53 protein-coding genes and 2 tRNA genes (1 of these 55 running past the window's edge) are annotated in these 57671 nt (G+C 44.4%); 21 read left to right on the top strand and 34 right to left on the bottom strand.

The window, feature by feature from the left end:
• On the bottom strand, positions 1 to 715 hold the start of the coding sequence (helD, locus tag B5D54_RS14615) for a DNA helicase IV (protein WP_078927313.1). Its footprint begins 1352 nt before the window's first position; 715 of the gene's 2067 nt are visible here — the first part of the coding sequence; its start codon is at positions 713 to 715; its stop codon lies off the left edge, out of view.
• A gap of 171 nt (positions 716 to 886) precedes the next feature.
• Between helD and yccS the strand changes: the two genes are divergently transcribed.
• Positions 887 to 3040 carry a YccS family putative transporter gene (gene yccS, locus B5D54_RS14610; RefSeq protein WP_078927312.1) on the top strand — a complete coding sequence of 718 codons (2154 nt, stop codon included), beginning with the start codon at positions 887 to 889 and terminating at the stop codon, positions 3038 to 3040.
• Between the two features lie 157 nt (positions 3041 to 3197).
• Complete coding sequence (locus B5D54_RS14605) at positions 3198 to 3491, top strand: hypothetical protein (protein WP_078927302.1); 294 nt, start codon at positions 3198 to 3200, stop codon at positions 3489 to 3491.
• A 64-nt stretch (positions 3492 to 3555) separates the two neighbouring features.
• Here the strand turns inward: B5D54_RS14605 and B5D54_RS14600 are convergent, their stop codons facing one another.
• The 4 genes from B5D54_RS14600 to modA are packed head-to-tail and all read right to left on the bottom strand — an operon-like array spanning position 3556 to position 7524.
• Positions 3556 to 4923 carry a MipA/OmpV family protein gene (locus tag B5D54_RS14600; RefSeq protein ID WP_078927301.1) on the bottom strand — a complete coding sequence of 456 codons (1368 nt, stop codon included), beginning with the start codon at positions 4921 to 4923 and terminating at the stop codon, positions 3556 to 3558.
• 36 nt (positions 4924 to 4959) lie between these two features.
• A complete protein-coding gene (gene modC / locus B5D54_RS14595; protein WP_078927300.1) occupies positions 4960 to 6069 on the bottom strand; it encodes a molybdenum ABC transporter ATP-binding protein ModC in 1110 nt (369 codons plus the stop codon).
• Positions 6069 to 6770, bottom strand: a complete 702-nt coding sequence (gene modB, locus B5D54_RS14590; protein ID WP_078927299.1) for a molybdate ABC transporter permease subunit — start codon at positions 6768 to 6770, stop codon at positions 6069 to 6071. The genes modC and modB overlap by 1 nt, the downstream gene beginning before the upstream one ends.
• Positions 6751 to 7524: a molybdate ABC transporter substrate-binding protein gene (modA, locus tag B5D54_RS14585; RefSeq protein WP_078927298.1), complete on the bottom strand. Its 774-nt coding sequence runs from the start codon at positions 7522 to 7524 to the stop codon at positions 6751 to 6753. The genes modB and modA overlap by 20 nt, the downstream gene beginning before the upstream one ends.
• Before the next feature lie 206 nt (positions 7525 to 7730).
• Here modA and B5D54_RS14580 point away from each other — a divergent pair, with 206 nt between their 5' ends.
• Positions 7731 to 8255, top strand: a complete 525-nt coding sequence (locus B5D54_RS14580; protein ID WP_078927297.1) for a hypothetical protein — start codon at positions 7731 to 7733, stop codon at positions 8253 to 8255.
• A gap of 227 nt (positions 8256 to 8482) precedes the next feature.
• Entirely contained in the window at positions 8483 to 9160 is a 678-nt protein-coding gene (locus B5D54_RS14575) for a PilZ domain-containing protein (protein WP_078927296.1), read from the top strand.
• Positions 9161 to 9203: 43 nt separating this feature from the next.
• On the opposite strand, the gene B5D54_RS14570 is transcribed toward B5D54_RS14575, so the two are convergent.
• From B5D54_RS14570 to B5D54_RS14560, 3 genes are all read right to left on the bottom strand, one after another.
• Positions 9204 to 9563: a GIY-YIG nuclease family protein gene (locus tag B5D54_RS14570; protein WP_078927295.1), complete on the bottom strand. Its 360-nt coding sequence runs from the start codon at positions 9561 to 9563 to the stop codon at positions 9204 to 9206.
• A 5-nt stretch (positions 9564 to 9568) separates the two neighbouring features.
• Positions 9569 to 10204: a YceH family protein gene (locus tag B5D54_RS14565; RefSeq protein WP_078927294.1), complete on the bottom strand. Its 636-nt coding sequence runs from the start codon at positions 10202 to 10204 to the stop codon at positions 9569 to 9571.
• A 79-nt stretch (positions 10205 to 10283) separates the two neighbouring features.
• The gene (locus tag B5D54_RS14560; protein WP_078927293.1) at positions 10284 to 10487 is read right to left on the bottom strand and encodes a hypothetical protein; all 204 of its coding nucleotides are present in this window, start codon (positions 10485 to 10487) and stop codon (positions 10284 to 10286) included.
• 211 nt (positions 10488 to 10698) lie between these two features.
• On the opposite strand from B5D54_RS14560, the gene B5D54_RS14555 reads away from it, so the two are divergent.
• Positions 10699 to 11019, top strand: coding sequence for a DUF496 family protein (locus B5D54_RS14555; protein ID WP_078927292.1), 321 nt, complete (start codon positions 10699 to 10701; stop codon positions 11017 to 11019).
• Between the two features lie 311 nt (positions 11020 to 11330).
• The gene (locus B5D54_RS14550) at positions 11331 to 11582 is read left to right on the top strand and encodes a YgjV family protein (RefSeq protein ID WP_078927291.1); all 252 of its coding nucleotides are present in this window, start codon (positions 11331 to 11333) and stop codon (positions 11580 to 11582) included.
• A gap of 80 nt (positions 11583 to 11662) precedes the next feature.
• On the opposite strand, the gene glpK is transcribed toward B5D54_RS14550, so the two are convergent.
• Together glpK and B5D54_RS14540 are read right to left on the bottom strand one after the other, a co-directional pair.
• Entirely contained in the window at positions 11663 to 13183 is a 1521-nt protein-coding gene (gene glpK, locus B5D54_RS14545; protein WP_078927290.1) for a glycerol kinase GlpK, read from the bottom strand.
• Positions 13184 to 13243: 60 nt separating this feature from the next.
• The gene (locus B5D54_RS14540; RefSeq protein ID WP_078927289.1) at positions 13244 to 14098 is read right to left on the bottom strand and encodes an MIP/aquaporin family protein; all 855 of its coding nucleotides are present in this window, start codon (positions 14096 to 14098) and stop codon (positions 13244 to 13246) included.
• A gap of 540 nt (positions 14099 to 14638) precedes the next feature.
• Between B5D54_RS14540 and glpA the strand changes: the two genes are divergently transcribed.
• From glpA to glpC, 3 genes are read left to right on the top strand one after another with little or no spacing between them, the layout of a single operon-like run.
• A complete protein-coding gene (glpA, locus tag B5D54_RS14535; protein ID WP_078927288.1) occupies positions 14639 to 16282 on the top strand; it encodes an anaerobic glycerol-3-phosphate dehydrogenase subunit A in 1644 nt (547 codons plus the stop codon).
• A complete protein-coding gene (glpB, locus tag B5D54_RS14530) occupies positions 16279 to 17592 on the top strand; it encodes a glycerol-3-phosphate dehydrogenase subunit GlpB (protein ID WP_078927287.1) in 1314 nt (437 codons plus the stop codon). The genes glpA and glpB overlap by 4 nt, the downstream gene beginning before the upstream one ends.
• The gene (glpC, locus tag B5D54_RS14525) at positions 17589 to 18815 is read left to right on the top strand and encodes an anaerobic glycerol-3-phosphate dehydrogenase subunit GlpC (RefSeq protein ID WP_078927286.1); all 1227 of its coding nucleotides are present in this window, start codon (positions 17589 to 17591) and stop codon (positions 18813 to 18815) included. The genes glpB and glpC overlap by 4 nt, the downstream gene beginning before the upstream one ends.
• Positions 18816 to 18901: 86 nt before the next feature.
• Here glpC and B5D54_RS14520 read toward each other — a convergent pair whose 3' ends face one another.
• From B5D54_RS14520 to B5D54_RS14450, 15 genes are all read right to left on the bottom strand, one after another.
• Entirely contained in the window at positions 18902 to 20386 is a 1485-nt protein-coding gene (locus B5D54_RS14520; RefSeq protein ID WP_078927285.1) for a DUF4832 domain-containing protein, read from the bottom strand.
• A complete protein-coding gene (locus B5D54_RS14515) occupies positions 20383 to 20790 on the bottom strand; it encodes a hypothetical protein (RefSeq protein WP_078927284.1) in 408 nt (135 codons plus the stop codon). The genes B5D54_RS14520 and B5D54_RS14515 overlap by 4 nt, the downstream gene beginning before the upstream one ends.
• Complete coding sequence (locus tag B5D54_RS14510) at positions 20791 to 21891, bottom strand: glycosyltransferase family 4 protein (RefSeq protein WP_078927283.1); 1101 nt, start codon at positions 21889 to 21891, stop codon at positions 20791 to 20793.
• Complete coding sequence (locus tag B5D54_RS14505; RefSeq protein WP_078927282.1) at positions 21888 to 23105, bottom strand: glycosyltransferase family 4 protein; 1218 nt, start codon at positions 23103 to 23105, stop codon at positions 21888 to 21890. Before B5D54_RS14505 ends, B5D54_RS14510 begins: the two co-directional genes overlap by 4 nt.
• A complete protein-coding gene (locus B5D54_RS14500) occupies positions 23105 to 24100 on the bottom strand; it encodes a glycosyltransferase family 2 protein (RefSeq protein ID WP_078927281.1) in 996 nt (331 codons plus the stop codon). Before B5D54_RS14500 ends, B5D54_RS14505 begins: the two co-directional genes overlap by 1 nt.
• Positions 24093 to 25472 (bottom strand): capsular biosynthesis protein, encoded by a 1380-nt coding sequence (locus B5D54_RS14495; RefSeq protein ID WP_078927280.1) that lies wholly within the window; start codon positions 25470 to 25472, stop codon positions 24093 to 24095. Before B5D54_RS14495 ends, B5D54_RS14500 begins: the two co-directional genes overlap by 8 nt.
• Positions 25462 to 26697 (bottom strand): lipopolysaccharide biosynthesis protein, encoded by a 1236-nt coding sequence (locus tag B5D54_RS14490; RefSeq protein ID WP_078927279.1) that lies wholly within the window; start codon positions 26695 to 26697, stop codon positions 25462 to 25464. The genes B5D54_RS14495 and B5D54_RS14490 overlap by 11 nt, the downstream gene beginning before the upstream one ends.
• 3 nt (positions 26698 to 26700) lie before the next feature.
• The gene (locus tag B5D54_RS14485) at positions 26701 to 28845 is read right to left on the bottom strand and encodes a GumC family protein (RefSeq protein WP_078927278.1); all 2145 of its coding nucleotides are present in this window, start codon (positions 28843 to 28845) and stop codon (positions 26701 to 26703) included.
• 1 nt (position 28846) lies between these two features.
• Positions 28847 to 29419 (bottom strand): polysaccharide biosynthesis/export family protein, encoded by a 573-nt coding sequence (locus B5D54_RS14480; protein ID WP_078927277.1) that lies wholly within the window; start codon positions 29417 to 29419, stop codon positions 28847 to 28849.
• Complete coding sequence (locus B5D54_RS14475) at positions 29420 to 30739, bottom strand: outer membrane beta-barrel protein (protein ID WP_242004528.1); 1320 nt, start codon at positions 30737 to 30739, stop codon at positions 29420 to 29422.
• Positions 30723 to 32138, bottom strand: coding sequence for an undecaprenyl-phosphate glucose phosphotransferase (locus B5D54_RS14470; protein WP_078927275.1), 1416 nt, complete (start codon positions 32136 to 32138; stop codon positions 30723 to 30725). Before B5D54_RS14470 ends, B5D54_RS14475 begins: the two co-directional genes overlap by 17 nt.
• 227 nt (positions 32139 to 32365) lie before the next feature.
• On the bottom strand, positions 32366 to 35527 hold the full coding sequence (locus B5D54_RS14465; protein WP_078927274.1) for an efflux RND transporter permease subunit: 3162 nt from the start codon (positions 35525 to 35527) through the stop codon (positions 32366 to 32368).
• Positions 35528 to 35533: 6 nt separating this feature from the next.
• Entirely contained in the window at positions 35534 to 36661 is a 1128-nt protein-coding gene (locus tag B5D54_RS14460; protein ID WP_078927273.1) for an efflux RND transporter periplasmic adaptor subunit, read from the bottom strand.
• Positions 36662 to 36847: 186 nt separating this feature from the next.
• Positions 36848 to 37942 (bottom strand): ketoacyl-ACP synthase III, encoded by a 1095-nt coding sequence (locus B5D54_RS14455; protein WP_078927272.1) that lies wholly within the window; start codon positions 37940 to 37942, stop codon positions 36848 to 36850.
• Between the two features lie 153 nt (positions 37943 to 38095).
• Entirely contained in the window at positions 38096 to 39052 is a 957-nt protein-coding gene (locus B5D54_RS14450; protein ID WP_078927271.1) for a LysR family transcriptional regulator, read from the bottom strand.
• 124 nt (positions 39053 to 39176) lie between these two features.
• Between B5D54_RS14450 and maiA the strand changes: the two genes are divergently transcribed.
• The 8 genes from maiA (at position 39177) to B5D54_RS14410 (ending at position 47239) form a co-directional block, all read left to right on the top strand.
• Entirely contained in the window at positions 39177 to 39818 is a 642-nt protein-coding gene (maiA, locus tag B5D54_RS14445) for a maleylacetoacetate isomerase (protein WP_078927270.1), read from the top strand.
• A gap of 46 nt (positions 39819 to 39864) precedes the next feature.
• The gene (locus B5D54_RS14440; protein ID WP_078927269.1) at positions 39865 to 41061 is read left to right on the top strand and encodes a 3-hydroxybenzoate 6-monooxygenase; all 1197 of its coding nucleotides are present in this window, start codon (positions 39865 to 39867) and stop codon (positions 41059 to 41061) included.
• 20 nt (positions 41062 to 41081) lie between these two features.
• A complete protein-coding gene (locus tag B5D54_RS14435) occupies positions 41082 to 42113 on the top strand; it encodes a cupin domain-containing protein (RefSeq protein WP_078927268.1) in 1032 nt (343 codons plus the stop codon).
• Positions 42114 to 42120: 7 nt separating this feature from the next.
• A complete protein-coding gene (locus B5D54_RS14430) occupies positions 42121 to 42822 on the top strand; it encodes a fumarylacetoacetate hydrolase family protein (RefSeq protein ID WP_199251532.1) in 702 nt (233 codons plus the stop codon).
• Between the two features lie 60 nt (positions 42823 to 42882).
• Positions 42883 to 43848 carry a TRAP transporter substrate-binding protein gene (locus tag B5D54_RS14425; protein WP_078927266.1) on the top strand — a complete coding sequence of 322 codons (966 nt, stop codon included), beginning with the start codon at positions 42883 to 42885 and terminating at the stop codon, positions 43846 to 43848.
• 35 nt (positions 43849 to 43883) lie between these two features.
• Positions 43884 to 44399 (top strand): TRAP transporter small permease, encoded by a 516-nt coding sequence (locus B5D54_RS14420; RefSeq protein WP_078927265.1) that lies wholly within the window; start codon positions 43884 to 43886, stop codon positions 44397 to 44399.
• The gene (locus tag B5D54_RS14415; RefSeq protein WP_078927264.1) at positions 44393 to 45661 is read left to right on the top strand and encodes a TRAP transporter large permease; all 1269 of its coding nucleotides are present in this window, start codon (positions 44393 to 44395) and stop codon (positions 45659 to 45661) included. Before B5D54_RS14420 ends, B5D54_RS14415 begins: the two co-directional genes overlap by 7 nt.
• Positions 45662 to 46084: 423 nt before the next feature.
• A complete protein-coding gene (locus B5D54_RS14410; RefSeq protein ID WP_078927263.1) occupies positions 46085 to 47239 on the top strand; it encodes an MFS transporter in 1155 nt (384 codons plus the stop codon).
• A gap of 22 nt (positions 47240 to 47261) precedes the next feature.
• On the opposite strand, the gene B5D54_RS14405 is transcribed toward B5D54_RS14410, so the two are convergent.
• Positions 47262 to 47651, bottom strand: coding sequence for a nitrous oxide-stimulated promoter family protein (locus B5D54_RS14405; protein ID WP_078927262.1), 390 nt, complete (start codon positions 47649 to 47651; stop codon positions 47262 to 47264).
• An 81-nt stretch (positions 47652 to 47732) separates the two neighbouring features.
• Here B5D54_RS14405 and B5D54_RS14400 point away from each other — a divergent pair, with 81 nt between their 5' ends.
• Positions 47733 to 47915, top strand: a complete 183-nt coding sequence (locus B5D54_RS14400) for a DUF2986 domain-containing protein (RefSeq protein WP_078927261.1) — start codon at positions 47733 to 47735, stop codon at positions 47913 to 47915.
• A 105-nt stretch (positions 47916 to 48020) separates the two neighbouring features.
• Here B5D54_RS14400 and B5D54_RS14395 read toward each other — a convergent pair whose 3' ends face one another.
• The 5 genes from B5D54_RS14395 to nirB all read right to left on the bottom strand — a co-directional run bounded on the left by B5D54_RS14395 (position 48021) and on the right by nirB (position 53212).
• The gene (locus B5D54_RS14395) at positions 48021 to 48494 is read right to left on the bottom strand and encodes a LabA-like NYN domain-containing protein (RefSeq protein ID WP_078927260.1); all 474 of its coding nucleotides are present in this window, start codon (positions 48492 to 48494) and stop codon (positions 48021 to 48023) included.
• Between the two features lie 100 nt (positions 48495 to 48594).
• Entirely contained in the window at positions 48595 to 49359 is a 765-nt protein-coding gene (cobA, locus tag B5D54_RS14390) for a uroporphyrinogen-III C-methyltransferase (protein ID WP_078927259.1), read from the bottom strand.
• A gap of 29 nt (positions 49360 to 49388) precedes the next feature.
• The gene (locus B5D54_RS14385; RefSeq protein ID WP_078927258.1) at positions 49389 to 50201 is read right to left on the bottom strand and encodes a formate/nitrite transporter family protein; all 813 of its coding nucleotides are present in this window, start codon (positions 50199 to 50201) and stop codon (positions 49389 to 49391) included.
• 111 nt (positions 50202 to 50312) lie between these two features.
• Positions 50313 to 50639 (bottom strand): nitrite reductase small subunit NirD, encoded by a 327-nt coding sequence (nirD, locus tag B5D54_RS14380; protein ID WP_078927257.1) that lies wholly within the window; start codon positions 50637 to 50639, stop codon positions 50313 to 50315.
• Complete coding sequence (gene nirB / locus B5D54_RS14375) at positions 50636 to 53212, bottom strand: nitrite reductase large subunit NirB (RefSeq protein ID WP_078927256.1); 2577 nt, start codon at positions 53210 to 53212, stop codon at positions 50636 to 50638. The genes nirD and nirB overlap by 4 nt, the downstream gene beginning before the upstream one ends.
• A 453-nt stretch (positions 53213 to 53665) precedes the next feature.
• Between nirB and B5D54_RS14370 the strand changes: the two genes are divergently transcribed.
• Positions 53666 to 55246, top strand: coding sequence for a BCCT family transporter (locus B5D54_RS14370; protein ID WP_078927255.1), 1581 nt, complete (start codon positions 53666 to 53668; stop codon positions 55244 to 55246).
• A 193-nt stretch (positions 55247 to 55439) separates the two neighbouring features.
• Here B5D54_RS14370 and B5D54_RS14365 read toward each other — a convergent pair.
• From B5D54_RS14365 to B5D54_RS14355, 3 genes are all read right to left on the bottom strand, one after another.
• Positions 55440 to 55513, bottom strand: a tRNA-Cys gene (locus B5D54_RS14365).
• A 17-nt stretch (positions 55514 to 55530) separates the two neighbouring features.
• A tRNA-Leu gene (locus tag B5D54_RS14360) sits at positions 55531 to 55617 on the bottom strand.
• Between the two features lie 271 nt (positions 55618 to 55888).
• Positions 55889 to 56626, bottom strand: a complete 738-nt coding sequence (locus B5D54_RS14355) for an EAL domain-containing protein (protein ID WP_115173926.1) — start codon at positions 56624 to 56626, stop codon at positions 55889 to 55891.
• Between the two features lie 429 nt (positions 56627 to 57055).
• On the opposite strand from B5D54_RS14355, the gene B5D54_RS14350 reads away from it, so the two are divergent.
• Together B5D54_RS14350 and B5D54_RS14345 are read left to right on the top strand one after the other, a co-directional pair.
• A complete protein-coding gene (locus B5D54_RS14350; protein WP_078927253.1) occupies positions 57056 to 57349 on the top strand; it encodes a winged helix-turn-helix domain-containing protein in 294 nt (97 codons plus the stop codon).
• 49 nt (positions 57350 to 57398) lie between these two features.
• On the top strand, positions 57399 to 57671 hold a 273-nt coding region (locus B5D54_RS14345), incomplete at its 3' end, for a helix-turn-helix domain-containing protein (RefSeq protein ID WP_139364784.1).

Below are 57671 nucleotides of genomic sequence, written 5' to 3'. Positions count from 1 at the left end.
TCTGTAATAAATAAGCCACTCGAGCAGTCAGTACACTGGTTTTACCTGAACCTGCGCCAGCCAAGACTAAATTATGATCATCGTTAAGCAATACGGCTTGCTGTTGAGATAAGTTCAACGGCGAAGACTCCAACTGAGAAAAAAGCACCGTCCAGTTGTTTCGTTCAACCTCTAACCAATGCTGATTACGAGTCAATAAAGTTTGATTGGTCTCTAATAGCCAAGGTGTGAGTGAGCCCATGGCTTGGGGTAAATGGTTAATGGCCTCTTCTAAACTCATTCCCATTTTAGTAAGGTCACTAAACACTTGGCTAACCCACTGTTCAACGCGAGAATGCGGTAAAAAGGCCGGCAAATGGACGAGTTCATGTAATGCCTGTTGCCAAGCTGGCAGATGTGTCGATAACTCAACACATTGGCGATTGAACCATGTCTGATATGCAGACACGAGTTTATGCGCAAATTGGCGAGCTTGAGGCCAAGGTAGCCCTTGCACCAACCATGAGCGTTGGGTCATCTGTTCTGGATGAGCAAAAAATTGCAGTTCTGCCCATAACAACCCTCGGTGAACTTTCACCTGTCCATTCCACACCGTAAAAGGAATACGCTCTTCACTATGCAATGAGGTCAACACCAGACGTTCGTCTTCTAAACCAACGTGATGGTATTCATTAGCGATAAAAAATTGTGCAGTTTTGCTTGCACTTAGCTGCATATTGGAGACCCCATGGTTTTCACTGTCGAGCATCATAACCTAAACCACAATTGCAATGAAAAATTAATGTCAATATTTCATCTGTAACTGATGACTTTCTTATTTTCGATCAGGCTCTTAGATCAAAGATCTGTTACACTCAGCGTTTTCTTTCTGGCATTGACGGCAACCGTGAAAAGACTCAATCAAATCCGGCTCTATTGGGCGAATAAAACCATCAATTATAGCCTGCTGATCCTGATCACTTTATTAGGCGTGGTCATTCCCGCATGGCACTACAACTTAAATACGTGGATCACGCCGCTGATTTTAGGAGTCATTGCCGCAGCGCTTGCTGAACGTGATGACCGCTTCACGGGGCGCCTAAAGTCTATAATGCTCACCCTTGTTTGCTTTGCCATTGCTGCTTTTTCTATCGAAATCCTCTTCAAAATGCCCTTACTCTTTGCCATTGGGCTATTTAGTTCAACCTTTATTTTTATTATGTTGGGTGCAATAGGAGCTCGTTATGCCAGCATCGCCTTCGCATCTCTGCTCATTGCCATCTATACCATGCTGGGAGCCCATCAAAGCACCAATATCTGGTTTCAACCCCTTTTACTGCTGAGTGGCAGTGCTTGGTATTATTTCTTATCTATGCTGTGGTACGCATTTTGGCCAATGCAACCCGTGCAACAAAGTTTAGCAACCGTATTTCTCCAACTAGGCCAGTATCTTGATGCTAAGTCACAACTCTTTTATCCCGTCTCAAATTTAGTGCCTCAGCCCTATCGAATTGCTGAAGCTAATTTAAATGCAGCGACTGTCAATGCCCTAAACCAATGTAAAGCCACCTTACTGACTCGGGCCAAGCGCGGGCATGTTGACAGCGCGAGTGACCGTTTCTTAAGCTTATATTTCTTAGCTCAAGACATTCATGAACGCGCCAGTTCAAGCCACTATCGATATCAAGAACTTGCTGAACATTTTGGCCGCACCGATGTCCTCTTTCGATTTAAGCACTTGCTGCACGCTCAAGCTCAAGCTTGTCGTGATATTGCACTATCCATTCGCTTGGGGCTTCCTTATCAGCACCGCGGTGACTCTATTCTTGCGTTAGATGAATTATTACTATCATTAACTTATTTACAAGAACAACAACGCCCAGAATGGAAACGTTTATTAGCTCAGTTAGGGTATTTATTCAATAATTTAGCTACTGTTGAAAAACAGTTAAACAACGTAAGTAACCCTGATGTTCATAAATCGGAAGATGATGTTCTGCATGACACTGAAGCGCATTCACTAAAATCCATGTGGCAGCGATTAAAAGCGAACCTCACACCAGACTCATTGCTCTTTCGTCATGCGGTCCGTATGTCCATTGCGCTGACAACAGGATATGCCATTTTACAAGGTTTAGGGTTAGAACGAGGTTACTGGATACTGCTGACCACCCTATTCGTCTGTCAGCCAAACTACGCAGCCACGCGGCAAAAACTTGTCTCACGAGTTATCGGGACTCTCGCCGGGCTCTTGATTGGCGTTCCCTTATTAACCTTATTTCCGTCACAAGAGAGCCAACTGGTCTTTATTGTTATCTCTGGAGTCATGTTTTTTGCTTTTCGTCTTAACAACTATAGCTATGCGACGGGCTTTATCACTTTATTGGTTCTTTTCTGCTTTAACCAATTGGGAGAAGGCTATGCCGTGGTATTACCTCGCCTCGCCGATACCTTAATTGGCTGTATTTTAGCTGTGGCTGCCGTCATTTTGATTTTACCTGACTGGCAATCTAAACGGCTCCATAAAGTCATGGCCGAAGCCATTGAAGCCAACAAGCACTATTTAGCACAAATCATTGGCCAATATCGAGTCGGCAAAAAAGACAACCTAAGCTACCGAATTGCAAGACGTGATGCCCATAACCAAGATGCCGCCCTTTCCGCGGCCGTAAGTAACATGTTAGCGGAGCCCGGCAAATACCGAACAGCTACCGATGAGAGCTTTCGGTTTTTAACGCTTAACCATGCGTTATTAAGCTATATTTCCGCATTAGGTGCGCATCGGACGAGAATTGATGATGAACATGTTCATCAACTGGTGCTTGATTCACATCGAGTGATTCACCAGCATTTAGAGGTACTTTATCAGCAATTATTTACCCACTGTGATGAATGTGATACCAGCAGCATTGATGATGCAGGGCTAGAAAAACGATTAGCAGAATGGAGAGAAGAAGATGACGGTTCTGCACGCATGGTACTGCAACAGCTACACCTTATTTTTCGCATGCTACCGGAATTACACTCTCTCGCCAGCAAATTTGCTGTACGTGTAAACTAAATTAACCGCTCACCGTTCAGAAAAGCGAATAAGTGCTATTGACCAAGGAGGAAGAAAGAAAGAAAGAAAGGAAGGAAGAGCGCCTTGCTATTTTCCTCAACACTTGCGCTTTCATCGACCTAAGCATAAGCTTATTTAAGCATTAAGGGGGAAAGTCATGTCTATTTCAGCCGTTTCTTCTGGTTATCCCATTCTTCAGCAATCATCAAAGATGGCAGAAGAAGCTGCGCTTGATCTTCAACAAAAAACGCCTCAAAAGAATCAACCATCCAGTGCGTTCGACTTTAATCAGGTTGAAAATAAACCCGATTCAGAAAAATCATCCCCCAAAACAAACACCCATCACGCTTTACTCAAACTGAACCAAGCCCAGCAATACCATAAGGTAGGAGCAACTGTCATTCAACGTGAGCAGGCCATGCTCGGTAGCCTACTCGACATGCATGTATAAGTTCTCCCCAACATCGTATACTAACGGCCGCCAGGGAGGCTTCATTGCATTGATGATAAAGCAGTTAAAAATCAAACTGAAGATAGACGGTATTATAGTTGCTTCCGCCTTTAATACGTCCGTACTGCGAAGATTTTTCAAAAATTGCCGAACGATGATGTAAAGAGTAGCCGACCCAAACATGTTTAAAGTCTCGACGGTTCATCAAATCCCCAACGTTCACATCGACGGAGAAATCAAGATAGTTAAGCAGATGGCTTGGCGTATAACCTTTCTCATCCATTTCAGTCTGCTCAATATAAGTAATATTATCAACGTAAGACATCCCCTCAGCAAAACCAAAACGCCATGTGGTTGGCCAATTGAAGGTATAATAAGCTTTAATCGCGGCAATCCATTCTGTACTGGCAGATTGAACACTGGATGACCAATGGTGAGCAATCCCTGAGGTAAAATAAAGATCGACAGGAAAACCAAACACTTCATCCGTTAAAGGGTGGCCGTAAAATACTGAGCTGAGCTGATTATTATATGGGTCTTTCTCTCCTTCAAAATTAATAATTTCACCAATATTCGCTGGCGTTGCCCAGCCATGAGCAAAACGAAGGTAACGTTTATTCGTCAATGCTTGCTTCAACGGTTTCGTTTTGTCATTGAAAAAACCAAAACCAACCGAGATTTCGCCTTGGTAGCGATCATTCACCGCCGAGCTGTAATAAGCATTGTTATCTAAACGCGTCATACTTGTCGAACCCAACAAATAGAAATTGGAGATAACATGGTAACGAGCATCAATCCCCACTTTCAGATCAACACCCGCCCCAATGGACTCGCCACCAAGCTGCTCAAACGAATAATAAGTACTATTAAAATCCGCCTCTTTATATCTGATATTCACACTGGACGATAACGCTAAATCACCGATCTCATACTCGGCGGTAGCACGAATATTTCCATGAAAATGAAATTGATCGTCACTCATAATTTCAGCGTCAAAATGCCAAACATCATCATACTGATAGCGGACTTGAACCCCAAAATCCGCAGAATCCCCTTCGATAGAATTTTGTATCGACTTAGGAATATCAACAAAACGTAAACGAGTAAGAGCACTGATTTTAAATGCTGAATCTGTGGGATTGTAAAGATATACCCCACCCTCTAACCCATCAATAAAGAGGGTTTCATTCTGAAAATACATCATGGGAACAAAGGTGGCGACGTGGGAGTCTCCCACCGCCGTATTAAAAGGGATAGATGCGATACGAGACATCGCCGCAATGCCCCACTCTTGCTCTGCATGGGTTTGAGCCTGAACCGCTCCAAGAGAAAAAAAGCCAGTCGCTATAAAAGAGCATGGCTTGATAACAAATTGACGAAAAGGATGCGGCTTTGTACTGCTGGTATCAACCGCTGTTTTATTTAATGACATCTGGATTACAATTCTTAAAGTTTTTATAAATAATGGCTAATGATGACTCAGAGCGATATCGCGTTGAGCAATACTCACCCCTTTGATTTGGGCATAAACAGGAGTACCCACCGACAATTTCAGTTCTTCCAACGCCCACTCAGTAATGGTTGACCACAAGAAGCAGCCTTCGTCCAGTGCCAACTGCAAAGCAATACTCTTTCGATTTTCTCCCTGCTGTAAATGTTCAATTTTAATCACCTTCGCGGGTAAAATATTACGGATAGAGGTTTTTTGCGGTTTTTCCAATGTCACCGACACATCGGTCGCTCGTATCTTCAAACGGATGGGAAGATGAAGATCACCGTCTATCTGTTGTACCCATACGCCCACCAGCTCAGTTAACCGAATGTAGCTAAGCCCATAATGGGTTTGATGTTGAGCAATATAACCAGACAATAGCGTGCTTTGCTCACTAAAAGATTGCCAAGGTCTCATCACCGAAGATGACCAGACTTGCTCTATCGGCCCAGAGATTAATGTTTTTCCGTTCTCCAACACCACCAGATGATCAGCCAATCGTAAGACCTCGTTCATACTGTGGGTCACGTATAATACAGGAATATTCACGGTTTGAGCTAACTGCTCAAGAAAAGGCATTACCTCCCTTTTCCTCGGTAGGTCAAGGGATGCGAGTGGCTCATCCATCAAGAGTAAATCTGGCTTCGTCAGTAACGCTCGCCCAATAGAGACTCGCTGTTTTTCCCCCCCCGATAGCGTATGTGGATAACGCGCTAGCAAGGGCTCTAACGCCAGTAGTTGAACAATTTGATTGAAATAGTCCGTATCTTTTTCGGTAATGCCATAGGTGAGATTGCCATGCACTCGATAATGTGGAAATAATCGTGCTTCTTGAAAAACATACCCAATTTTCCGTTTTTCAACGGGTACACTGACCTTGTCTTGATCATGGAATAACACTCGGTGAGGAAGCCGAACTTGCCCGCTATCAGGGGTTATCAACCCACTGATAAGATTAATCAATGACGTTTTACCTGAGCCTGAACGACCAAAAATAGCCGTAATGCCGGTAGCAGGCAAATGCAGGTTAACACTCAGCGCCATATCACCGAGCTGCTTATTGACTCGAACAGATAAGGAAGCCATCAACCATTCACTCCTAAACGGCGTTGCATACGTCGATTAACCCATTCTGAAATAAACAGGGACAGCAAAGCAATCACGATAGAAATGATACATAAGCGAGCAGCTTCCATCTCAGCCCCTGGTGTTTCTAAGAAATTATACATGGCTAAAGGTAAGGTTTGCGTCTCTCCAGGGATATTAGAAACAAAACTAATGGTGGCTCCAAACTCACCTAAACTACGTGCAAAAGAAAGCATGGTTCCGGTAATGATCCCCGGAAAGATTAAGGGTAAGGTGATGGTAAAAAACACTTTTAATGGAGAAGCCCCCAAGGTTCTCGCCGCTTGTTCCAACTTAGGATCAACATTTTCGATACTCAAACGAATCGCTCTGACCATTAATGGCAGAGCAATCACAAAACAGGCCAATACCGCGCCGCGCCAACTAAAACTAAATGAAAAACCAAACCAAGACGCTAACCATTGACCAATCACGCCTTGACTGCCCATTGAAATCAATAAGAGGTAACCCACCACGATGGGTGGTAACACTAATGGAAGATGAACCAGACTGTCTAACAGCGTTTTACCCACAAACGTTTTACGAGCGAGCAACCAAGCTAAAAACAGGGCGATGGGCAATAACCATAATACCGTATAACCGGCGACCTTTAGGCTCAGTTGTAAAGCCATCCACTCATAATCACTGAGCCAGTGTTTCATTCTCTATATCCGTGTTAAAACCATAAGTGGCTAGAATTGACTTCGTTTGTGAAGAAGTAAGAAAGTTGATCAAGGAAACCGTGCTCGACTTATCATTCAACTGCGCGAGTGGATAATGAATAGGCGAATGTAACGAGGAGTCAAACTCCGTCACAATCGAGACTTTGCGACTGGTTAAAGCATCCGTGTTATAGACCATTCCTAATGGCGCTTCTCCCCGCTCAACCAAAGCTAATGCTAAACGCACATTATTCGTTTGTGCTAACCGTGACCGTACTGTATCCCACACACCCAATGACGTCAGTACCTCTTTAGAATAGATACCAATCGGAACCGCTTCAGTATTACCAACCGCCAGACGTCCCCCGTTTAACCGTTGAAGCCACGCTTGGCCATTCGTAATATCAAACGAAGGTTGTGCGGCGTGGGCAGGCTGAATAAGAACAAGATGGCTCGTCGCCAGTAACATCACGTGCTCTTCTTTAAGCTTTTTCTTATTTACAAGGTACATGACCCACTCATCATTAGCCGAAAGAAAGACATCTGCTGGGGCACCATGTTCAATTTGTCGGGCTAAAGAGGACGAGCCCCCAAATACCGCAATGACTTTAACCTCATGCTGAGATTGATAAAGATGAATCAGTTCATTGACGGCGTTAGTCATTGAGGAGGCCGCATAAATATGGAGCGTTTCTTGCGCCCAAAGTATCGGGCTAATGAAAAGCATGCCCAATAGATAAAATCTTTTTTTCATGAGTAACGGCCAACCCCTTTACTTCTCATTAGTATGACAAAAAATGTGATCGCACAGCACAGCGACCAAATATTATTCAATTTCTTCTATCGTACTTATTTTAACAACAAAAGTTTGTCAGAAGATGAAATAATTTGCACAAATGGCCTGAAATTCGCATAGCATTGTTGTATCTTTACGCTTTCCTCTTTTTAGGATGAATGACTATGCTCAAAAAAACGTCTTTATTCGGCACTTTACTCTTGGCGACACTGCTACCTACCACCGCTTCAGCAAACAATTTTAACTATAACTTTTTTGAAGTTCGGACCGCCTTAAGCCCTGAATCTATGGGGGCAGAGTTCAATACTTACTTCACCGAAAACTCACACCTTATCGCTCGCATTGATTCTCGTTTCGAAGGTGATTGGGATGCCGCTGGGGGCATTGGATTTAATGGGCCAGTTAACCCATTTGCTGATATCTATGGTCAGATGCTCATCCACAGCGTCCGTGGAAGTGATGATGAAGGTAATAAAAATGATGTCATGATGGAACTCAACATCGGTACTCGTGTTTGGTTAACAAACCAAATTGAAGGGCACCTTCGTGTCGGACGAAATGAAGATCACTCGATTTTTATCGGAGGGCTGCGCTTTCACTCCACGCAACAGATGACCATTTCTGCTGAAGCTCGAAATGCTGGATTATGGGGCCCGCAGATAAGTATGGGTGTAAGATTTCAATTTTAGCCATTTTCTTACACAGTAAATCATCATGTGGTAGCCCGTAAATCATGAACTCGTACTATAATATTATCCTTACAAACTTAAGCACTCGCGTATTCCCCTCGGTCATGTCGCCTTAACGGCTAAGGCTGTCGAGAAACATTCTCTTTCAGTGATTCCTCACTGGGTAAAGCGTATTGGCCTGCATCAAGGTGTGCGATATTCTGTTTTTCTATTTGTTAGGATAAAGTATGACAACCTCGGGATCTATCCCATGTGAGAAATTGGGTAATTACCTACAACCGGGTATGAAAATCTCTGCCAGTATTCAATTTGGTCCACAAGATAGTCTCACTTTTTCGACGACCCTCGTTGGTTTTAAAGCGACACAATTTTTACTATTAGATATGCCGATTAAAACCTATGAAAGCTTAGTCATGCGAAAACTCTCTAATGTACCCATTGTGATCAGAGGCATGAGCGATACTGAACTTGGGCATATTATTGCTTTTCGAAGTTCTATCTATCAGGTTATATCCACCCCTTTTAACCTGCTTTTTATCCGCTACCCTAAACACTTTGCCAGCAAAGCCATCCGAGAGCATGAGAGATACAAAATTTCACTTCCTGTGACATTAACGGAACACAATAATCACTTTGAGAAAAACTTCACGGGTACTTTGGTCGATTTTTCTGTCTCTGGTTGTGGGGTGTTTATCGAAGGGGAAAATGAGTTGCAGCTAAACCATTCCGTTTCCCTCTCTTCTGCACTCGATAGTTGGCTGCCACAAGATTTAGCCAGCCATGTCGTTAGCCTACGTCGCAAAGATAAAGGCTACCTTGTGGGCATAAAATACGCTTCCATGATAGAAATGACGGATGACTTACGAGCTCAAATCCTGAGTTTGTCTCAGCACCGAATATCGTAAAGTTCCTCTCCAGTCATAGCCGTTAGTCGATAAAAATAAAGGGTTAACAGGAATCGCTGTCGTGAGGAAGTCTCGTCTCACTCGGTAAGTGGGATGAGACTATCGCTCCCCAAGGAAATTCAGACAGAGCGCTCGTTCCCGCAACAAGGCTCTCTTTTTTCTCTTTGCTCAGGCGCTTAATACGATACTCCAATTTTAACGCTTGGCTTTTATCCGAGCCAACTGCATATTGCCATACCAACGTTAGCGGCCCCTTACCTCTTAATGCCTTAGCCCCCTGCCCACGTTGGTGTTGCTGGAAACGCCGCTGAGTATTGGTTGTAATACCGCAATACAGCGCATTTCCTGAAGTACGAATGAGATATACCCACCAGTGCGAACGAGAAGAAAAAGAGCCAGTCATATCACTTATCGAGATTGCTCAAGCAGAGTTCGCAGTTCAGCGACCTCTTCACGTAAGGCTGCAACTTCTAACTCTAATGCTTCGATTTGAGTAGTGGCGGATTCAGAAGAGGGGCTGGTGGCAAAGTGGGTAAGATCAACCGCGCCACAAAATAGGTGGTGATATCGGGACTCTCGCTTGCCAGGCTCTCGTGGTAATTTCACCACTAATTCTCGTTCTACTAAGGCTTCAAGGACAGCTTCGGCTTGTTTGACATCACTAAAACTACACAAACGATTCGTGCGTGTTCTTAATTCCCCCGGGGTTTGAGGGCCACGTAACAATAAACAGCACACTAAAGCCAACTCTTGTTCATTCAATTTTAAATCGCCAAACTCGGTATTGCAGAAACGATGCTGATATTTACGCGTTCGACTGTTAAAGCTGCTTTCATCACTGACTAAACGGCGGGCAATTAAGGCTTCAACCGTGTCTTGCACTTCCGCTTCAGATAATGAAAGAACAGGCTCACGGTTACTTTTTTGATTACAGGCCGTCGTTAAACTGTTGAGAGTAAGTGGATAATGATCAGGCGTTGTTACTGCTTTTTCAATTAAGCAGCCAATCACTCTCGCTTCTAAATGGGACAATTCATTATGCATCTGCATTTCCTTATTGTTATCTGAGATAGCGTCTATTTCACCAAGCGCCGAGTTACCTCGGTGATCCGCCTATATCACCCTAGTGCTCTAATACGAAAACCAAACGAAGGAATCGACCATGCTCATCCATCACCACCACCTTAGAACGGTTTAATTCGATTTCAAGCAGGGCAAGATTTTGCCGTTCATACAAATAGGCTTGGCGAAGTTTCTGTTGTTGCACAGTAAAGGAAGACTTCTCTTTTGATGTCGATGTCGGAACAACAATTTCTGAGTGTGACATAATTAAATGGTTGTTTCATTCGTCGTTGAATACATGATATAGCGCCTTTTTATTGATGTACACTAGCGGTATGTATCTAAGGCCATCAAAAACCACACATTCTGGTGATTTATTCAGCAAGATGCAATGAGGTTTGATCTTAGGTCTGTTATGCGCCTTAACGATGTGCTTTAATCTCTGGTAGTGGCATTCATGATAGGAAAAGGGACCTATGAACAGCGTATTTGAAATTGTGAGCCTAGCTCGTCGTAAAAACAAACTAAAACGTGAACTGCTTGATAACGAAAAGAAAGTTCGTGATAACCGTAAACGTGTTGATCTACTAGAAAACTTAGTGGACTACATCAAACCAGATATGACTCAAGCGGAGATCATTGAAATTGTCAAAAACATGAAGTCAGATTATGAAGATCGTGTGGATGACCATATTATTAAAAGTGCTGAAATTTCTAAAGAGCGCCGTGAAATTAGCCGTCGCATCCGTGAACTTACAGAGCAAGATAAGCTGATGACTCAAGGCGGGAAAAAGTAATTCCGACCATGGAGTAACTCATCTATTCATGCAAAGTCCGCGATAAGCGGACTTTCTTTTTTGAATACTGAGGTACCCAAGCCGTTCAACAGATAACGTAATAACAAATTTATTATTAGCGTTAATCGTTTGCGTAATCGCTAACCTTCTCCGAAGCTCTTTTTGAGGGTTTCATCACAGATTAACCGTTGTTATAGTTTTCATTAGAAAAGTTAATCCAGCCATTTTCGGTAAGGCTTTGTCCATTTTCATGATGAAAAACAGCGTGCCGCTACTGACCCGGCTTGGGCCAACAGCAAGAGGATACAATAATGGATATGAATATGATTGAAATCATGGGCTACGCTGCCTCAATTATGGTCGCAATTTCACTCACCATGAAAGACATTGTAAAACTAAGAATACTGAATTTTATTGGCTGTAGCTTATTTGTTGCTTATGGTTTGATGATTGATGCGTTACCCGTTGTGGCAACCAATGCTTTTATCGCTTGTGTTAACGTCTACTTTTTAGTGAAGATGCAACAGGCAAAAAAGACTGAAGGCGTACAAAGCGCCGCCTAACCTTCCCCAAGCGTTTTTCTTTCTAACATAAAATGCCCGACACTCTGCCGGGCATTGGACTCAATAAAGACCGTTCTCTACTAATCTTCTTCAGTATGCAATGCTGCCCATGACTGAGCACATTTCACTGCACGCTTCCAACCTCGATAACGACGTTGACGTTTCTCTTCGTCTTGATGAGGCATAAATGAACGATCAATTTCTGCTTTATTTTTCAGTTCTTCTAATCCATCCCAGAACCCGACCGCAATACCGGCTAAATACGCCGCTCCCAGTGCTGTAACTTCTGTCACTTTAGGGCGATGGACTTCTGTATCCAACACATCAGACTGGAACTGCATTAAGAAATTATTCGCCACAGCACCACCATCGACTCGTAGTGCGGCCAGTTTAATGCCTGAATCGGCCTGCATCGCATCCAATACATCACGGGTTTGATAAGCAATACTTTCCAGCGTTGCACGGATGATGTGGTTAGCATTCACCCCTCGTGTTAGACCCACAATGGTTCCACGGGCATACGCATCCCAGTAAGGAGCACCAAGCCCAGTAAAGGCAGGGACAACATACACACCATTTGAGGTATCTACTTTGGTGGCAAAGTATTCTGAATCATGAGCATCTGAGATTAATTTCAACTCATCTCGTAACCACTGAATCGACGCCCCGCCCATAAATACCGCCCCTTCTAACGCATAGGCAGGCTCCCCTTTCGGGCCACAAGCCAGTGTTGTGAGCAAGCCATTTTTGGACGTCACTTTTTCTTGGCCAGTATTCATGAGTAAGAAACAGCCTGTACCATAGGTATTTTTTGCTTGACCCGCTTGGACACACATTTGACCGTATAAAGCCGCTTGTTGATCGCCCGCAATCCCTGCAATCGGAATCCGAGTTCCGCCTTTCCCCCCGATGTTCGTTTGCCCATAAACCTCAGAGGACGATCTCACTTCTGGCATCATACTCAGTGGTATATCAAATGCTTTTAAAATCTGCTCATCCCAATGTAATTCATTGATATTAAAAAGCATAGTACGAGAAGCATTGGTATAATCCGTCACATGAACGCGGCCTTGAGTCATTTTCCAAACCAGCCAAGTATCCACCGTTCCAAACAATAACTTACCCGCTTCGGCATCTTCACGAGCCCCAGGAACATTATCAAGAATCCATTTTATTTTGGTGCCTGAGAAATAAGGGTCAAGTAACAGCCCGGTATTTTCTCGAATGTAAGTTTCTAGCCCTTCTCGTGCTTTGAGTTCTTCACAAATTTCAGCAGTACGACGGCATTGCCACACAATTGCATTGTAAACCGGTTTACCGGTTTCTTTATTCCAAACAATCGTTGTTTCACGTTGGTTAGTAATCCCAATCGCAGCAACTTCATCACTTCGGATACCGGATTTACCAAGCACTTCCACTAAGGTGGAAGTTTGGGTTGCATAAATTTCCATCGGATCATGTTCAACCCAACCCGCTTGAGGATAAATTTGAGTAAATTCACGCTGAGAAACGCTGACAATGTTCGCATCATGATCCAGTACTACTGCTCGGGAACTGGTGGTTCCTTGATCTAATGCAACGACGTATTTTTGCTCAGTCATGGTGTATTCCTTATTATTTCACGTTCGAAAAATCGATTAACTATGATTATGAAGTAGGGTTTATACGTGTGCTTGTTCACTTTCTTCAACATTGTCACACTGATTAGGAATCGTACATCCCGTGCCCACTTTCGGGAGGTAAACGGCAATAAATTTCGGATAGGCCCAAGCCCCAAAACAAGCGCCAGCAATGGGAGCCACGATAGGTACAATAAAGTAGGGGATCTCTTTAGCACCGCTTAAGGCATAATCCCACCCAGCAAGGTAAGCAAAGAGCTTAGGTCCAAAGTCCCGTGCAGGGTTCATCGCAAAGCCCGTCAATGGGCCGAGCGAACCCCCAATAATTGCAATCAATACACCAATTAATAGTGGATTTAATGCATTACGATGTGCCCCATTATTTTCATCACCCAAAGCTAAAATGCCAAACATCAATACCGCAGTAATCACAAATTCAACCGCCATCGCCCCAGAAAAGGAGATCGAGGCATGAGAATAGGTGGAAAATATCCCCGCAGTGGCGAGTGCTTCTTGGCTATTTCGAGTGAAACTGTGAGCGATTTCGTAATCAACAAAAAGGTTACTGTATAGACTGTAGACTAACGCCGCCGCACAAAAAGCACCGAATAGTTGTGCAACGATGTAAGGGATTACTTTCGCTTTATTGAAGCCGTGGAATGCGGCAAGGGCAATCGTCACGGCGGGGTTAATATGGGCACCAGAAACACCAGCGGTACAATAAATAGCAATCGCTACGCCAAGCCCCCAAATGATACTAATTTCCCATTGACCAAATTGTGCATTGGTTAAAACCAAGGCAGCAACACAGCCGACACCAAAGAAAATGAGCAAACCCGTACCGATAAACTCGGCGATACACTCTCCTAAAAGAGTCTGTTGTTTTGTTCGAGCCATAGTATGAATCCTTGTGTTTATTTACACGTTATTGGTTTACACGTTGTTTGTGTGCAGCACAATCTGCCATAGAACTCCTTCATCGAAAACAAACAAAGATTATTAATGCGCGTTCGAGCACAAAAATGTTAACCTTAAACTCGCTTTTTGTTAATTGACGCAGTATTTTGATCAAATAGACTAATCAAAAGAACATTTCACCATTAAAGGCTAATTAAGGCTTACCTAAAGAAGAAAAAAACAATCAATGAGCGGAAATCTTCTTTATCTTTGCTTTATATAGTGAAGTAATCGTTTAAAAACAGGGAAAACTCTTCCATTCTTAGGTCTGCTTATCAGAACAATGTGTAACTAAAATGTTATTAAACACACCTTCACACTCTAAATTTGTTGGTATATTTCATCAAAAAATGGAAAAGAATGAGCTTTACTCGGTAAAAAAGTTTTCGTTCGAGCTTTTGTGAGCAATGTAGCGAACGTAAACGTTGAAAAATGACACACTATTGATCCAGTGAAGAGTCAATAAATAAGGTAGCGGTCATGACAGCAAAACAACGTATGGAAACTGACGTGGTCATCATCGGTGGTGGAGCAACGGGAACCGGTATTATGCGCGACTGTGCATTACGTGGGATCCCCTGTATTCTTCTCGAGAAAGACGATATCGCATCGGGTACGACAGGCCGAAATCACGGCTTGCTCCATTCGGGTGCTCGTTATGCCGTCACTGATCCCGAATCAGCAAAAGAGTGCATCCAAGAAAATCTGATTCTCAAAAAAATAGCCAAGCACTGTGTAGAAGCGACCAATGGCCTATTTATTACCTTGCCGGAAGATGATTTAACCTTCCAAGAGCGTTTCATTACGGCCTGTACTCAAGCTGGTATTGAAACGTCACGTTTAACCGCTAAGCAAGCGTTAGCATTAGAACCCAATGTTAACCCTGCATTGGTGGGAGCCGTTAAAGTGCCGGATGGCACGATAGATCCTTTTCGTCTCTGTGCATCGAATGTATTGGATGCCAAAGAACACGGGGCGAAAATACTTAACCGTACAATCGTCACAGGGCTGATCCGTCAGGGCGACACTATCTTAGGTGTACATTGCTTGCAACTGGGCACCCATCAGTCGTTTGAAATTTATGCGAAACAAGTGATTAATGCGGCAGGAATTTGGGGGCAGAATATCTGTGAATACGCCGATTTGAATATCAAAATGTTTCCAGCAAAAGGCTCTCTGCTCATTCTTGATTATCGAATTAATAACCTTGTCATCAATCGCTGCCGCAAACCTTCTGATGCCGATATTTTAGTGCCCGGTGATACCATCTCTCTTATCGGCACCACCTCTGAACATATCGACTACGATCAAATTGATCACTTACATGTCACTGATAAAGAAGTGGATGTGTTGCTCAAAGAGGGGGAAAAACTGGCACCTATCATGGCCAACACTCGCGTACTGCGCGCTTATGCTGGAGTGCGTCCTTTAGTTTCCGTTGACGATGACGGCAGCGGACGTAATATCAGCCGAGGCATTGTTTTATTAGACCACCAAGAGCGTGATGGCCTAAATGGCTTAACCACGATTACGGGTGGCAAACTGATGACCTACCGATTAATGGCGGAATGGGCAACGGATCTGGTGGCAAAAAAACTGGGTAATCAACAACCTTGCACAACTCATCTTCGCCCGCTTCCTGGCTCAAATGAAACCCCGAAAGAGGTGAAAAAGACCGCCAGTATTGCCAAACCCGTTTATGAATCGGCTATCTATCGCCACGGTGAAAGAGCCAAACAGTTTTTATCAGAGGATATGAAAAACCAAGCCATCATTTGTGAATGTGAAATGGTGACCGCCGGGGAAATTGAATATGCCATCAAACATCTCGATGTAAATAATTTAGTAGATTTACGCCGTCGAACTCGCCTCGGCATGGGGCCATGTCAAGGTGAACTGTGCAGCTACCGAGCGGCGACCTTATTTTCTGAATATGGTCATTTTACAGGACAGCAATCCAGCCTGTTACTTACTGAGTTCCTTGAAGAACGCTGGAAAGGCATCAAACCGATTTTTTGGGGCGATGCTCTGCGGGAAGCCGAATTTAGCTACTGGATTTATGATGGGCTATTGGGTGCAGGCGATCTTCCACAGCCAAATAATCATGAGGAGAATAACGGATGATGCACTATGACATTGTCGTGATCGGTGGCGGCATTGCGGGATACACCGCCGCCGTTCGTGGCTTACAGGCGGGAAAGAAAACTTTGCTGATCAACCAAGGGCAAAGCGCTCTGCATTTCTCTTCCGGCTCGATTGATGTATTAGCCAAATTACCCGATGGCAGCGCCGTTACCCATCCTTTTGACGCACTGGATAAACTGAAACAACAAAATGACCAACACCCCTATAACATTGTGGGGCAAGCATCGTTAATGGAAGGACTTCATTGGTTCCAACACATCATGACCGATGCTGGGCTTCCTATGTATCATCAACCCGAGGGAGCCAATCATCAACGCATCACCCCGCTAGGAACGTTAAAGGCGACTTGGCTTTCTCAGCCATTTGTTTATCAGCATAATGCTCCTCTACCCTTTAAGCGCATTGTGGTAATTACCATTGAGGGTTACCGAGATTTTCACCCACAAATGTTGCAGGATAATCTTCGCCAGCACGTTGATTTTGCCAATACACACATTGAACATAAAACCATTACCTTACCCGGTTTTAATGCGTATCGGCGTAATCCTAATGAACTCCGCTCGATTGATATTGCCCGCTTTCTCAAACAGGAAAAGGCATGGGATCATCTTTGCCGCACATTAATGATGCTGGCAACACCGGAAGATTTGGTGATTCTGCCGGCGATTATGGGCAATGGCGATGGGCTTATTTTGATGAATCAGTTACGTGAAGCCACGCAATTGCATTTTCATGAAGTCCCCACCATGCCCCCGTCTCTGCTAGGTATTCGTATTGAAGAAACCCTTAATCGCACCTTTATTCAACTTGGTGGTATTCAATTGAAAGGCGATAAAGTGGTGAAAGGAGCATTTTCCAACGGCCAATTAACCGAAATTTATACCCAAAATTTACGAGATATGCCGATTCAAGCGAAACACTTTATCATGGCGACCGGCAGTTATTTCAGCCAAGGGCTGAAAGCCTCACAACAACAGATTTCTGAACCGGTCTTTGAGCTGGAGATCACCTATTCAGAACCACGCTCATCATGGCGACATTCGCAATTTTTTGCGCCTACCCCTCACCCATTTATGACCTTTGGCGTTCAGACAAATACGCAGTTGAACCCTTATCAACAAGGCATAGCGATCAAAAACCTTTATTGCTGTGGTTCGATGCTCTCTGGCTACGATCCCGTGTTTGAAGGCAGTGGGGGTGGTGTGGCGATTGCCACGGCTTACTATGCCATTATGCAAGCGCTAAAAACCGATTCTGCCGCTTATTCGACTCAGGAGGCGCTGATATGAACGTACCCTTTTCGCAAGCTGCACCTCAAAACACCAGCTTTGACCAATGCATTAAATGCACCGTATGCACCGTTTATTGTCCGGTGGCGAAAGCCAACCCTGACTATCCCGGTCCCAAGCAGTGCGGTCCAGATGGTGAACGTTTGCGCATTAAAAGCCCTGAATACTACGATGACGCGTTAAAATATTGTACCAACTGCAAACGCTGTGAAACTGCATGTCCTTCAGGGGTTAAAATCGGCGATCTGATCGCCGTTGCGCGCGGTAAATATGGCAAAAAACCATTGAATCCCAAACTCGTCCGTGACTATGTATTGAGCCACACCGACCTATTTGGCTCCATTGCCACACCATTTGCACCAGTGGTCAATTTCGCTACCACTTTGCCAGTGGTGAAAACCATCATGCATAAAACCATTGGTGTTCACGATCATAAAGCGCTACCCAAATATTCACACGGTACGTTTCGCCGCTGGTTTAAACAAAACTGCACCCGCCAGCCGCTCTATCAACGTCAGGTCACTTATTTTCATGGCTGTTACGTCAACTATAACCACCCTCAATTAGGGAAAGATTTAGTGCGAGTGCTTAATGCCATGAATATCGGCGTTCGATTGCTGGAAAATGAAAAATGTTGTGGCGTACCTTTAATTGCCAACGGTTTTCACGATAAAGCGCGCAAAAATGCCCTACTTAATATCAAAAATATTGAATCTGCCGTTGAGGAGTATCACACCAAAATCATTTCCACCTCTTCCACCTGTTCATTCACCCTTCAGCAAGAGTATCCTCATGTTCTTGGGGTAGATAACAGTAAAGTGGTCAATGACATTGAATATATCACCCGCTTTTTGCTCAAAGAGTTTATGAATGGCAATGCCCCAAAAATGAAACCGCTTAATTTAAAAGTGGTTTATCACACCCCTTGCCACTTAGAACGAAGTGGTAATGTGATATTTACCATTGAATTGCTACGCATGATCCCAGGGTTGGAACTGGTGGTGTTAGACAGTGAATGCTGTGGACTGGCCGGAACCTATGGGTTTAAAGAGGAAAACTACGATGTTTCGATGAAAATTGGCAATCACTTATTTCGTGCCATTAATCATTCCAACGCAAATTTTGCGGTGACGGATTGTGAGACCTGTAAATGGCAAATTGAAGAAAATACTCAACTAGAAAGCCTGCACCCCATCACTCTACTGGCCATGGCTCTTGCGTAAAAAAGCGGGTCATTTGACCCGCTCATACGTATACAAATGAGCATGCTCTGAATTCAAGCTACAGCGTTACCGACTACGCGCTCATATCATCCCTCATTAATAGTTACTGAAGATAAGCGATACCAACCGGATGGCTCTCTTCCTTCATTCGCTAAGTTAATAGCGGCTCGGCCATGACGATCCACCAAGGCTAACTCAAGCATGTAGTATCCTGCTTCCAAAGACTCCGGCAGAGAAAAACTGCTGTTAGTGATGTGCTCTCCCGGCAACCAACTGAGCACATCATGGTTAGAAATAGCTAAAAAGGCCATTTCATTTTGATCGTTCATTAACCGAAAGGCCAAATAGTAAGATTGATAAGGCGGAGCATTCCCTTCATTCACCATACGCACTTGTAGATTCAACATATGCCCCGCAGTGGCTTCTGACTGATGTAAGAGTGAATCCACTCGCAACCGATAGCCTATATGTAGCAAAGCTTCATCAAGTAAATCTCGGTACTGACTTGGGATCGGATACGACTTCAGGTTGAGTGTTGAAGCATGTTGTTCAATCGCCCAATCTAAGCTGGCTTTGACTTGCTCTTTGCTATAGTGCTGAGTACTTTGCCACTCACTCATATTCCCACAGGTTTCTAAACTCACTGGTGCCGATTTCCAGCGTTCAGGAAATTGACTATCGTCCTCGGTCGCTTGCGCTAAGCGATGAGGATAATCATGCGTCATATGACTCCATTGCTGCGAAAAATGGTGCCAGTCTCCCCAGCAATCTGCTCGCCAACCCGCACCTTTACCCGTCGCATAGACTAAACTTTCTCCCCCACTGATTAACATCAGTTTCGGGGTTTGTGGAAACGCCGCAAAATGCAAATCCACTAACCGATTCAGCTCTTCGTTGGAATAGCGCTGGTGCAATGGCTTTAAGTCTGAAAAGTTACTGTTATGCCATTCGCCCCATGAGCCAACCATGCCAATATCCACATGGCTCAAATTCGGATTACCATCATAACGTTGCCCAAATGCCATCAATAGCTTTTCTACATATTCTAGATAAAGAGAGTCATCTAAATCCGGAATAAAGGTTTTCCCCTCTCCCGTCCATTGACCTCGAATACCTTTATTGATCAACCACTGAGAAATTTTACTGCCACTCGATGGTGTTGCGGCGCTCATAAACCGCAAAGCAACCATTCGCGGTGGTGTGTGTGCTCGGTTTTGTGTGAGTAAACGATCAATGGTATCAAACCTATATTGCCCTTCCTGAGGTTCAAGCTCATCCCAGTAAAAACGATAATAGTCAATACCTTCCGTCGGATATTGCTGTTCAGTTAAAGTCTCTCCCCATCCATTATGGAAGCTCTCGACCCCAACACCTGGGTTACGGAGTGGGCCATCAAGTGCGACAGGGTAAGTCAGGATCATCGATTCACTCAAAGAATCAGGGATCTCTGGTACGAAAGCATCGGATTCCTGTTTTCTATCGGCCAGACACGCCGTTAATGGTAAGAGTAGCAGTAAACTCAGGGCTGCTTTAAAGCCATTTTTTCTGTATGCCGGTGTTGCGATTTTCACTGCATTAACCCTTTAAACCAATCCCAGATACCCAACGAAAAATCATCAAAAAGATCGATACCCAGTGCAGATTTTATTAAATATAACGCCAGTAACGCTAAGCCCAACACGGTGACACCACTGATTAAAATCAGTAGTGTCATGAGAAAATTCGCTATTTTTGATTCTGGATTGCGTAATTGCTGGCGACGATCTCGTCCCATCAGTAACACCAAATAATAACGCTTACCAAACCAAGGTAAGCTTTTTCTCACATCAAGGGCATGGCGATGATGCAAGCCACTACTGATGATCGCCTGCTCAATCGCCTGTTTTTGATCATCACTGAAACTGTCTGCCACAGTTTTATCTAAGATTTGATAAAACTGGCTAACGGATTGATGTTCTTTTTTTCGAGTCGTCACTTACTGCTCCAAGGCCTTGCGATACACTTGCATTGTCTGCTGTGCAATGGTCTTCCAATCATATTTTTGTAAATACACATCATAATTGATCCGTTCGGCTTCCACGCCTTGTTGTAGCTTATCACTCAAGCGCGCCACATCTCCCACTGGGAAATAACACTCAGGGTTTAGCGCCACTTCAGTATTGGCAGGAATATCACTGACCAAAGCAGGAAGAGAAAATGACATCGCTTCGAGCAAGGCAATCGGTAAACCTTCATGATAAGAAGGCATAACAAATAACCGAGCTTGAGAGAAAACCACCTTTAATTCATCCCCTTTTAAAAAACCCGTCATGATTACGCCCGGTGTCTGTTGAGCTTTCTGTTTGAGAGCTTGGCTATAAGGCGTTTCATGATCCGTATCACCCACCAATACTAAAGGTAAAGTGACCCCAGATTGCTGGTACGCATCAATGAGATCGTGAAACCCTTTCTCTTCAACAAACCGCCCGACCGCCACCAGATAATGCTGTGCGGTAAGCGAATACTTACTCAGTACTTGATGAAGAATGGTATCGTTTAAAGGGGGGGCGGGAAGCACGCCGTTATAGATCAAGTTAGCATCATAGCGCTGATACTTTTCTTGCAAAATACGATTGATCACTTCTGAAATAACGATGACTTCATTGGCCCACTTAGCCGCAAACTTTTCCCCCAGCATTAATACTTTCTTGGCGACACCACCCCATTTTTGGCGATCATAATCAGGACCGTGGTGGGTAAACACCACTTTCTTACCCAGTAGACGCAACAGCGGCACCACCAACCCCGGTCCGATAGCGTGCACATGCACCACTTGTGAACCATCAAATAAGGTCGATAAAGCCGCTAAAGTGGAATGTACAATAGCCTCTAAAGATTTTTTCTTGGGTGCCCAAATCGATTTCGTCACCACACCTTGATAATTCGAGTGTTGATATTCGACATAAGGAGAGCGAGCAATCACACATACCTCGACGCCAAACTGTTTCACCAATTCGGGATACAAATGTTGGCAATGCGTTTCGACACCACCCAGCACATCCGGAATGCCTCGTGTTCCTAATACAGTAATTTTCATACGGGATTCACCTCACTGAGTAACTGTTGATAGAGGTTCATCAAACTGGCTTGATGCTGAGTCAACGAATATTTATTTAATAAGCGTTGACGCGCCTTGTATCCCATATCAATCACTTGCTCTTTGTTATCCGCTACGCTGTCCATTACCTCAGCCAGCGAATGAGGATCACCAGCCGTAAATAAGCGCCCTTCAATGCCATCTCGTACTTGCTCAGGAATCCCCCCAATATTGGCACCAATGACGGGTTTACCATAAGCCATCGCTTCCAATACCGACATGGAGCAGTTCTCATAACATTCAGAAGGCACAATCACGGCTGTGGAATGCTTAATGAGCGTGTGTAACGCTTCACCACGTTGAAACCCAAGAAAATCAATATTGTGGTAGTTGGCCACCAGTTCATCGAATAGCGGTCCATCCCCCACCACTTTCAAAGGCAGAGCCTGCGCAGAATGCTGGTAAGCCTTAGCAAGGGTCGCCACTCCTTTTTCCTGACTTAACCGTCCGAGATAAAGAAAGTAGCCTTGATCGGTTATATCATGGTGGTCAACTTGTTCATCAATCCCATTAACAATCACATCAATACGATTGTTGGGGAGCTTTTGACGTAACAGGTTTGCCAGAAATTCACTCGGGGAAACAATCACATCTAAAGCCTGATAGTTCTTTGCCCACCTTTGATAGGTGGCTTCCAGAGACAATAACGCGCTTTTGAATAGTGAACCTTGCTGACAACGGTAACGACAGGCATTCCAAACCGAACCGTGTAAACACGCTTCACACGTGTGATTATCCCGATACATGGTGTAGCTTGGACAAGCAATTTTAGTGTCATGAGCCGTCAACACGGTTTTGCAGCCTAAGCTTTTCGCCACCTTAATGATCGAGGGGGTCAATTGATGGTAAATATTGTGAAAATGCACAATATCTGGCTGCTCTTGGGTGATCAAGGCTTGTAGCTTACGACACGCTTCTCGGTTATGAATAAAATCTACCGCGGTTTTGACACTGCTCACTACCCCATGACCTTGATAATAATCAACATTCGGCACAAAAAAGTCATGGTAAGCAGAAGGAAGATTTTTTTCATGTTGCATCGAAAAATCCACCACAACCACACCCGCTTGTTGCAACATTTCTCGTTCTTGAAAAAAGACCGTTTCCGCCCCGCCTTTCATAAAAAAGAATTTATTCACCAGCAGAACTTTCATCACTCTTTTCCTCTGATCACTTGGTTATCGGGTGCTTGACGAGGGTTTTTAAGCGTAGAACAGAGCCCTCTCACCATCCCCGCTGAAAAGAACGACAAATTCACAATACTGAGTAGCGCATCGCGCACAGAGCAATTTTTTACCGCTTTGAGCAGAAAAAAAGCCAGCAGTGGCAGAAACGCTATCCCCACCCACATCCACGGTAACGCAATCATGGACACAACGACGGTCAATAGATACAGCGTAAAGATCAGTTCATTTTTAACGGTGTTAACCGCATCCATAAAATGCGCTGTCCCCCATGAGGTGCGCAATAACTCCCCTGAGGCTGCTAAATAACGGCTTCGCCAACGATGTTTAAGCAACGCAAAGGTCGACATCACATAAGAGGTGTGATGAAAATAAGGGACGCCTAAACGGTGTAGTTTAAACCCCGCTTTTTGTAAACGCATACCGAGTTCGGCTTCTTCATACGCATGTAGGTTGCGATTGGTTAAATAGCCTAATTGATCAATTGCTGACTTACGGTACAAACCACCACCCGCAAGATGGTGACAATCGCCTAAAGGGTAGATCTGGTGCAGCCGCTGCTTACGTGATTTAAACTCATAACTGACCGCCTCATCCATTTCTACCATTCCAGCCACGCCAGCATAATCGGGATGAGTGTGTAAAAATGTCATACCTTGCTCAATAAACCCAGGCGCCAGCTGCATATCCCCATCGAGCAATAACAAAAATTCTCCTTGCGCGTGCAGATAACCCAACTGGTGCCCCACCCCACAACACCGTTCTTCGGCATGTACCAAGGATACGACGGTGACCCCCAAATCGAGGGCAATCTGTTGAGTCTGATCCGTCGATAAGCTATCTGCGACCAGAATTTCATGAGGATACGTCGCTAAACTATCACGAATACTGGCGATGGTTTTTGCTATCCCCTGCTCTTCGTTATAGGTTTTTATAATGACCGAGATAGTGGGAATTTCATTCATAACTGAACTCTCTAGCAGCAAGGGCAGACTTACGAATAACTAAAGCTGCCCCGAGCGAAAAGAAAAACATAAATTGCATCATAGGAACCAACATCAAAACTTGGCTGTAAGGAATACTCATCAATCCGGCTAATCCAAAAGCAAGGTAAGCCGGTTGATAGGCTACCAGCCGTTTATCAGCCCAGTCCAATTGCTGGGCATCTAACACCGGTTTCGGAATAGAGACCCAAATCACTAGGCCGATCAACAGTAGATATAGGCAAGTCCCGATCAAACCAATTTCCCACAGCATCATACTTAATGAGGTCGAATCGAGCAGTACATTAAACACCTCATTAAGAAACCCCGGTGCCACCGCGCTCCCATGGTTCGTCGTGTTTAACCCGTAGCCAAACAATAGATTGGGAATGCCATATAAATCACTGTTATTCAACCAGAAAAAAATGGTCGTCATCCGCCCTAACTCACCATTGTCCATGATGTAGTTCGGATCAAAGATATATTCCAGTGAGTCAAGAAAAATGGTCAAGGAGCCTTTGCTCGCATCCGCATCCAACGCAGATTCATAAGAAGCCGCTAACAACATGATTGCGACAAACAGTAAGACGATGATACCTCCCAGCATCATCAATACCATTTGTGCATTGTAGCGTTTCATTCCTCGCATAAAGCTGGGGACAAACCAAACAAAAGCAAGCAACATCGGCGCAATCAAAATCACAAATTTCACTTCACCAAGTACGCACAGGGCAAAAGCGGCCGTAACATGCAGCGCCGTACTGAATTTACTCGCTACACCATGTTTGTATTCAGACACTTTCAGCAACATGATCAACAAGCAGAAAAGGCCAAGCGCCGCAGTATTTCCGCCTCCCATCGGATCACCACCAAAAGTCCCTACCACAGAATCCCACATTTCAAATTCCCCTTTGATGGCCACTCGCTGAGGCACCACCACCAATAGCTGATAAAGCATCACGGGGAATTGGGCATAGAAAATCCAGTACAGCGATTGCGTCAGTCGGTAAATCTGCGACTCACGACAAAAACCCAACAATAGACAAAAGAGCACAAGCCCAATCGCCAACTCATTTTTTAGACCAACAATCGTGACAACAAGGCCACTTTGTAACAAGGTAGACAGCGTCGACATCACGAATAAGGCGATAAAAATCACCATAATGATGCGTTCTTGATGGTCAAGAAAAAACGGGCTATAGCGGGTTTGCAATAACATCAGAAGCAACATGACAATGGCAAGCAGAAAAGGCAGCCACAATATCGCGCCTATCCCCGTAAAATACTGCACCATTCCACAGACAACGAGCGTCATCCACAGAAAAACTTGCATGTAGAGACCATTATTGAGCATGTTTGGCCTCTTCTTGCTTGCGCAATAAATTCGCTCGCTGGTTTACTTTTAGATAGATGAAGCCATAGCGGAGCGCAGAAAGTAGCGCAAATGCCAGTACAGAAAGCCCATAATCCGGGATAAAATAAGGCAGAACGACAAACGCCACCACCACCACCGCTAACTGCTCAAATTGAATGCGTAGAAAATAGCGGGGAGAACCAAACACCAGCTCAATCACGGTCAGTGGGCAGACCGCCAATGCAGGAAAGAGGTACGGCAACATATAACGCGAGGTTGGAACCGATTCAACCCATTCATGGCTCACCCATTGCTGAGCGTAAGCAAAGTCCATCACCAGTGGGTAGCAGACAAAGACCCCGGCTGTCGCCAGTGAACCCAGTATCAACAAGAGTTTGCGTACCCGAACAAATTCAGCGAAATGAAAACGCTGATGGCGAAAATCTACCGACCATTTAGAGAAAATCGAATTACGGACAGCATTCCCCACAATCACCACGGGTGATAAACAAAAACGGCTGACAATGGCAAAGTAACCCGCGGTCACGGAAGAAAACCAAAAGTTAATCAACACCATCGGTAAATTGTTATTCGCCATCGCCAAAACCTCAGCGCTACCCACCCGAGAAATATGGTGACGATGTTGCTGGAAAAAACGGTGATTTTCTCGCCAGCCCCATAATTTCCAACGCATTTGCTGAAAAGGGGTGGAATAAAGTAGCCATAAGCTAATGCAGCTCAACGAAATCACCGCCCAACGCCAATAAAACATCTGGGCTTGGGAGGAGAAAAAAATCGTACTGACAACGATGATTGACATGAAAATCCGCTGAATAGCCAGCAGCGACATTTTTTCATCACGCAGCAATAAATTTTCCGAAATCAAGATCCAAGCATGCAGTACCGTTAATAGATAGAACAGAACAAAAGGTCGCTCAAAAAGAACAACCACAACGGCAGTAAAAGGTAACGCAAGCAATACACTTTGTAGTAAACAGAACACCAAATTCTGAGCTAAATGCTCCTCAGACTGCTTGGGAAGCAACAACTGAGAGGCGAAAGTACAGACCTGCGCACCGATGAGAACAATGCTGTACGTTAATGCGTAGATCCCCACTTCGGCCATACCATAACGGTCAGAAATCAACCAAATTGAAATCGCACCAATCACTTGCGAAATGATGGACGAACCAGCAATGGTTGAAATGCTTCGGAGTAAACTCATGCACTACTCCACAACAGCAAAGGTAGCAAAGCTGCCTTGTGTAATGTATCGCTGGCTTTCCTCCGTCTGTACATTCTCCGCATTCACTTTATTGAGTACTGCACCCAACACGTGAATCGACTTTTGCTGCAATTTTTGTACATCATGCACAATAGCAGGCGCGTGACGCAGCTCCGCTTCCACCACAATGCAAACCGCATCCAAACTTTGCGCCGCCACTTGGCTATCTTTACTATCACTGAGTGCCGGTAAATTCACAATGACCACTTCATACTGAGCCGTCAAGAGAGTGAATAGCTCGGCGTAACGGGGGTTAGCCAATAAAACCAGCGGAGATGATGTCCATTCGCCACGAGGCAAAAAATCACACTGTGGGCTGAGGGGCTGAATCAGCGATTCTAGCGGTTGGGTTTCACTTACCCATTGCGCCACACCCAATGCTTCCGCTTCGCCCGTTTTAGGTATCGAAAGAGACAACGCCTGCTCACTGCGATAATCCAAGTCAACCAACAAGGTTCGCTGGTTATGGCTGTATGCCTTAGCCAGTAGCTCTGCCACCAATGAGCTGCCTTCTTGGATGGTACTGGCCACGACCCCAATCGAACGAGAATCGGGAGAGGTTAAGCAGATTGCCGTTTTCAACCCAAACAGCATTTCCATCGCATACGGATTCGTTTGCACCAAATCACTCAACGGCTCACGGGGTCCATCAAGAGCAAAATCCGGCAAATCCGCTAATGGCACTAAACCCAACTTTCTTTGCACTTGGTCTAAGCGATAAATTTTTCTATCCAATGCCACACGAACCAGTAAAAATAGAATGCAAAGCATCGGTGTTAACACCGCAACCATGGTCAAGAGCAACACTTTATTGGGTTTTTGTGGTCGTTTTGCCGCAGTGGCCGGATCATACAGAACCGCATCAGGCTCTTTATATTGCGCGGCTAACGCCAACTCTTTACTGCGCAAGAAAAGATCACGATACAAATCTTCGGTTTTTTCTAAATCGGTTTTTAAGCTCTCGTAATGATCACGTTTCGCCACTAAGGTTTTAAACTCATTTTTTTGAGCATTCAATACGCTTCGATAGCGATTTTCTTTCCCCAAATCCGTTTGATATTGTTTGAGCAGCCCCACTTTTAATTCTTGCAGTAAGGATCGGGTTTGATCTTCAATCGCTTGGATCTGAGCTTGTGCCTCCAAAATCTTATTGTGTTTCGGACCATAACGAAGCTGTAAATCAGCCAAATGACGTTTAGCCTGAATCAAGGCAATACGTAAGTCTTGCATCTGCGGATGGTTAGAGACTTCAGGCAATGATGCGATGTCTTCAATCGGAGCATTTAAATTTTTTGCCACTAACTCATACTGAGCTTGCGAGGCTAAACGGCGCTCTTTTGCATCTGCCAGCTTGTTCGTGGTAATGCTCAGCTCTTCGGTTTCATACCCATCAATACCACGAAATGTCAGTAGCCCAGCCTCATCAAGAAACTGCTCCATTTCTTTCTTTTTGGTGGTAATTTGCTCAGCTAAGGTTTTCATTTGTTGCTCGTTCCAACCTTGTGCTGTCTGCGTTTTTTCCACCTTTTTCTCAACCGAATAGTCGATAAATGCTTGAGCTATCCCATTGGCAATGCGAGCGGCTTCTTGGTTATCTACCGATTCAAACGAGACATACACCAATTGGGTTTGACGAACAACGGTAAAAGTGACGTGTTCACGCACATATTTCAGCGCTTTTTCCATTCGCTCTTTCGCTGAAAGCGTCCACTCAGGATGCGTTTCACTCAGCGGTTGATCGCCGTTATAACGAGCATCTTCTATTAAACCTAACGCATGAATGGCACTTTCCAACACCACTCGAGACTGCATTAAATTATATTGCGTTTCGTAATAATGCCCACGGGTGGAATCATAACCATCCACTTGCTCAATGGGGGTGGCATTATCTTCCTGAGCTTTAAGCAATACCGTTGCCGTAGAAACATACTTAGCACTTAACGACATCACTAGTGGCACACACAACGCCACCATCAGCACCGTTATTAACACCACTTTCCAAGCGTATTTTTTAAGCGATTTTATTAACGGCATGAAATCAATACTGCTTTCCATTTTTTGGCCGTTTTCTACCATTGCTACTGACATATTAGAAAAAACTCTGCTCGACGATGATGGTATCACCGGGTTGGACACGATGGGTTAACGGAACTTTCTTTTGCAATTCATCGCTAGATGAAACGCGGATGCTGATATTTTTTCTAGCGGCACGATCAGTAAAGCCCCCCGCCAAAGCCACCGCTTGCTCAACCGTTAAGTGAGGTTGATACTCATAACCATTGGGTTGTTTGACTTCACCCGTGACATAAATTTGCCGAAAGGCATTCAAATTGATCGTCACCATAGGATTCAGTAAGTAGTCACCACGCAAACGGATTTCGATTTCGGTTTCGACTTCATTCGCCGTACGCCCGTTGAGTTTCACTTCACCAATATAGGGAAAGTTAACCACTCCCGATTTGCTGATCTTAAACTTCATCGACATATCACTTTCACCATGCACGATAATGTCGATCATATCGCCAGTACCTAAGTGATAATCCTGACTGACAAGGGGAAGGCTCTGTTCTGGCTCAGCCGATGGCTGAGGCGTTACCGCAGCCTGAGCCGGCATCAGAGTCAAACAGATCATGGTTAACCACGTAAACATCAATGCTCGCATTTAGATTTGTACCTTTAATAGCAGCTGAATAAGGGAGTCTTCATAGCCTAGCCGCCGATTGACGAACTTTGCTGTACCGTCGATAGTGCTCCCATCCCAATTATAGTCAGGTTCTCTTAATACTAATGTACTCGAAGAGGTATTGGAGGCTAACTTACTCCACTGATAATTGAATTCGAGTCGAATGGAAGGTCGAAAGTCGTAACCGATAGACGCTTTAGCAACCTGAACTCGGTCTAACCGATCTTGATTAGGAATACGGTAATCATCGGTTTGATAACGGTAACCCAATGTGGTGGTTAATCGCTCAACCCACCAATGATGTGTCCATGCAAGACCATAATTACTTTCTAAAATATACCCACCCTCTTGCTCTGGGTCTTTCACTTTCTGCCAAGTAGAAAATGAAAAAGTTGAATGATTCACGGGCTGCCAGTCCAGTGTTAAATCCCAGTTAAAGCCGGTAAAGGTTTTGGCATTGTCATCATTAGGAAAATCTTTGTAAAGTAACGCCACATTACCTTCAATGGTTGTTTTACCGCTTCGTTCGCTATTAGCGCCAAACAATAAGTAATATTCATTACTGCGTTTATTGTCTGCTTGTTCATAGTGACGACGGTTAGTAATTAAGCTGTAACGAAAACGGCTTGTACGACTGTATTGATCAAACAGATCCAGCACTAACGTGTCTTCTCGCCACTCTTGTTGCAATAAATAATCGTAAAAGTCTTGATCCTGTTTAAAACCATCCGTATCCCGAAAAGACAAGCTTTTACGTTGAGCCATAACTTCAAACTTGCCACGCCCTTCTGGTGCACCATAGCTATACCGGACTTGGTTATCTGACAGTGAATTTTTCAACCCCGCCTCAGCAAAACCATACTTGGCGAAATCTTCTTGGCTAAATCCTTCGGATATCCCTTGTCCACGACGCTCTTGCCCGTAGTTTTGCGAAAGGTCGACCGACAAGCCATGCATACGACCCAAACGCCACGAAGCTTCCAGCTGCAAAAAATGCTGCTGGTAATCATCTGCGGTAGAGTCGTCATAACGGCGAAATTCTCCACTGTACATTAAGGTATAACGATCTTCCCCTCGCTCACCTATCGCTTGAAGCATCGGTGATACCGTCCAAAAATCGGAATCCACTGCATCGTCAGACCAGCGTTGATACGTCACATTACTCTCATGACCATAGTCCAACCCAAGCTGGCTTTGCACATCAATCCCCGCCAAACCAATATGGGATTTTGGCGTGAGATCAGCATAAGCCGCTGGAGCTAAGCTCAGAATCAATAAAGTGCTAGTAAGCCGTTTCACTGACAAAGCCTTTAAAGATAGTCAGAAAAATAATTTTGAGATCCAACCACAAGCTCCAGTTTTGCATGTACTGGATATCATACCGAACTCGTTTTTCCATTTTATCTAAGGTATCGGTTTCACCTCGATAGCCGTTAATTTGAGCCCATCCGGTAATGCCGGGTTTAATTTTGTGTCGAATCATATAGTTATCAACAATTTGACGATATTGCTCGTTATGAGCCACGGCATGAGGCCTTGGCCCCACTATCGACATTGAGCCTTGTAACACATTAAGAAATTGGGGTAATTCATCCAAAGAAGTTCGACGAATAAACGCCCCAAATCGTGTCACCCGTGGATCGTTCTTGGTGGCTTGCGTGACGACGGCATCATTTTCCATCACTTTCATGGAACGAAATTTCCACACTTTGATTTTCTTACCGCCGAGCCCATAGCGATCTTGCTTAAACAGTACTGGGCCTGGAGAACTCAATTTCACGCCAATCGCAATCGCAACAAGGATAGGAGAAATCAGCAAGGTAATGATGCTGCCAATCAGTAGATCTTCTACCCGTTTTACCAGTGCCCCCACACCACCGAAGGGTGAACTAAATACACTGAAGGTTTGTACGCCATCAATCGTTTTTATCTGTGAGACACTGAGGTTATACGTATAAAGATCAGGGACTAAAAAAGTGTTCACGGTACTGTCAGATAACTCATCCAACAGATAACGGATGCGATCTTTCGCTATCATAGGTAACGCAATATACACCTCATCAAGCTCACCAGCGCGTGCTTTTTCTAATACCGTTGCCACCTTACCAACCACCGCTGAACGTTTCGGATAAGCAAAACGACTTTCATCACGGTCATCATAAAACGCGATTTCAAGATCACTTTTATGGTGCGTTCGTGTTAAGGCCCGTTCAATAGCTAAGCCACCTGGAGTTAAACCAATCACAGCAATACGATGCTTTCGATTGAGAATTTTTCTTAATCCACGCACAGACGCAATCGCTAGTACTCGGATAGCTAAAAGTATCGCAAAAGCAAGAGCATACCACTGCTCAAATATCACCGTATTGAGATTGGTAATTCGATAACCTTCGAGGTTTTTAAACGTGAACTTCGCCAGCTCCATGAGAAGCGCCGCAATCACTAAGGTAAAGAGAAGCCGAAAAAATGAAAGACGGAGCCGACGCAAAACGGAACTGGAATAGAGATGAAGATATTCACCTATCAATAAAAAAATCACAGAAAAGAGAAAGCCAGCGGTGAGATCAATCGCCGTTTCTTTTAAGCCCAACAGATTGAGCAGTAACATGAGAGTGAAATTAATGGCGATGAAGTCGAAAAATTTTAATACGGTGGCGTAACCATCATCTGCCAACTGTAGCGCTTTTTTGGGTGTCATAGATTGGAGGCCTACTGACTATATACAAAAGCAAGCATAACATTTACTTATGTATTCAACTATAGAAGAGATAACCTAGCTCTGCCATCCTAGCGCGCTCTGTTTATCTTCCTTGCGGTTGTTGCATAGAGTAGAAGATTAGTCGAAATGACGATGTCAAATCTTTGTCAATTTTAGAGTAAAAGCACCACTATCGATATCAATCATCAATAGTGGTGCCTGATATCTCATTGAGACTCTTCGTCATCAACGTTGGTTAAGCGAGTATTACCGCCATGAACCTTTTCACGCTGGCGTTGCACCAGCGCATAAAATCCAGGAATTAAGAAGGTTCCTGCCAGCAATACACACAATAAGCCCCCAACCAGAGAAATGCCCAATGAGTTTTGACTCACATGGCCAGCCCCTGAGGCAAAGATCAGTGGAAATATACCGAGAATGAACGACCAAGACGTCATGTTCACGGCCCGAAAACGCAATTTACCACCATCAATGGCAGCCTGCTCAATAGAAGCATTTTTCTCTTCGCGCTCCATTTTGGCAAATTCAACAATCAAAATGGCATTTTTCGCAGCCAAGGCAATCAATAACACCAACCCAATTTGAGCATAGAGGTTAAGTGCCGTTCCTGTCACAAATAATGCGAGGAATGAACCTAATGTAGCCACGGGAACCACCAGAATGATCGCCAGTGGAATACTCCAACTCTCATACTGCGCAACCATAAATAGGTAGATAAAGATCAACGCTAAAGCGAAAGCATAAATGGCTTGGTTGCCAGCGAGGACTTCCTGATACGCCATGCCTGTCCATTCATATTGATAACCCTGCGGCAAGACCTGAGCGGCCACTCTTTCCATTGCGGCCAGCGCATCACCACTGGAATACCCCGGAGCCGGTTGCCCTTGTATAATCGCACTGCGATACATGTTGTAACGCCATGCTACATCCGGCTCAAACACTTCACTATAGCTGACCAAGGTATTGAGCGGGACCATCTCCCCCCCAGTAGAGCGAACATGGAAATGTTTCAGATCTGTCATTGAGTTACGGTGTTCACTATCGGCTTGCATAGTCACTCGGAAGTTCTTACCAAACATCGTAAAATCATTGACATACATAGAGCCTAAGTTGCCCTGCAGTGTCTGGAAAATATCCGATAATGAAATGCCTAACTGCTTAGCTTTCTCTCGATCAATATCCAGATAATAATGCGGAACGTTGGCACGAAACGTACTAAAGGCATAAGCGATTTCTGGCTGCTGAGTCGCGGCTCGTATCACATCATCCATCACCATAGCGAGATCGGTTCGGCTACGACCCAAAGTATCTTCTAGTACAAACTCAAACCCTGATGCAGCGCCCATTCCAGGAACCGCCGGAGGCCCCATGGCAAAGACAACGGCTTGAGGTAAAGTTTGCGCAGCTCTGGCGTTAATGCGCAAGGCAATGGCATTCGCGGAGTGATCACCTGAAAAGCTTTGCCGTGTTTTCCAATCATGCAATTTGATAAACATGGATGCGCCATTCGATGCCGCCGCCCCCGTCATAAAGGAGTAACCATTCGCTATCGTGACACCATCAACACCGGGTTCTTGCTCAATCATTTGCATCAATTGTGCTGTCGTTGTTTCTGTGCGAGATAAAGAGGCGGAATCTGGCAACTGAATATTTACCAACAAAATCCCTTTATCTTCCTGTGGAACAAAAGCGGTCGAGGTTGTTTTCGCCATCCAGCTCACACTGCCTACCGCGATAATAAAGAAGGCGACTAACAGCACACTTTTTTTCACAAGGAAGCCAACGACCTGACCATAACGATGAGTAATATGGTTTAAACCACGGTTAAAGGTTTTAAACCAACGGGCAGTATTGTCTCCTCCTTGTTTTAGCAACAGAGAGCAAAGGGCCGGAGACAATGTGAGAGCATTCACCGAGGAGATCACCACCGAAATACAGATAGTTAATGCAAACTGGCGATACATAATCCCGGTAATACCAGGCAGCATCGCAACGGGAAGGAAAACCGCTAGCAAAACTAAAGTGGAAGTAATGATGGGGCCGGTCACCTCTTTCATCGCCATCAGTGTGGCTTTACGTGGGCTAAGGCTGGGATCTTTCGCCATGGTTGTATCAACGTTTTCAATCACCAAAATGGCATCATCAACCACAATGCCAATCGCTAAAATCAGCCCAAATAATGTCACGGTGTTAATGGTAAACCCCGTCAGCAACATAAAAGCAAACGTACCAATCAAAGATACTGGAATCGCCACAACCGGAATTAAGGTTGAACGAAAACTGCCTAAAAAGAGGTAAGTCACCGCAATCACTAAGACAATCGCTTCAATCAAGGTTTTGACTACCCCTCGTATCGATTCTGAAACGAATAACGTCGTGTCATAGCTGGTTTCATAGCTCATCCCTTCAGGAAAAATGCTGCTCATGCTCTCCAGCTTTTCCATGACCGCTTGACCACTTTCTAGTGCATTCGCATCTGACTGTAATGATAACGCGACAATCGATGATTCTCGGCCACGAAATTGACCGTTACCATCGTAGAATTTTTTACCTAATTCAATACGAGCCACATCTTTTAAATACACGCTCGAACCATCGTTGTTGGCCCGCAGAACAATATTCTCAAACTCTTGAACGGATTCCAAACGTCCTTTTGTGACAAGGTTAAACTGAACATCTTGCGGGTTGGCGTAAGGCGCTGCCCCCATTCGTCCAGCCGCAACTTGAGCGTTTTGCTCCGCCAAAGCCGCATACACATCCGATGTGGTCAGTTTGAGACTCGCCATTTTTTTCGGATCCAGCCACACCCGCATCGCATACTCACCCCCACCGATGACGCTCACCTCACTGATGCCTTTCACCCTAGCGAGTTGGTCTTTTACATTGATGTTGATAAAGTTCGTCAAAAATTGATCGTCATAACGACCATCCGGTGAATAAAAGTTGAGAACCATCAAAATATCGGGTGAACGTTTTTTGACCGTAACGCCTACCATACGTACTTCTTGTGGCAATTTTGACTCAATCTGCGCCACTCGGTTTTGGACGTTAACTTGAGCCATATCGGGATCAGTCCCGATATCAAAGGTTACCGTCAAGCTGTAAGAGCCATCATTGGCACTCTTGGATGACATGTAAATCATGTTTTCCACGCCATTGACCGAGGTTTCAATGGGATCGGCGACCGCTTGTTCAACGACTTCAGCGCTGGCTCCGGTATAAAATGCCGTAACACTGACTGAAGGGGGGCTAATCGCTGGATATTCCGTGACCGGTAACAGCCGTAGCGAAATCAATCCTGCTAGCGTTAAAATGATGGAAATCACCAACGCAAACTTAGGACGTTGGATAAAGAAACGACTTAACATGGTGCGTTATCCTTCTTTTTCCTCGGCGGTTTGAGTTCGTACTGCAACGCCGTTACGAATGCGTTGCAACCCTTGAGTGACCACAATATCGTCAGAATTAAGACCGTGATGAATGATCACCCCTTGCGGCTGCTGAGACCCTAATTCTACATTGCGTCGCTCAACAATATTTCCATCGGTTAAGACCATGACAAAATGGCCTTCCAAATCCATTTGCACCGCTTTTCGAGGTATAACCAACACGTCATTCGCCTGTTTACTTCTTAACACCACGTTGAGATGTTGTCCTGGCAATAACCGATGTTCAGGATTCGGGAGCAATGCACGAATCGCAATCGTGCCGGTTTTTACATCAATACGGTTACTTAAAAAATCTAACGTTCCCAGTTGAGGGTAAACTTCACCATTTTCTAATAAGATTTCTACTTCAATCGCGTTCGCTTCACTACGACCATCACCACCCACTTTATCAATAGCATAAGTTAAACGTTCACGTTCACTGAGACTAAAGCGGGTGTGAATAGGGTCTAAACTGACTAATGTGGTCAACACACCCATCGAAGGAGAGAGTAAGTCGCCTTGGCTCACTTTACTGCTGCTGATCCGGCCAGTAAACGGTGCTCGGATTTCCGTATAAGAAAGGTTGACTTCCGCCAATTTGAGCTGCGCTTTCGAAGCCTCTACCGCAGCCTCCGCACCTAACAGATTTGCATTAAGAGTATCGAATTCAGATTGAGAGATACTGCCACGAGGCAACAAGTTCTGTGCCCGTTTAAAATCTAACGAGGCTTTCTTATGGGCAGCTTCCGATTGTGCAACGGCAGCTTTAGCGCTGGCAAGTTGTGCTTGAAATGATGAAGGTTCGATGCTGTATAAAAGCTGGCCTTTTTCTACAATCTGCCCTTCAGCAAAATGGCGTTCTTTCAAGTATCCCGTGACCTGAGCCGTAATATCCGTATCTTCTACGGCTTCAGCTCGGCCAATATACGTCGCGCTGGGTTGATAAGAGATCACTCTCACGGGTTGAGTCACCACCAAGGGTAAGGTGGCAGAGGGAGCAATAGAAGCGGGTTCTTTACAGCCACTCACTAACAGTGCGGCTGCCAGAGCCGAAGCAAGTACGGTTCTTTTCATGACAAATCCTTTCATCGATCTTAGTCAAGGCAATCTATTGCACAGATTATCAACAATCATCTGAAAAGCATCCGAAAAATCGGCGTAATTGTATCTCTCTGTAAGTTATGCAACCACAATGTAAAGGATAATAAAAAGGAGCTATAACCGCTCCTTAACGCATTACAAATACCAATTATTTACACACTATTTCTGAGAGAGTGGGCGATTCTTACAATGCTCGATGGCTTTTTCCAATAATGCTAAAGCACTCTGCTCGCAAGGGGGAAGTTGCGCATCACTGCTGGCTAATGGCGTGACACGTTCACCCCATTTAATGTGACCCGCCCCCCAAGTTAATCCGGCCCCAAAGGCCGCGACGAGAAGATCATCCCCAGCCGCCACTCGACCTTGCTCAACCGCTTCACAAAGAGCAATCGGCACCGTCGCTGCAGAGGTATTGCCGTAATGTTGAATATTCACAAATGCTTTGCTTTGCTCAATACCAGCTAAGTCACACAACGTTTGAATAATGCGAATATTGGCTTGGTGTGGAACGACCACATCAATATCTTGCTGAGCCAACCCACTACGAGCCAATACCTGTTGCACGGCTGCGCCCATTCCTTTCACCGCCCGCTTAAAAATCTCTTTACCAATAAAATCAAATTCCCAGTAACCATTATCAGCAGCAAAACGGTCCATCGAACTGCCAAACTTAGGCACAGCAAGAATATCTCTCCCTTGAGCATCACACCCAATTTGCGCCTGCTGTAAACCGACTTTCTGCTCAGTTTTACTCAATACAACAGCCCCTGCACCATCACCAAATAAAACAGCGGTATCTCGCTTAGTCCAATCGATATAAAAAGAAAGGTGCTCTGCACCAATGACTAACGCATGGCGATAATGGCTGGCTTGCATCAAACGGGTTGCGGTTTCAAGCCCATAAATAAACCCGGTGCAGGCCGCATTGAGATCAAAAGCGGCAGCGCTATCAATAGCTAAGTTTTGTTGAATTTTAGACGCAATATTGGGAATTAATGAGTCCGGAGAACAGGTAGCCACAATAATCAGATCGATCTCTTGTGCCTCAATACCCGCACAAGCAATGGCATGCTGCGCCGCAACCGTTGCCAAATCAGACGTGTCCACATGGCTAATACGGCGAGCTTCAATCCCTGTCCTAGAGCGAATCCACTCATCACTAGTATCAAGAAAAGTACTTAAATCTTCATTAGAGAGCGTGGCGGGAGGTAGGCACTTACCCCAGCCCGTAATTTCAGCGTAATATTGAGTCATTATCGTCCTGCTTTTTTTGTTGTCATTATTCAAGAGAAGCAAATAGAGGTGTTATGATTCACACCACCCATATCACTTCCCCTCTAATACAGAAAATGTCGATTTTTTCTTAAAATCGGGCATAAAGCCCACAGTATACGCCGATTTAGCCACTCAGGTTAAGAGGGGGGGGCAAGTATTGGAATAAGACGACAATAAACACTGAGAAGCCTCTCGACAGCATTCAATTAATTGCTCCATCAATTGGTCGGGCTGAGCCTGCTCCCGCCAAACCATGCCGACAATGCCAGCATCGGTACCTAAATCAATATTTAGTGCTTTTAGTAAGCCCCGTTCATTGAAATGAGCAGCCACACTTTCTGAAACAATAGAGATCATATCCGTGTTTTGTAACAGCCATAAATTACCGACCTGAGAATTAGATTCAACTCTATAAACCGGCGGTTTTCGCCCAGCCACTGTCAATGCTTGATCTAATTTACTTCGAATGGGAGTCCCCATTGGCCAAACAATCCAATCATACTGATACACCTCTTCCCAATGAACCTGCGCTTGCGATGCCAAAGGATGAGTCAACCGAGTCACCACTTTGAGCTGTTCTTCATAGAGTAATTCACTTTGTAACTCCCCATCCGGCTTGTAGTTATCTAATCGGCCAATAATTAAATCCAATTGTCCCAGTTTCAATTTAGACATTAATGAATCCATTGTGCTTTCATAGAGTTCCACCCTTGCAGAAGGAAACATCGCTAAAAATCGAGAAAGCGTACCAGGGACAAAACTTGGAGCAGAAGCCGGAGAAGTGCCAACAATAATCGTACGGGCTTGCCCATTAATAACCGCATTGAGATTCTGTTGAGCTCTGTCCGTTTCGGTCAAGATACGTTTAGCATGAGCAATCAACATTTCACCAATCACTGTAGGGCTGAGTCCACGAGCATGTCGTTCAAAAATGAGCCCTTTTGCATCGTCCTCCAAATCTTTTAGCCAACGAGATAACGCAGGTTGAGTGGTATGCGTCAACCTTGCGGTTTCACTCAGGCTTCCCGTCTCCCCTAAGGTAACTAACAGTTGTAAATGTTTCACTCTAAGACGTCTAGCCCACTTCATTGATATACCACTATTGATATGTATGTATGGTTTTTAATCATTATACAGATATGGTTAATTAGTCAACAATGGGTTTTGTTAAATATTGGTTGCTTATCATCCATTTGTGTAAAGGTTATTTGTTATGAAATTGTATGGCTTTTTTAACAGTTCCACCTCATACCGTGTTCGCATTGCTCTCGCCCTAAAAGGCATTCGTTATGATTATGAAAGCATCAATATCCGAGAAGGAGAGCAAGCATCAGAACCGTATCGTTCTGTAAATGCGAGTAAAAGTGTCCCTCTCCTATTGACTGATCAAGGCCTAAAACTCTCTCAATCTTTAGCAATCATTCAGTACTTAGACGATCATTTCCCACAGCCAAGATTAATTCCAGAAGAGATCAATTTAAAATCTCAAGTTCTTGAATTTTCTTATATTATTGCTTGTGATATTCATCCCATTAATAACCTTAGAGTACTAAAGTACTTAACCACATCGCTCTCCGCTTCATCCGAAGATAAGTCAACCTGGTATCAACATTGGGTATCTGAAGGGTTAAGCGCAGCCGAAGCACTATTACAAAATCAACCAGAACAACCTTTTTGCTTTAGTGATACGCCAACATTGGCCGACATTTGCCTCATTCCTCAACTCGCCAATGCCGAGAGATTTGGGTGTGATCTCTCCCCTTACCCTCGCTTAATGTCAGTCTATCGACATGGGCTTAAACATCCCGCCTTTATTTCAGCACAACCGAGTTTACAACCCGATTTTTTAGATTAATTGACGATTCCTCGACAGCCCCAAAATGTGAAACAGGAGAACTTACATGAACGGACATAAAAAAAACAAAGTCATCATCATCGGTGGTGGCATCGGTGGTTTAGCGGCCGCAATGGCCTTGGTTCAGCAAAATATTGAAGTCTTACTATTAGAACAAGCGGAAGAGATCGCTGAAATTGGTGCGGGTATTCAGCTAGGCCCGAATGCTTATGCAGCCCTCGATTCACTAGGCGTTGGCGAAGCAGCACGTGCACGCTCTGTCTTTGTCGATTGCCTAACCATGAAAGATGCCGTGGATAATCATGTCATTGGTTCCATGGAAGTCGGTGATGCTTTTCGCCAGCGTTTTGGAAACCCATACGGCGTTATTCACCGAGCGGATATTCACCTTTCTATTCTCGAAGCTGTTGAAGATCATCCACTGATTGAGTTTCGTACTTCAACTCGAATTGAAACGGTTGATGAGACTGAAAACGGCGTTACGGTCATCGACACTCAAGGAAATCAGTACCATGCAGATGCTGTTATCGGTGCGGATGGTGGGCGCTCTGTTGTCCGCCAAAAATACCTTGCTGATCCACCAAGAGTGACTGGACATGTCGTCTATCGAGCCGTCGTTGAAGAAGAAGACATGCCTGAAGATATGCGAATCAATGGCCCAGTGTTATGGGCAGCCCCCCATGGTCACTTAGTGCATTACCCATTGCGTGGTGGGAAACAGTATAACTTAGTCGTCACTTTCCATAGCCGTGAACAAGAAGAATGGAGTGTGCGGGAAGGCTCAAAAGAAGAAGTCCTCTCATATTTTGAAGAGATTGACGCAAGCCCTCGCCGACTACTCTCCCTGCCTAAATCATGGAAACGCTGGGCGACCGCAGACCGAAACCCTGTCGAATACTGGGGAACTGGCCTGACGACGCTATTAGGCGATGCCGCACATCCAATGACGCAGTACCTAGCACAAGGGGCATGTATGGCTTTAGAGGATGCCGTTGTACTCGGTCAATGCCTTAAGATCAAACAAGGTGATTTTTCTGCCGCGTTTCGCCTCTATGAACAAATCCGAATTCCTCGCACTGCCAGAGTCGTTCTTTCTGCCCGAGAAATGGGCCGCCTATATCATGCAAAAGGCGTTGAGCGCTTGGTTCGCAACCAATTATGGAAAGGCCGTTCTCAGGAACGTTTTTACGATGCCGTTGAATGGCTGTATAGCTGGAATGTTGATAACTGCCTAGACATGTAACTCAGGATGAGGGAAGAGATATGACACAATTAGGAACACTAGAAGAACTCCCACAAGATTATCGTGACGCTCTCACGCAGCTTAATCTTGTTCCACTTTGGCCAAGTATGCGTGCTGTACTGCCTTATAACGTACCAACCCGAAAGACCCAAACACTCACTTGGCACTATGAAGATGTACGCCCGTTGCTGTTACAAGCAGGCGATCTCACACCAATGGAAAAGGCGGAACGTCGAGTGTTGGTACTCGCCAATCCAGGGCACGGGTTAGAGAACATGCAAGCGACTCCCGGTATCTACTTAGGCTTACAGCTGATTTTACCGAATGAAACGGCCCCAAATCATCGCCACACCCCCAATGCGGTTCGTATCATTATCGAGGGTGAAGGGGCTTATACTACTGTCAACGGTGAACCTTGCCGAATGGAACGTGGTGATTTAATTCTGACACCATCAGGGCTTTGGCACGAACACCACCATAAAGGAGAAGGGCCAATTGTTTGGTTGGATGTATTAGATCTGCCATTAATCTACCAATTAGAAGGTTCTTGGGCGATTGAAGGACAACCTCAGAACCACACAATGTCAAAAGATAAATCGTTTTCAGAATACAGTGCTTGCGGAATTGTCCCCAACATCAATTTTGAGCGAACTCAACAAAAAGCCCCCATGCTTCGTTATCCATGGCAGAAAACGCGCCAATGTTTATTAGCCATGGCCGAACATCTGTCTGACACTTTAATTCGCATCAACTATGTGAACCCCGAAAATGGGCAGAGCTTATTTCCAAGTATTGGATTTGGCGCCATCATGCTACTCCCAGGTGAGTCGGTTACTTTACCCAAAAGAACAACGGCTTGCGTTTTCCATGTAGTAGAAGGGCATGGCCAATTACGCGTCGACACTCTTGAATCTCAACCATGGCAGGAAAAAGATACCTTTAGTACCCCAGGCTATAGCGATATCACATTAACAAATCAAGATCCCCTTCAACCCGCTTTCTTCATTACTGCAGATGAAGAGCCATTACACACCTATTTAGGTATTTATTAAGGAGCTTATGATGTCTCACAACCCGATTTTCCCTATTCGCCCTCCCGTATTGGCAGAAATTGCAGGCAGTACACAAACCTTCCCGATTAATCGCATTTTTTGTGTTGGGCGCAACTATCTTGCCCATGCATCGGAAATGGGCGTGACGGTGGATAAAAAGACTCAAGAACCGTTTTATTTTTTAAAAGAAGCTCGTAGCTATGTACCGAGTGGCGCTGCTATTGCTTATCCACCACAAACGACCAACTATCACCATGAAATGGAGTTGGTGGTAGCAATAGGTCAAGCTGGGTTTGAAGTCAGTGAAGAGCAAGCCGAATCGTTGATCTATGGCTATGCCTGTGGTCTCGATATGACGCGTCGAGACTTACAGCTTAAAGCAAGAGAGAGCGGACGCCCTTGGGATCTAGGTAAAAACTTTGAAGAGTCGTCTATCTTAAGCCCTATTGTTCCGAAAAGAAAAACCGGGGTGATCAATAGCGGAAAGATTGAGCTAACCGTGAACGGTAAAACCACCCAATCTTCCGATCTTTCTCTCCTTATTTGGAATGTCAGAGAAATCATCGCGCATTTATCGAAATTCTACCATTTACAACCTGGGGATCTTATTTATACCGGAACGCCCGAAGGTGTCGGTCCCGTTGTCAGAGGGGATGTGTTGAATGGCTATATAGAAAGTGTGGGTGATATTTCCCTCACGATTCAATAAATACACTCACCACATTCAGAAAAGCTCAGCCGACAGACTGAGCTTATTATGGAGGCCACTATGAAACTGATCCGTTTTCTATTACTGATGGCAGCGTATATAACGACACTGCCCGTTGCTTTAGCCACCGAGCTCAAACTTGGGCACGTTACACCACCCAGCCACATTTGGCACAAAGTTGCCCAGCGCTTTGATAACAACCTACGCACAGCCAGTGAACATGCGTTTTCAATCCAAATTTACCCCTTATCTAAACTGGGAGGGGATGATCAGATGGTGGATTTATTGCAGTCAGGAGCTATACAACTGGGGGTGATTACCGCGGGAAGCCTCTCTAATCGCTCTCCTTCAATGAACGCTTGGTTTCTTCCCTATCTGTTTGACAACATTGAGCAGGCGGCGGCAATGAGCCGTACGCAAGAAGCCAAACATATATTGGATGAATTAGAAAAACATAAACTCATTGGTTTAGGTTACACATTCGCAGGAATGCGGCATCTCATTACCACCGCGCCAGTCAATGATATTACGCATCTAAAAGATCAGAAAATCCGCTCTTTTCCTAATCCACTGTTCAATCTGTGGTGGCGAGCGCTCAAAGCCGCCCCCACCGCTCTAAGTGTAAGTGATGTAATGCCTGCTCTTACCACAAACCTCCTCAATGGCGTGGATGCCGATCTCGATATCGTGGTGGGGTTAAAAATGTATCAACAAGCGCCCTATCTCACGTTAACCAATCACATGACCTTTCCCGGAGTCGTCGTCGCTTCGCAAGTTTGGTGGGAAAGCTTATCTCTTTCACAACAAAATATGATCCGAGCCGCTTATGACGAAGCAGAGGCGTGGGGAGCCAACCATCAAGCTCAGCAAGAGAAAGAAAACGTAGAGAAGTTAAAAGCGGCGGGGATCACCATTTCGCAACTTAATCATCAAGAATTACAAAAAACAGCTCAGCCCATCGCCAAAGAATTTGCTGAACGACACCCGTTGATGCTGGCGTTTTACCAGCGTGTAACGAAACCATAAGATTACAAAACAACATGAGTATACAAGGAGATAGTATGCTTACTTTTATCCATCGATGTGACCGAATGTTAGCTCGTCTTGAGTACAGTCTGCTGATTTTCGCCTTCATAGCACTGACCCTTATTTTAAGTGCTCAAGTCATTATGCGTTACTTCTTTTCTAGCCCTATTTTTTGGGTAGAAGAAGTGGCCGTTCAGATATTAATTAGCGCAACTTTTTTAGGAGTAAGTTACCTCACTTACCTCGACAAACTTGTTCGAGTCGACATGATTTTAGCCAACATAAACCCCTCTGCACGTCGACGGTTAACATGGGTTATTACATTAACCAGCTTACTGACCGTTCTGTTGATTGCTTTCCATGCAACAGAGTGGGTCTTTAGGCCAGAAAATCAATTCGATACCTCACCAACCACTGGAATTCTCAAATGGTATAACTACCTAACGATAGTGATCGGCTTTTACCTAATGGCTATTCATCTCATGGTAAAAATGCTCACCTCACTAAAACCTCAACATGAATCTGGACAAAACGAGGAAGAGTCATGCTAACACTCATTCTATTTTTTAGTGCCCTGCTACTTGGCATGCCTATTTTTCTTGCTCTTTTGCTTGCTGCACTCACACTAATGTATCAGCTCGACTACACCATCTTAATGAGTTCAACCACGATTCAAATGTTCGGCTCATTAAATCAAAGTGGATTACTCGCTATTCCTCTCTTTATGCTAGTGGGTGAACTCATGAATAAAGGTGGGTTAACAAAAAAACTGATGGCAACCGCAGATATTTTTGTCGGCGGATTCAAAGGAGGGTTAGCCTATGTCAATTTATTAACCAATGCGATGGCCGCATCTATTCTTGGTTCAGCCACCGCTCAAATTTCTGTGATGAGTCAGCTGATGATTCCGACCATGACAGAAAAGGGTTACAGCAAACCATTTTCTGCGGCAGTGACCATTGCGGGAGGCTTACTTGGCCCAATTATTCCACCCTCAATGTTAATGATCATTTATGGTGTAGTGGCATACCAACCGATTTCTGCGTTATTTATTGCAGGTATCTTGCCCGGCATGTTGATCATTCTCAGCTTTGCACTGGTCATTATCCTCACGGGTTGGATTAAGGGGTTGCCTGCTGGAGAGCACATGAAACATAAGAATATTCGTGTTGACCTCATTGCAGGAATATTACCAGGGCTGATTCCCGTATCAGTCATCATTTTTATTGTCACCGGAGTCATGACCCCTACAGAGGCAGGTGCCATTGCCGCTATTTTATCCTTCTTGATCAGCACTTGTGTTTATCGCACCCTCTCATGGACCGACTTACCCGCGATGTTTGGTGCTGTAGCACAAAATACGGCCATGATTACAGGATTAATCGCTGCCGCATCATTATTAGGTTGGACGCTAACATTCGATGGCATTCCAGAACAAATGGTGGCATTTATTGTCTCGTTAACCGATTCAAAAATCGTATTTCTAATTCTGGTTTATCTGTTGGTTATCTTACTTGGGATGTTTTTAGAAAGCATCAGCGTTATGATTGTCATCGTTCCCATTATCCTGCCTGCGGCCATCACCTATGGAATCGATCCGATCCATTTCGGTGTCATCATTAGCTTAGCCACATTGATAGGTCTAGTGACACCACCAGTAGGTCCTGGGCTATACATCGCAATGGCAGCAACTCAAATGAATATGGGAGCACTATTTAGAGCCGTTATTCCATTCTTATTGGCAATGATGGTATGCATGATGCTTATTGCTTTCTTCCCAGCACTTTCACTCTGGTTACCCAGCCTAATGTAGAAGAACCGCAAACCTGTGAGTGTAAAAGCTTGATACCTTTATCCGGCTTTTACTTTTTTCTTTGGGAAACGTTCCCCCATCCATTTTCACACTTCCTAACAAAACACTAAATTAACAACAGAATTTCCAGCATCGCATTCAAACTGCGCATAAAAATCAATAAAACAAATGATAAAAACCAAAAATTATAAAGCAAATCAATAATTAACCTTATTTTCACTGAAATATCAATCATCCAAAATAGAAACTAAATCTCCCCATCCTTGCCAAGTTATGCCAACTTTATTACTATTTATGCAAGCTTGACGATTGATAAATAAATTTTATCGTCAAGAGCATTATTTTTCATTTTACCTTTCTATTTTAAAGACCCATATTCGCCGCAAATTCTCCACTCTCCCCCTTTTCTGCGAGGCGAACACTATGAACATGCATCCAACTTCCGTTCATCGTATTTCCGTACCGGTTATTGCATTAACCCTATATGCGGTCGCTTCTGGGTATTTGATGAGCGTGATTCCCTTGATGCTTTCCCACTATGGGTTAGAAACCTCACTTGCCAGTTGGTTAGCCAGTGTTTTTTATGCCGGCTTATTACTCGGTGCTCTATTTATGGAACCACTGGTTAATCGTTTTGGGCATCGTAATGCCTTTATTGGCTGCTTGTTGCTGTTGCTTGCTTCTATCGTAATTTTGCCACTTAATCACCACAGTGCCATGTGGTTAACGGCTCGCTTTATTGCTGGCATTGCCGTCGCTGGTGTATTTGTGGTGGTTGAATCTTGGTTATTACATGGTGACGAGTCTGGCCGAGCAAAACGACTGGGTATTTATATGGCATCGCTTTATGGCGGAACAGCCATTGGCCAGCTAGGCATTGGTTTTCTCGGTGTCGCGGGTTGGGTTCCCTTTATGGCGATTTGTTCGCTACTTATGCTCGCCACTGTGGTGTTGATTTATGGAAAATCGGAGCAACCTTCCACGGAAGCAGGGCAAAGCCTTTCTTGGAAACAAATGACCAAACTCAGCCATGCCGCTGTGATTGGCTGTTTAGTTTCAGGTTTAGTCTTAGGTGCCATTTATGGGCTAATGCCGGTTGAACTCGCTGAACGTGGAATTAGTCACACTGAAGTTGGAACCTTGATGGCTTTAGTCATTCTTGGTGCAATGGCTGTGCAGCCTCTGGTTCCTTGGTTATCAAAACATCTAGGGCGAACGCTACTCATGGCTCTATTTTGTTTGTTAGGCGCAACGTCAGCGGTGCTGCCATTATTAGATAGCCAAATGGGCACGCTCGCCGTTAGCTTGTTTATGCTTGGCATGGCGACCTTTGCCCTGTATCCGATTGCGATTAACTTAGGCTGTGACAAACTTGATGCTCATTACATTGTGTCTGCCACTCAAGTGATGCTATTTAGCTATAGTATTGGTTCGGTATTAGGACCGGTACTGGCTGATTGGTTTATTCAAACTAATCAAAGCTTACTGGGCTATTTATTCGTCACCTTACTGGCAACGTGTTTGTATATGCTCGCCGATAGCCTAAAAACCAAACGCCAATGGGTGGCCGGAGAATAACGCTTTATAAGGGTAACGCTCGTTACCCTTTTTTCTTATTCGCTTTCAATCGCTGCTGGCGGTGAGACTGATTACTTGAGGGTAATTCAGGCAATGGTCGTCGCTCATTCAATAAATGACGAATGGCCAGAATGGGATGATGGAGTAGCATTCTTGGCCCAGCGTAACGCATTACAAGGCGCATGTATTCTTTGGGTTCTGGCTTGTAACAGTGGATTGGACATTGGTTACAGGTGGGTTTGTTTTGCCCATAAGGGCAGCGGTCTAGGCGCATTTGCGCGTATTCAATCAGAGACTGACACTCCGCACAAGTGCCTATTAATGTGCCATGCTGCTGACGGCAATATAGGCGCACCATTCCTTGTACGGTTTTAAATTCCGTGAAGAGCTTACCACTGAGTATTTTTTCCATCCTATCACCTACTGATGCATTGAGTTCAGCCATAAAAACCCGTAAGCTCACCGCCCGCAACTTAACCTGCTAGTCACTAAGATGAACCGTAAGAAACGAATCAATCAAATTTTAAAATCCAAACAGAAGAAGCAAAATGCTAAGCTACATAAAAGTAGCAAACCTCGTTATATTTCCAAGGCTGAACGAGAAAAAACAGAAACGCGAGTATCCGACGAAATAGTGGACCAAGACACTTCCGCTACCGATTTGGAGCACTCATAAGGCAGCCAAATGGCTCCCCACCGACCTAAGGTGGGGAAACGAGTATCGCTGGCTTCATCATGGCATTTGGGTGATCACGGCATCAACGGACGCAAAAGGGAATGACTAGAGTAATAGAGGAAGCTCAATTGCTTGATACTCGTCTGCCACCTCAATTAAGTTTTTCGCGGTTAACCCCGGTACCCCATATACAATAACACGAGTGCCAAAACGACGTTGAATGCGTTCAACCAACAACTCAAAGTCACCATCACCGGAAACTAAAATCAACGTATCCACTTGCGAAGCCAACTCATAAGCATCCAACGCAATGCCAACATCCCAATCCCCTTTGGCGCTACCATCTCCACGTTGAATGAAGGGTTTTAATACCACTTCAAACCCAATTCCACGCAGAATATGGTGAAACTGTCGTTGACGAGGATCTTGGGTGGCAATCGCATAGGCATTGGCCTTCACGACATCTCGCGTTGGGGTCACCGTTTGCCAAAATTGATTGTAATTAAAGTGCCGACCATAACGTTCACGGCAGGTGTAATAGACATTTTGCACATCGACCAATATGGCGATCTTTTCCATCCGTCTCTCTTCTTTGTCATTGAGATTACACTCAAGCCTTCAGCTTATCGCCAAAGGGAGCAAGGTGAGAGATACTGTAACACACTCTTTCTCAGACAAACTATGACTTGGCAAACCATTGCAGTGTCTCATGGAGTTGCGTCACCTGCCCAACCACAATCAATGCTGGGCTTTGAGCTTGCTTTGCTAAGGACGCTAATTGAGCCACCGGTCCACGCCACACTCGCTGATTAGGTGTAGTGCCCTGCTCAATAATGGCACAAGGCGTCTCTTCACTTAACCCTGCTTTAAGTAATTGTTCACGGATATAACCACTTTGCTTTAACCCCATATAAAACACGAGTGTTTGATTATGATTGGCTAAACAGGACCAGTTCAGAGGTGTGCCGTCTTTCTGCAAATGCCCAGTAATAAACTGTACACTTTGCGCATAGTCTCGGTGGGTCAGCGGAATACCAGCATAGGCACTCGCTCCGAGCGCTGCGGTAATGCCCGGTACAACTTCATAGCGAATACCGTGTTTGGCAAGGGCTTCCAACTCTTCCCCTCCTCGTCCAAAGATAAAAGCATCTCCCCCTTTTAAACGCACGACACGTTTTCCGGCTATAGCATGATCGATAAGAAGCTGATTGATTTGATCTTGAGGCACACAATGAAAATCGACCTGCTTGCCTACGTAGATTTTTTCCGCGCTCGCGCTCGCTAGCGCAAGGATTTCCGCCGAAACGAGGCGATCATAAATCACCACTTGCGCTGCCTGAATGACTCGCATTCCTTTCACGGTCAATAAATCAGGATCGCCTGGCCCGGCCCCGACTAAAGAAACAAAGCCTAGCTCTGTATCAAGATGCGTATTTATCGACATAACACCCTCACTCGATCATGGCTGATGAATTATTTACGTTGACGCAGTGGTAAAGTCTTTCCATGCGTCACATATAAACTCAGCCCAGTCACCAATAGGCCACCGATAAGGTTACCCAACGTCACTGGAATTTGGTTCCAAACTAACCAATCCATAATCGTAAAGTCTGCCCCAAGCATCATACCCAGTGGAAACAGATACATATTCACCACAGCATGTTCAAAAACTAAGGCGAAGAAGATAAAAATAGGTAACCACATCGCCATGATTTTTCCGCTCACTGACGTCGAAACCATCGCACTGACAACGCCTAAACTCACCATCCAATTACAAAGAATGCCTTTCACAAACACGGTAACCCAACCGTTGATGCCATGCTCAGCAAACCCAAGAGAACGAGCGGTTGAGGCTTTAATAAAAGCTTGTCCGACTGCATTGGGTTCTAGGGTAAAGTTCATCGTAAAAGTCAGTGCGACAAAAAATGCAACCGCAACAGCCCCCACTAAATTGCCAATTCCCACCAATGTCCAGTTACGTAATATTCCCCCCCATGTGACACCGGCTCTTTTTTCAAAGCGAGACAGTGGTGCTAATGCAAATACTCCCGTTAATAGGTCAAACCCCATTAAGTTTAAAATACAAAAACCAACCGGAAAGACCAAAGCCCCCACCAGAGGAACTCCTGTTTGTACTGCTGCGGTGATCGCCACGGCAACAGCAATGGCTAAAACAGCCCCTGCCATCATGCTGCGAATCAAAGTGTCTCGGGTAGACATAAACACTTTGCTTTCACCAACATTTATCATGGTTTGTACTAATTCAGCGGGTTTAACGTAAGACATAGTGTGCCCTTAAGAAAAAATTAAAAATCAATAGCAAAAGACTCTGTAACACCCATTGGTGCACACAAAGCCTTTCCCTATTGCCCCTCCTAACCTTAGGAGGGGAATACATTAAACCGCGATTTCTACCACTCCGTTATTCACCCGTGCCTGATAAGCCTTGACATTAAAGCGTTCATCTTCCAAACAACGCCCACTCGCTAAATGAAAATGTTGTTTCTTTAAAGGGCTAGCGACCCAAAGTTCATCCTGGTGCTCGCAAATCAGGCCACGAGACAACACATTAGAACGAGCAAATGGGTCTTGATTACTGATAGCCAGTACACTTTGTTCTTGAGAAGGGCGAAATATCGCCACTTGCTCTTGGTTAACTAGCGCACAAACTCCCGTTCCTGGAACAATATCGTTAATATCACAGATGGTTAGCCACTGATTCATACTTCACTCTCCAAAGCGACGTGTAAAATATCGCCACGCTGATTTTCTGGCGCATTCGGGTATTTTTCTGCATAGGTTGCTGGACGATGCTGCGCTCGCTCAGTCACAAACTGAACATTGTCATCACGTTGTGGGCTGTTAATGAAATGAGCAAAACGCTTCAGTTGTTCCGGTTGGCTTAAGGTTTCTTGCCACTCGCAACGATACGCTTCGACTAAGCGAGCCATATCCGTTTCCAACTGAGCGTTAATACCCAAAGTATCGTTTATGATCACATCACGTAGGTAGTCGATACCGCCTTCTAAATTATCCAGCCATACCGATGTACGCTGTAGCTTATCGGCGGTTCGGATGTAGAACATCATAAAACGGTCGATGTATTGTAACAGTGTCGCTTGGTCCAGATCGGTTACAAGCAGATCAGCATGACGAGGTTTCATTCCGCCATTCCCGCCCACATACAGATTCCAGCCCGCGTCAGTCGCAATAATACCGATATCTTTGCCTTGCGCTTCTGCACACTCTCGAGTGCAGCCAGACACGCCAAACTTCATTTTATGTGGGGTACGAATACCTTTATAACGATTCTCGATTAAAACCCCTAACCCCACACTGTCTTGCACCCCAAAGCGGCACCAGGTAGAGCCAACACAGGTTTTGGCCATGCGTAGTGCCTTCGCATAAGCTTGACCCGTTTCAAAACCTGCATCAATCAATTGCTGCCAAATAGCAGGGAGATCATCTTTCTGCGCTCCAAATAAACCGATACGCTGCGCCCCAGTGATTTTGGTGTAAAGATGATATTGCTCTGCTACCTGAGCGAGTGCCGCTAGAGCTTGTGGCGTCACTTCCCCACCCGCCATTCTCGGAATCACCGAATAGGTGCCATCTTTTTGCATATTGCCTAAAAAGTTATCATTCGTATCTTGTAATGAGACTAATGACGGATTAAGAACATGCTCTCCCCAACATGAAGCCAGCATAGAACCAATGGTCGGCTTGCACACTTCACAACCATAGCCTTGCCCATGTTTCGCCAATAGTTCATCGAAACTTTTAATCCCTTCAATACGGATGAGGTGAAACAGTTCTTGACGAGAATACCCAAAATGTTCACAAAGGTGATTTTTGATTTCCACTCCAGATTTCGCAAGCTCCGCATTTAGCACAGAGGTAACGAGTGGTAAACATCCGCCACAACCGGTTCCTGCACCAGTGGCTTGTTTCACTTGAGCTAAAGTATGGCACCCCTCGGCAACCGCTTGAGCAATTTTGGCTTTTGTTACATCAAAACAAGAACAAATGACCGCGCTGTCAGGTAACGCATCCGCACCGAGTGCCGGCTTTTCAGCACCCGCATGGGCTGGAAGAATTAAGGTATCGGGGTGTTTCGGCAGCTCAATACCATTGAGCTTTAATTGTAATAAATCACCATAATCGGAGGTATCTCCGACCATGACAGCCCCTAGCAATTTCTTACCATCTTCCGAGACAATAATTCGTTTATAAACTTCTTGTTCTTCATTTTGATACACATAGCTTTTACAGCCCGGCGTTCGTCCATTCGCATCACCGATTGAACCCACTTTGACACCCAGCAGTTTCAACTTGGCGCTCATGTCGGCACCAGAAAAGAGACTGTCATTCCCCACAAGGTGATCAACCGCCACCGTTGCCATTTTGTAGCCGGGAGCGACAAGGCCAAAAAAGGTTTGATTCCAAGAGGCGCACTCACCAATCGCGTAAATATCAGGGTCGGACGTTTGGCAATGATCGTTAATCGCAATCCCCCCGCGAGGAGCAATCTCTAAGCCCATCTGACGAGCAAGTTTATCTTGTGGCCGAATTCCCGTGGAGAAGACAATAAAGTCCACTTCCAGTGCAGAGCCATCCGCAAATTGCATGGTATTACGTGCTTGCTCACCCTGCGCCATAATTTCTAAGGTGTTTTTACTGGTATGAACACGCACGCCCATACGTTCAATTTTATTGCGTAATTGCAGGCCACCTTGCTGATCCAACTGCTCGGCCATTAACACTGGGGCAAATTCAACAACATGGGTTTCCACCCCTAACGCTTTTAATGCACCAGCAGCCTCAAGTCCCAATAAACCGCCACCAACAACAGCACCACTACGACTTTTTTGGGCACAGGCTTCAATCGCTTTAAGATCTTCAATCGTGCGGTAAACAAAGCAATCTTTACTATCATTGCCCTTTATTGCGGGGACAAACGGATAAGACCCCGTTGCGAGAATCAACTTATCATACTGAACTTCTCGCCCAGTCTGAGAATAAACCACACGCTGCTCACGATTAATATTCATTGCTCGTTCGCCAACATGTACGGTTATCCCATGCTTTTCATAGAAACCCGTTTTCACCAGTGATAATTCTTCGGCGGTATGATGGGAAAAATAGGAGGAAAGATGGACGCGATCATAAGCGATTCGAGGTTCTTCACAGAAAACCGTCACATCAACTTGTGATGTGTCCATTTTCTCCACAAGATCTTCGATATAGCGATGGCCAACCATGCCATTACCGATAATCACTAGCTTCAACTTGCTCATACGGATTCCTAGGTAACTGTCTTTGTCATTAAGTCAGAATTGTTGGTTATGAAAGAAAATGAGTTAATGATGTAAATCAATTACCACTTCAAACTACCCTAAAGGGGTATAAGCACCTTATTTCGCTTATTTAAGGTATGAAAACTCCGTACACATCTCATTAACTTACTATTTGGAAAAAAAAGAACTCATCAATATCCCCATCCAACTGAATCCTCTCTTTATCGGCAAAGGTTTCTCATTGCTCCACACACCAATAAAATCATTCGTACACATACTTTTATTAATGTATTTCCACTCAACCAAGAATAAAACTCTAGATGAAATAAGGAAAATACGTATAATGAGGAAAAATAAACGCTTTGTACTCTAAACATTAAATTCACCTTTAACGTATTCATCACTTCTCTAAAGGTAGAAAAGTGACGAATGCGAAACCGATTGAGTCATACAATGGAAGACGCATTAAAAAAATACAGTATAGAAACCACCGACTATCGGGTGGGACAAGATAACGTGCAGAAATGGGGGTTTGACGTTCATAACCCTGTTTTTGGTATCAGCGCCGGATTGATCCTTTTCTTCTTACTTTCCGTCATTTGGGTCGGCCCTTCAACAGCGAAAGAAATGCTCGACACACTGAAAAACGGCATCATTCAAGAATTTGATGCTTTCTTTATGTGGATAACCAACTTCTTTTTATTTTTTGCTTTAGTTTTGATGGTCTCCCCCTTGGGTAAAATTCGCTTAGGAGGGAAAGAAGCGACACCGGATCATTCACGCCTATCCTGGCTCTCGATGCTTTTTGCCGCGGGAATGGGGATTGGTTTGTTGTTCTGGAGTGTGGCAGAGCCTACCGCCTATTATACTAACTGGTGGGGAACCCCATTTAATGTGGCAGCCAATACTCCTGAAGCACAATCTTTAGCCATGGGGGCTACCCTCTTCCACTGGGGAATTCATGGGTGGTCAATTTATGCCATCGTTGCTTTATCACTGGGTTTCTTTGCCTTTAACAAAGGGCTTCCTCTTTCTATTCGTTCCGTGTTTTACCCTATTTTTGGTGATCGCGCTTGGGGGTGGCTAGGACACATCATTGATATTATGGCCGTATTGGCCACCTTGTTTGGACTCGCTACCTCATTAGGTTTGGGAGCACAACAAGCCACCAGTGGTATTAACTACATCTTTGGCACGAATGGTGGCATCGGTATGCAATTTACCGTCATTGTATTTGTGACATTAATTGCCATTATCTCCGTGTTTCGAGGGATCAATGGTGGCGTTAAAGTACTCAGTAACATCAACATGCTGCTTGCTTTTGCACTACTGATTTTTATGATCATGGTCAGCTTTGATACCACACTTCAATCCATTCCTGACACATTCATGGCATATATTGAAAACATCATTCCTTTAAGTAACCCGCATGGCCGTGAGGATGAAATCTGGATGCATGGTTGGACCGTCTTCTACTGGGCATGGTGGATCTCATGGTCACCATTTGTCGGTATGTTTATCGCACGAGTATCAAGAGGACGAACTGTTCGTGAATTTATTCTCGCCGTTGTTTTTATTCCAACCTTACTGATTCTGATTTGGATGGCTGTTTTTGGCGGTGTTGCGCTCGATCAAGTTGCCAATCACATTGGTGAATTGGGCGCTCATGGACTGACGGATATTTCATTAACGCTGTTCCATGTTTATGAACAATTACCCTTGGGTAGCATCATCTCCATTATTTCGATTGGATTGATCTTAATTTTCTTTATTACCTCTGCCGACTCAGGCTCCCTAGTGATCGACAGTATTACCGCAGGCGGAAAAGTCGATGCTCCGGTGCTACAACGTATTTTTTGGGCCACGATCGGAGGCGCTATCGCCGCCGTTATGCTGTGGGTCGGAGGATCAGAAGCTCTGCAAGCGCTTCAATCTGGCGTTGTCGCCACCGCTCTACCGTTTAGCTTTGTTTTACTGCTGATGTGTGTCAGCTTGATCCAAGGCTTAAGAACCGAACAAGCACTCTATCATTAATATCCCCATAACGAATATAAAGCCAGCAAACGCTTAGCCTGCAATCAGGCTAAGCGTTAAGCGAAGAAACGTTGTTCTTATCGATAAAGGATCACGATGACGAAAGCATACAATGGATAGCAAGGCTCTACCCATAAAAGTAACAAAGACGATAAAAACAAAAAAACCAGCAGAATGCTGGTTAGGATAAAGATGGAGGCGCGTCCCGGAGTCGAACCGAGGTCCACGGATTTGCAATCCGCTGCATGGCCACTCTGCCAACGCGCCTTTTACATCTCGATAGATGGTGCCCCGGGCCGGACTTGAACCGGCACGACTCGAAAGTCGAGGGATTTTAAATCCCTTGTGTCTACCAATTTCACCACCAGGGCAACGCGTATTGCGACAGGCTCACACTATCTGTTCCCTGTTTCTCTTGGGAACGAGGCGTACTTTAACGTATTCAGCCGTAAGGTCAATAAAAAATTTACTTCAAGCAATCAAATGGTTAAGAAACACACCACTCCGTATAGATAGACAGCAAATCGCGCAATTCCCCAACAATTGATCACGCACTTCATATTGCTCTGTTTAAGATCGTTGCACTTCAAACTTGATACTAAGGCTCCATGTCACAGAGAGAGTTTATTCTTCTCGACGTACTTAAGCCGCCTCATCAAAGAAACAGTCAGCAGAATCATCTAAACAGCACGTAGCAGGCCAATAAAAACCCTGTGCATAATCGGCTTTAGTGGCTCGAATCAGTTTTAAATCTGAATCGCTTTCTATTCCTTCAATAAGAACCTTGTCACATATTAGATTACATCTCATGATCAAAAAATTCAGTAATTTTTTATTTTTACGTAATGACCAAAAAGTTATTTTATCAATTTTCCCACCATAAAAAACAACATCCAGATGGAAAAAATACTCGATAAGCTCTTCATCCAGATCATCTAACCAAAGTTCAACACCCAGTGCCTGTAACTTTTTCACTTGATACTTAAACTCATTCAGTTCGATATCAGAAAACTGATAAATGTCCGGTAAATTTTGTAACTCAATCGATAATGCGGCCGGCGCAATATTTGTCCGTTTAATTTCCAAGATAAAATCGCTACGTAATATTTCACTGACGGGTAAATTGATAAACACTCTTTTGTCATTAATGACATTGGTTAAATTGAGTTGATGATTAAAAAGTTCTCTTTTTCTATTCATATCTAACGAGTTAAAACTCTCTTCAACATCGATGTTAGCATCACACAAAGAAAGCATTTCATATGCGACAACTGAAAGGTTATCCAGTTCAACAATAGGTTCAAACTTCAAACCACGAAAGAAAGGAATCGTGGCTCTAATGTTGTTAATGATGTGTGAGTTTATTATTGAGCGGTTCATATGTATCACCTATCGATTTGAAGACAGTCGACACACTATTTCGTGTGTTCATTTCGTTATGAAAAAGATATCGGAAAACCCCTACAAGTAGAACCTTATAAAGACATTAACTTAAATTTAAGTATTTAATCCTGTTTTTTATGTTTTTTTAATAAACTAACTCCAAAAAATAGAGGGATGAATAATGAGATCTCGATCATGAATTGCCAAGGTGGCCGCCCATTTAGAAAAGCTAAAAGCAGGATTTTTACAGTGAATAGAAACTAGGAAATCTAATAGCTGGATCACATAACCCCCTATGTGTAATAAGAACCATTCTAAATTAATTTGACATTTAACTATAAGTTTTCAAAGATTGAATCAAGATCTTTTGTTGATAATCAGAAACTTGCTATAATAGAACTCATTAACATGGATTAAATATGGAAAATGAAAACACTAATTAATAATGTAGTCCTTTATAATTCGAGTGATGGGACACTACGTAGAATAGATGCTCCTTCTGATGATGAATCTATTTCATTAACGCCAACGGCTAATCGCCTTCTAGAACTATTGATTAAACATCAAGGCTCACCCATAGAAAAAGATATTTTACTTACCGAAGCATGGGACAAATTTGGACTCAAAGGTTCATACAGTTCACTCAACCAATATATCAGTCAACTCCGAAAAGTATTACTACTACAAATGGAAAACAATGAAATAATTATATACCCGTGATCATTGAAGATGCTTGATTTTTCATAAAATCAGGATCATGCTACACACCATGAAAATAATACTGACTTCTCAACAGAAACAACAACTCGAACAGATGCACGATTCAACTCGTGATGGGCGAGTGCGTGACCGCATCAAAGCGGTTTTACTTGCGTCTGAAGGTTGGAGCCAGGCGATGATTTCTCAAGCTCTTCGTATTCACGAATCGACCGTTGCTCGTCATCTCAGTGATTATGTTCTCTCTGAAAAACTTAAGCCTGAAAATGGTGGCAGCCAAAGCCGACTTTCTGCTGGGCAAACCATGCAACTTATCGAACATCTG

Source organism: Vibrio cincinnatiensis DSM 19608, from assembly GCF_900167345.1.
Classification (GTDB): Bacteria; Pseudomonadota; Gammaproteobacteria; order Enterobacterales; family Vibrionaceae; genus Vibrio; species Vibrio cincinnatiensis.
Note: the sequence above shows the minus strand (reverse complement) of the source record. Positions and strands in the feature narration are given on the sequence as shown.

Bases quoted from the DNA above. Each gene is read 5' to 3' on its own strand.
- B5D54_RS14495 (WP_078927280.1), bottom strand. From the start codon at position 25,472: ATGCTCAATAATGGTCTCTACATGCAAGTTTTTCTGTGGATGACGCTC.
- B5D54_RS14550 (WP_078927291.1), top strand. From the start codon at position 11,331: ATGGATATGAATATGATTGAAATCATGGGCTACGCTGCCTCAATTATG.
- B5D54_RS14600 (WP_078927301.1), bottom strand. From the start codon at position 4,923: ATGTCATTAAATAAAACAGCGGTTGATACCAGCAGTACAAAGCCGCAT.
- B5D54_RS14505 (WP_078927282.1), bottom strand. From the start codon at position 23,105: ATGAAAGTTCTGCTGGTGAATAAATTCTTTTTTATGAAAGGCGGGGCG.
- modC (WP_078927300.1), bottom strand. From the start codon at position 6,069: ATGGCTTCCTTATCTGTTCGAGTCAATAAGCAGCTCGGTGATATGGCG.
- modB (WP_078927299.1), bottom strand. From the start codon at position 6,770: ATGAAACACTGGCTCAGTGATTATGAGTGGATGGCTTTACAACTGAGC.
- B5D54_RS14465 (WP_078927274.1), bottom strand. From the start codon at position 35,527: ATGTTAAGTCGTTTCTTTATCCAACGTCCTAAGTTTGCGTTGGTGATT.
- B5D54_RS14485 (WP_078927278.1), bottom strand. From the start codon at position 28,845: ATGTCAGTAGCAATGGTAGAAAACGGCCAAAAAATGGAAAGCAGTATT.
- B5D54_RS14450 (WP_078927271.1), bottom strand. From the start codon at position 39,052: ATGAAGTGGGCTAGACGTCTTAGAGTGAAACATTTACAACTGTTAGTT.
- B5D54_RS14370 (WP_078927255.1), top strand. From the start codon at position 53,666: ATGGAAGACGCATTAAAAAAATACAGTATAGAAACCACCGACTATCGG.
- B5D54_RS14385 (WP_078927258.1), bottom strand. From the start codon at position 50,201: ATGTCTTACGTTAAACCCGCTGAATTAGTACAAACCATGATAAATGTT.
- nirD (WP_078927257.1), bottom strand. From the start codon at position 50,639: ATGAATCAGTGGCTAACCATCTGTGATATTAACGATATTGTTCCAGGA.
- B5D54_RS14555 (WP_078927292.1), top strand. From the start codon at position 10,699: ATGAACAGCGTATTTGAAATTGTGAGCCTAGCTCGTCGTAAAAACAAA.
- B5D54_RS14440 (WP_078927269.1), top strand. From the start codon at position 39,865: ATGAACGGACATAAAAAAAACAAAGTCATCATCATCGGTGGTGGCATC.
- B5D54_RS14415 (WP_078927264.1), top strand. From the start codon at position 44,393: ATGCTAACACTCATTCTATTTTTTAGTGCCCTGCTACTTGGCATGCCT.
- glpA (WP_078927288.1), top strand. From the start codon at position 14,639: ATGACAGCAAAACAACGTATGGAAACTGACGTGGTCATCATCGGTGGT.
- B5D54_RS14540 (WP_078927289.1), bottom strand. From the start codon at position 14,098: ATGGCTCGAACAAAACAACAGACTCTTTTAGGAGAGTGTATCGCCGAG.
- modA (WP_078927298.1), bottom strand. From the start codon at position 7,524: ATGAAAAAAAGATTTTATCTATTGGGCATGCTTTTCATTAGCCCGATA.
- B5D54_RS14605 (WP_078927302.1), top strand. From the start codon at position 3,198: ATGTCTATTTCAGCCGTTTCTTCTGGTTATCCCATTCTTCAGCAATCA.
- B5D54_RS14395 (WP_078927260.1), bottom strand. From the start codon at position 48,494: ATGGAAAAGATCGCCATATTGGTCGATGTGCAAAATGTCTATTACACC.
- B5D54_RS14570 (WP_078927295.1), bottom strand. From the start codon at position 9,563: ATGACTGGCTCTTTTTCTTCTCGTTCGCACTGGTGGGTATATCTCATT.
- B5D54_RS14500 (WP_078927281.1), bottom strand. From the start codon at position 24,100: ATGAATGAAATTCCCACTATCTCGGTCATTATAAAAACCTATAACGAA.
- cobA (WP_078927259.1), bottom strand. From the start codon at position 49,359: ATGTCGATAAATACGCATCTTGATACAGAGCTAGGCTTTGTTTCTTTA.
- B5D54_RS14480 (WP_078927277.1), bottom strand. From the start codon at position 29,419: ATGCGAGCATTGATGTTTACGTGGTTAACCATGATCTGTTTGACTCTG.
- maiA (WP_078927270.1), top strand. From the start codon at position 39,177: ATGAAATTGTATGGCTTTTTTAACAGTTCCACCTCATACCGTGTTCGC.
- B5D54_RS14430 (WP_199251532.1), top strand. From the start codon at position 42,121: ATGATGTCTCACAACCCGATTTTCCCTATTCGCCCTCCCGTATTGGCA.
- B5D54_RS14460 (WP_078927273.1), bottom strand. From the start codon at position 36,661: ATGAAAAGAACCGTACTTGCTTCGGCTCTGGCAGCCGCACTGTTAGTG.
- glpB (WP_078927287.1), top strand. From the start codon at position 16,279: ATGATGCACTATGACATTGTCGTGATCGGTGGCGGCATTGCGGGATAC.
- B5D54_RS14400 (WP_078927261.1), top strand. From the start codon at position 47,733: ATGAACCGTAAGAAACGAATCAATCAAATTTTAAAATCCAAACAGAAG.
- glpC (WP_078927286.1), top strand. From the start codon at position 17,589: ATGAACGTACCCTTTTCGCAAGCTGCACCTCAAAACACCAGCTTTGAC.
- B5D54_RS14435 (WP_078927268.1), top strand. From the start codon at position 41,082: ATGACACAATTAGGAACACTAGAAGAACTCCCACAAGATTATCGTGAC.
- B5D54_RS14490 (WP_078927279.1), bottom strand. From the start codon at position 26,697: ATGAGTTTACTCCGAAGCATTTCAACCATTGCTGGTTCGTCCATCATT.
- B5D54_RS14425 (WP_078927266.1), top strand. From the start codon at position 42,883: ATGAAACTGATCCGTTTTCTATTACTGATGGCAGCGTATATAACGACA.
- B5D54_RS14560 (WP_078927293.1), bottom strand. From the start codon at position 10,487: ATGTCACACTCAGAAATTGTTGTTCCGACATCGACATCAAAAGAGAAG.
- B5D54_RS14420 (WP_078927265.1), top strand. From the start codon at position 43,884: ATGCTTACTTTTATCCATCGATGTGACCGAATGTTAGCTCGTCTTGAG.
- glpK (WP_078927290.1), bottom strand. From the start codon at position 13,183: ATGACTGAGCAAAAATACGTCGTTGCATTAGATCAAGGAACCACCAGT.
- B5D54_RS14470 (WP_078927275.1), bottom strand. From the start codon at position 32,138: ATGACACCCAAAAAAGCGCTACAGTTGGCAGATGATGGTTACGCCACC.
- B5D54_RS14405 (WP_078927262.1), bottom strand. From the start codon at position 47,651: ATGGAAAAAATACTCAGTGGTAAGCTCTTCACGGAATTTAAAACCGTA.
- B5D54_RS14410 (WP_078927263.1), top strand. From the start codon at position 46,085: ATGAACATGCATCCAACTTCCGTTCATCGTATTTCCGTACCGGTTATT.
- B5D54_RS14575 (WP_078927296.1), top strand. From the start codon at position 8,483: ATGACAACCTCGGGATCTATCCCATGTGAGAAATTGGGTAATTACCTA.
- B5D54_RS14355 (WP_115173926.1), bottom strand. From the start codon at position 56,626: ATGAACCGCTCAATAATAAACTCACACATCATTAACAACATTAGAGCC.
- B5D54_RS14350 (WP_078927253.1), top strand. From the start codon at position 57,056: ATGAAAACACTAATTAATAATGTAGTCCTTTATAATTCGAGTGATGGG.
- B5D54_RS14565 (WP_078927294.1), bottom strand. From the start codon at position 10,204: ATGCATAATGAATTGTCCCATTTAGAAGCGAGAGTGATTGGCTGCTTA.
- B5D54_RS14580 (WP_078927297.1), top strand. From the start codon at position 7,731: ATGCTCAAAAAAACGTCTTTATTCGGCACTTTACTCTTGGCGACACTG.
- nirB (WP_078927256.1), bottom strand. From the start codon at position 53,212: ATGAGCAAGTTGAAGCTAGTGATTATCGGTAATGGCATGGTTGGCCAT.
- B5D54_RS14510 (WP_078927283.1), bottom strand. From the start codon at position 21,891: ATGAAAATTACTGTATTAGGAACACGAGGCATTCCGGATGTGCTGGGT.
- B5D54_RS14455 (WP_078927272.1), bottom strand. From the start codon at position 37,942: ATGACTCAATATTACGCTGAAATTACGGGCTGGGGTAAGTGCCTACCT.